Origin of the sequence: Listeria costaricensis, assembly GCF_900183385.1 — a bacterium.
Classification (GTDB): Bacteria; Bacillota; Bacilli; order Lactobacillales; family Listeriaceae; genus Listeria; species Listeria costaricensis.
Window position 1 is genome coordinate 57,672 of record NZ_FXUT01000010.1, and the last position, 57,671, is coordinate 115,342.

The following is a 57,671-nucleotide window of genomic DNA, read 5'->3' on the forward strand; positions in this document are numbered from 1 at the left end:
ATTCACGGTGAATACCGTATGCAGCGGATTCACGCGGAAAGTGCAGAAGAATGTGGTGTGCCAATGGAAAACAGCTTTATTTGTGGCAACGGGGATGTCTTAGCACTAACCGCAGATGCTGCACATATTGCTGGCAAAATCCCTGCTAACAGTGTTTATATTGACGGCAGCGGCATTGGTGACATCGGCAATATCGTATTGCGTGATCGCCGCATCCTTTCCGAAGAAGGTCTCGTGATTGTTGTCGTATCGATCGACCTGAAAAACTGCAAAGTCATGGCAGGTCCAGATATTATTTCTCGCGGATTTATTTATATGCGTGAATCTGGAAATCTGATCAGTGAAGCGCAGTCCCTTCTTCATAAGCATCTAAACAAAGTGATGGCTCGCAAAACCTCGCAATGGTCTGAAATTAAAAATGAAATTACAGACACCTTGCAGCCGTTTTTATATGAAAAAACAAAACGCCGGCCAATGATTTTACCGATTATTATGGAAGTCTAGTCAAAAGACCCGTTAGCAATTGCCAGCGGGTCTTTTTCCTCATGAAATTCTTAGTTGCTTTCCGTTTTTTAGCGTGGTAAAGTAGGTAGGTACATGAGAATCCAAATAGGAAAGATGGGTAAGTGATCTATGGAAACAACACGCTCTACCAAACATAGGAAAAGAAAAAAACACCCTTTAAAGACCTTTTTCAAAGTTTTCGGTGTGATTTTACTTGGAATCGGCTTTGCATTCGGCGGCCTGGTCATTAAATATTATTTAAATTTAGAATCTACCATGGACAAAATTAATACCCCTTTAAAAAATGATACGTCCGTGAAAGCAGATGAAGAAAAGCTAAATGATAAAAAACCCTTCTCTATTCTGCTGATTGGGACGGATGCTCGTGAGGATGAAGAAAACGGTCGTTCTGACACACTCATACTCGTTACAGTCAATAAGCAAAAAGATACCGTGGAAATGCTGAGTATTCCGCGTGATACAGAAGTGACCTACTCAGATGGCGATATTGGAAAAATCAATGCCAGCTACTCTTATGATGGCGCTCAGGGCTCTGTTGATGCTGTCGAAAACTTAATGGATGGCATTCCTATCGATTATTTTGTTTCCATTAATATGAACGGCTTTAAAGATTTGGTCGATGCTGTTGGCGGGATCACCGTCACCAATGATGTCGATCTAACTGAAGTCAATCCAAAATTCAAAAAAGGCGAAATCGAATTAAACGGTACTGAAGCCTTGCAATATGTCCGTATCCGGCATGAAGATCCGCGGGGCGACTTTGGTCGTCAGGATCGCCAAAAAGACGTTATCGTGGGAATCTGCGATAAAGTAGCCAAATCCACTGCCGGCATTACTAATTTTTCTAAGATCATGGATGCCGTTGGTGACAATGTTCAGACGAATCTTTCACTCGACGATATCACAGTCATCGCCAAAAATTATGCCAGCGTTCTTGACGGTACTATTAATGACCTAGAGCTGGAAGGTGACGATCAAATGATCTACAGCGCGGCTTATGGGTTCGATCTATACTACTTTGTCCCTCATCAAGACTCCATTGATAAAAATGTCCAGATCATGGAGGAACAACTAGGTATTTCCAGTAATTCCAGTACCAACAGTGATTCTGGCACAGACGATAGCACCACCTCAACCGAATAAACAAAGAAAACCAGTGAGCGCGCTACAGAATCGCGTTCACTGGTTTTTCTTTTTAAAGCGCACTATTTTCCGTAATCGCTGCTTTGATTTTTCCTTCCAACATGTGGTATTTCTCCGTATGATAGTCAAACAACTCTTGATACGCCTGAATATCCTTTCGCTCGTGCAAATGTTCCAGAATATCCAGATGCTGCAGTAAATGCTCTAAATCATAGATCAGATCAAACATCGGATCCGCTGCCGCTGAACCTGGCAAAAAGCTTTCATCATTTAGAATATTTTCCCGCTTTGTCTGAAGTGCCAAAAGCTCTCGCCAAATGGCCTGTAGTTCCTTAGAAATCGCTTCATCCATATACAGTTGATAGGCACCGTCAATCCGCTCTAACAAGTGATGTGCATCATGATAAAATAGATGCTCCACTTCTTCTTTGCGTGGTTTTGGAAAGATAAAGTAAACGAGAAAACCAATCGCAAGGCCGATAAATGTATCCAATAATCGATCCTTCATAAAAACAAATGGCTCCCCATCCCCTTTTCCAACTAACACCATGACCGTAATGACGACAATCACCATCGTGAATTTCTTCGTAAATAGGTAGCTGATCAAAACGGCCAGTGCTGCACCAATCGGAATCATCACGTAATGATGCTCTGGAAAGGCTAAGTAGAGAAATGCCGCCAAAAGGCAACCGATAATAGTTCCCGCCACCCGTTCAACCCCCGAATGATAGCTAGATCCTTTGGTCATTTGTGCCGTTACATAGATGGCATTAAACACATAGACCGGGTAAACGATATAGGTCCCCATTACCGGGAATAGGAGGACAGCCAACGTCAAACTGATCATCACTTTTAAGACGCGGGGATCAAGTGCAAGATGTTTTTTCCACTTACTTTGCGACATGCTCTGCACCCCCTTGTTTTGACATATCCTTTATCGAATGCTGGATTTGCGCCAAAAGGACAGCAAAACGTTCCGCATGAAAGGACAGGACTGGATCGATCTCCGTTTGCCCTTCTTTTGGCGGATGAATTCGGATCAGCTCCAGACTTTCCAAAGCAGTGTCTGACAGCTTGGCCCGACCAATCTCCTCCATTGTCTGAATGTGAAAGTAACAGGCAAGTAGCTTCTTTTCCATCTCCTGATAACTTTTTGCGCGGTTCTCATTTGCGTGCTTCGTTCCTTGATACTCTTTTAAAAATTGCTGTGTCTGTGCAAACAGACGATACAATTGGGCTGGCTTTACCTCCTGCTGTTTTTCAAGAAAGGTCTGCACTTCTTGATAATAGATGCCCGCCGTCTGCTTAATCATGGTTTCAATCGTTTTTTCAAGCGGCAAATGGATAAAGCGCACGACTAGACGCACGATAAGAAAGAAAAATAGAATATCAACAATCATCAGCGCAACAACCGTGAGCATGGAAACCGGCAGATCATCCGTGCCTAAAAAGTAAATAGCTGTCCCCATCGCCATCGTAATCACCATATACTTTTGCGGCATGATAAAATTAATCGCCAGTAACACGATCATCATGACCACATAATAGGTATAGACATTGGCAGGCAGATAGATTGATGCTACCCCTACCACAACACAGGCCAAAATAAATGCAAAGCCAATTTTCGGTAGTACTTTTTTTGTAATACCAAACGTCGGCTGAAGAGCTAATATCCCGACAAGCACGGCAATCGGAAGGAATGGTTTGAGTGCTGGAAATAGCACAACATGAAACACGACACACAAGGCTGCATAAACAAAGACTTGTAAAATTTGAATCACCGCACGAAGCCCGATTCTTCCCAGTAAATATTTTTTCATAATGCCTCCTTTTTGACATTTTGAGAAAGAGAATGCCCATATAGCAGCATTCTCTTTTGCGAACAACTATTGAATTTTTTCTTGAAGGCGCTCAATATCATCATCTGAGCCGATCACAATTAAAATATCCCCATCGTAAAGTGTATCATTTGCTTCTGGCGTAATAATCATCTGTTTATCACGCTTAATTCCAACAATATTCACGCCATATGTATTACGAAAATCTAGTTCCAGCAAACTTTTGCCTAGGAACCGACGATCTGAAACCGAAATTTCGACCAAACTGTATTCATCCGAAAGCTCCAGATAGTCGAGCATGTTTTTAGAAACGATATAGTGAGCAATCCGTCTTCCCATATCACGTTCTGGATGCACGACACGGTCAGCGCCAATTTTTTCCAAAAGTTTGGCATGTTTGTCATTGGTGGCTTTGGCCGTCACATACTTCACACCCATCTCTTTTAAGATCAGCGTGGTCAAAATACTCGACTGAATGTCCTCACCGATGGCCACGATAACATGCTCAAAATTCCGCACGCCAAGCTGCCGAAGCGCATTTTCATCCGTCGAATTCGCAATAACGGCATGCGTCGCGATCGACATATATTCATTGACCCGTTCCTCACTTGAGTCAATTGCCAGCACTTCCATGCCCTGCTCGACAAGCGAACGGCAAATACTGCCGCCAAAACGGCCGAGTCCTATAACAGCAAATCCTTCTTTCATGCTCTTAACACCTTCCTACTTTTTCTTTACCAAATCATGTTTGAACGCATAAATCGCTGCCTGCGTGCGGTCCTGCACATCCAGCTTCGATAGAATATTACTGACATGCGTTTTGACTGTTTTCAGTGTGATAAAGAGCTCATCGGCAATTTCCTGATTTGATTTTCCTTCTGCAATCAAGAGAAGTATTTCATTTTCCCGATTGGTTAAATCATCATGCAGATTTTTTTCCGGCTTTGCTGTCAGCCGCTGCATCATTTTACCGGTGACTTCCGGCTCTAAAACCGTATCTCCGCCAAAAGTTGCACGAATCGCGTCGGCAATTTCGCCAGCTGTCGAGGTCTTCAACATATAGCTACTTGCTCCTGCTTCAAGTGCCGGATATACCTTCTCATCATCGATAAAACTCGTGACAATGATAATTTTTGCTTCCGGCCAATTGGCCATGATCTCCTTGGTCGATTCAATACCGTCCATCTCGTCCATCACCAAGTCCATCAGGATAATATCAGGTCGAAGTTCTAAGGCCATTTCAGCACCTTGCCTGCCATTTTCCGCCTCTCCGACTACTTCCATATCATCTTGAACGGAAAGGTAAGCAGACACCCCGATACGCACCATTTCATGATCGTCAACTAAGAGTACTTTAATCATTTACTGCCACTTCCTTCTCTTCTCCTACCAGCGGGATTTTGATTTCAACACTCGTCCCTTTTTTGGGAAAACTGATTATTTTGATCGTGCCGCCAAATTCAGCCACACGTTCACGCATATTCTGCAAACCGTAAGAACCTTGACCAACATTATTCATATCAAAGCCAATCCCGTCATCCACAACTTTAAGAACGGCCACCTGATCAATATTGACGAAGCGGACCTCGAGCAGCTGAGCCTTTGAATGCCGCAGCGTATTGGATAACAATTCCTGGACGATACGGAACAAGTGATCTTCAATCCCTTTTTTTAAATAAATATCTTCAATCTGCCATTCCACTTTGATCGGCAGCTTGGTTGTCAGTTCCTTCAGCAGCTGTTCGATCCCTTTTTTCAGCGATTTACCTTCCAGCTGTGTGGGGCGTAAATGAAGTAGAAGCGCCCGCATCTCAGACTGCGACTCATTCACGATTGATTCGACCATCTTGAGCTGCTTTTCGAGTACCGGTGAACCGATCTTCGCCGCCTGTTCATTCAGTGCGGAAAGAAGCATCATGGCGGCAAAAAGCTGCTGGCTGACCGAATCATGCAGCTCCCGAGCAATCCGGTGCCGCTCTTCTGAGAGGATCGCTTCTTTTGTTTCACCGCTCGTTTCGGCTTTTTCACTCGCAATTTTCTGAGTGAGCAGCGTTTGTGATTTCATTTTATCACGTAACTGATCGATTTGCTTGTAAACTTGTTGCACTTCCGTGAAATTTTCCTCTTCCTCAGATTTGATTTTCTTATCCAAATCTCCCTGTTCAAGCAACCGAATCGCAAAATCAATCGATTCAAATTTCTGCTTGATCAGATAACCGGAAGCCGCTCCGATAATAATTCCAGCTGAAATAGCCGTTAGCGGGACAAATAAAATCACCGGCAAATAAAAAATTTTCTGTTCAAAAAAGAGCTCATAAAATGTTCCGTTATTGATGAAATAGTAAATGGCTGTTCCGATGATCGACGCCCCAAGAAGCAGCGCAGAACAGAGCAGCATCTGCACCTTCGTATAGGTCATAAGCGAATCACCTCTAAATCACCGAATACAACGGAGGTCATGATCTTCACTTTTCGTGCAGACGTCTCGTAATTATCCGAATAAACTTTTACCGTATTATTTTGAACAGACGTACTGATCTTGTCGTATTGAAGGTTTCCAAAGATTGCCGAATGCTCGAGACAAATCCCTAAATCAAATGGCACAAGCAGTCGAATTTTCCCCGAAACACTGCGGATCATAATCACACTCTCACCCGTCGGCAAAACCGTATTCCCTAAGTCAATAATCGTATCGCCAATTCCAGTTTGAACATTGATGTCATCCCATTCGTAGACAACATCCAGCACGCGCTGATTGCCAAACCATTGATTGCGAATAAAATGATTGGCCTTATCCGTTTTCGTTCCAGGTTCTTTTGTCTCAACCATTAGCAGCTGAGGTGCCCGCTTTCGATTGACATAGTGAATGATGGCAAAAATCCCTGCAACCACTAGTCCAAGTTTAAATGTCGTTGTCAGAAGGACGGACAGGAGCAGAAAGACCACTGCCACAAACAAGCGGTTTTTCGCACTTTTTTTCGGTACTCCGGCTTTTCTAGAACTAAAAAGCAGAAAGATCCCGACAGCAAAAAGAACAAGCAGCTGCCATTTAAAGAGCATTTCCAGTCCAACCCCCACGATAACGGCGACGACGAAAATAAAAATCATCGAACTTTCGATTTTTTTCAAGCTGACACACCTCCTTTTATGATGATAACGACACAAATTGTGCCTACTTGGTTTTATTATAAAGAAACTGATACGTGTGAGCCATCCGCCTAAGCATGAAAGCAGTCTAAGTCTTTAGTCTGATTCGCCGTCCTCAGTGAGTTTTGTAATACGGCCTTCCATCTGCGTAATTTTTCGCGCTTTCATCAGATTTCCAAGCGCCCGCTTAAACTGCGCTTTACTAATGCCGAATTTGGCACGAATCGCTTCAGGATCAGACTTATCGCCAAAGCCCATTTCTCCGCCCACACTACGTAGATAGGTCAAAATCATTTCCGCATCATCATCGAGCGCTTCATGAACACGACCACGAAGTGAAAGATTGAGGGATCCGTCTGGTTTCACCGCAATCACGCGCCCTTTGACATATTCACCCAACCGTGGTTCACTTTGCCGTTCCGTTTCATGAATAAAGCCAATGTAATACTGATCCGTTAAAATAAATGAACCAATTTTAAGCAGCTTATAAACCGTTCCTGAAATATTTTGATTGAAAAGGTCTTTATCGGCGCGGCGGGCAATCGAACGGAATTCATGTTCTGTCGCCAACTTGCCCCAAATCCGGTCTTTTTCATCCACAACCAGTGAAATCATCAGTCGATCGCCTTTTTTCGGCCAGAGATGTTTCAGTGCCGGCATATCATCCATGGAAACAACCACATCTTTTTCGATGCCGATGTCCATAAAAACACCCAAATCTTTCCGCACTTCTGTCACCGTTGCAAAGCTGTAACGTCCAACCTGTACTTTTGGAATGGTCGTAGTCGCCGTCACCGTATGATCATAATCTACATACAGAAAAACTTTGGCCTGTTCACCAATTTCCCAGTCCAATCGATTGCTGTTTCCTTTTTTCAAGAGGACTGTTGTTCCGTTCTTTTCTAATAGAAACCCTTCGCCTGTCACTTCTTGGACAGTCATTTCCTGGGTCGTTCCGAGATAATTCGTCAATTTGTTCACCCTTTATATCCTGAATTCAAAGTCTTTGTTTATTATAGCCTATCCCATGAGGTTATGCCATTTGTTTTATCAAAAATGCGCAATAAAAAAAGCAACCCAAACAGGATTGCTCAAATTTCTACCTTCAACTGTTTTATTTTTTTCTGATCGAGCGGTTGGCTAAAATCACCGCTTATACGGGCCCCACCACCAACATGATACCACTCATTTTCTAATTTCTGATGAAGAGAAGCAATGTTATCAGGCGTTACGCCACTGCCAACCAAAATTTTAAAGGATGCTGGATCGGCAGCCGAATCGGCAATCCATCGTTTTAGCCGCGGAATCGAATCCACCGCACTCGCCGTCCCACCAGAAGTGAGAATCTGCGTGATGTCATGTCCATATTCTCGCAAAACAAGGTAGCTTGCTTCAATATCTCGTGCATCCTCAAGCGCACGGTGGAACGTTAAATCCAGATCCCCTTTCGCTCGAATCACTGCCTCTAAAAGCGTTCGATCGATCTCGCCCTCTTCAGTCAACGCACCAAACACAATGCCCTGCACGCCCAGCTCTTTGGCGAGTTCAATATCCAGCAAAATCGCACGCCGATCCGCCTCATTATAGACAAACGAAAAGCTGTGCGGGCGAATCATCATCATGGCTGGAATTTTAGCCTGCTTTAAGATGTCCTTCATAACGCCGTAACTGGGGGTGAGTCCGCCTTCACTTATTGCCTGAACCACTTCCATCCTGTCTGCACCAAAGGCTTCCGCGCATCGTGCATCTTCTCCGCTTTGTACGATTACTTCCAACATGGTCGTTCAACTCCTTCGTGGTTTTTTCTAGCTGCACCACTCATTTGCTGTTCAAATGCCTGTTTTTTACTAGCGTATTTTTGTTATAAAAACAGGTGTTTCGCCCGCCTTTACCTCTAAGTTCGTTTGCCAATCAAATTCAAATTGTCCTTCTGCGCTATTCGTTACCACCATTGGAATGACGGTGCTGCTAGCGTGTTGTGCAATATAAGCCAAGTCAGCTTCAATAATCGTCTGTCCGCGCTTCACTTTATCACCAAGTGCCACTTTTACTTGGAACCCTTCACCTTTTAATGCCACTGTTTCCAAACCAATATGCACTAAAATCTCTTCTCCTAGCTCCGTACGAATACCAAATGCATGCTTTGTTTCTGCAATTTGAATAATTTCTCCATCTGCAGGGGCCACTACACGTCCATCTACTGGTTGAACCGCAATTCCTTCCCCCATCATTTTTTGATTAAAAACCGGATCTGGTACTTCTTCTAGCGAAATCAGCTGGCCTGTTGCATGTGCATAAACCGTTTCATTTTTTTCATGTTTAAAAAGCTTTTTGAACATGGTTTATTCCTCCTCAGTAGCTTTTATCACGTTTATTATAGAATAAATTAATCGAAAAATGAAACGAAAAAAATGGTTCCAACAGACGCGCTGCTAGCAAATCGGTCTATACCACCATTTCCGCCGAAAAAATTTTCATATTTTGAACTATCCGCAAAGCTTTGTTAAAATAAAGAACGAGCATTTCATCACAGCTATGAAATGATGGTTATGTATGAATAGGGAGTGAAAAAAGATGAATCAATTTAATAAATGGCTAGCATCGATTGATTGGGATGCGTTTTGGGGAGGTGCGATCTCACTTGGCATTAGAATCGTGATCCTAGTCCTCTTATATATCGTGCTAAAGTTCATTGGTTCCAAATTAATCCGTGGCTTTTTCAAACGCTATCGTGAAAATCAAGCCGTATCCCCTTCTCGCAGTGACACGCTTGAAAGCTTGATCATGAACCTCTATGGTTACGTGCTGTTTTTCATTTTCGCTATCTTGCTTTTGCAAAATTTCATGGATGTTACAGCGCTCATTGCCAGTGCCGGAGTGGCGAGTCTTGCCATTGCTTTTGGGGCACAAGGTTTAGTCAGTGATGTCGTAACTGGGTTTTTCATTTTGCTAGAACGGCAACTCGACGTTGGTGATTCGATTACGATTGGTTTGATCAACGGGAATGTTGAAGCACTGGGCTTGCGGACAACTCAAGTACGCGACTTTGATGGCACGCTGCATTTCATTCCGAATCGGCAAATCATGATCGTAAGCAATCATTCTCGCGGAAACATGCGTGTGATGGTGGATGTCGAAATCAGCCCGACTGCTGATACTGAAAAAGCGATGCAAGTGATTGGCGACGTTTGCCAAAAAATGGCCGCTGAAAATAAAAATATCGTGGAGCCGCCTGTCGTGCTGGGGGTTCAAAATGCCGCACTTTCTGGCGTGACCATTCGAATTGTCGGAAAAGCGGTCAACGGGGAGCAATTTGGTGTCGAGCGGGATCTTCTGAAAGCCTGCCGGGAAGCACTGGCCGAAAATGATATTCCTTTCCCGCTTCCCTATGTCGCACCCATCCTTCCTGAAAACGCATGAATCCAGCAGACTGGCAACATGAGCATCAGAAAGTGCTTCCGCTGCTGTTTGCGGCAGAAGAGCTCGACCATTGGGCATCCTTTTTTCGGCAGGTTCCTCTTGACATCTTTTTTGCAGCTTTATTTGAAAATTTACAGATCGACACGCGCTATATTTCTGAGGAGGCGGATCAACTCCTGCAAACTTCTGCTATAGTCACGCATCTCGAATCAGCCTGGCAGCAGATTTCTCCTGCGTGTATTTTAGCGAACAGCTCCTTCTTCCCAGTGAAAGAGTTAGAACGGGAATCAGAATGGCTGGCGCGTGCATATCAGCTCCTAGAGCACTATGGGCGAACGCGTGATAAAGAAGTGGCTTTTCAGGATTACACGGCCGTTTGTTTGCTTTCGGCGGATGGACGACTGCTCGAGGTCTGGTTCTATTTGGAATTTGAAGACTGGATGACCGCTGAGAGTGGCGGCCCCGGCATGAAAATTTATTTCCATTATCCGGAAGGTTCACTTTTTGCCTATCGCTATTATTTCTAAAAAAAGAACGGACAGAGACACCCATTCGTCTCTGTCCGTTTTCTCCTTAAAAAACCGGCCAGAGTAAAAAAGTTTTCTGGTCGGTTTTTTATATGGCTGAAAGATTTCTAGCCCAGACTCTTTTCATACCTGCGACAAATAAGCCGTCAAAACTTCAATTGCGAAAGGTATCGCTTCTTCTTTCGGATTTAGCTTGGTATGGTGCAATCCGTAGGGGGAATCGACGCCCAGCCAAAACATAAAGCCTGGAATCTCCTCTAAAAAGTAGCCGAAATCTTCCCCTGTCATTGCAGCCTTTGCCTCAACAAAGCTATTTGGGAACCGCTCTTCTAAAAATTGAATAAAGCGATCGGTTTCTGCCTTGTCATTATAAACCTGACAGTAATCTGAACCCGGTATAAACTTGATTTCACACTGAAAGGCCTCTTCAAATCCCTTGGCAAGCTGATGAAGCCGCGACCAGACGATTTTCATTGTTTCTTTGGAAGCCGTTCGAATGGTGCCATCCAGATAAGCCTTTTCAGCAATCACATTCTGGACATCCCCACCTGCTATTTTTCCAACAGTAATCACCGCACTGTTCATAGGATCAATATTGCGACTGATGATCGTTTGCATCTGCATGACAAAACTGGACGCACACACGACCATGTCATTAGCTAAATGCGGATAGGCTGCATGCCCCGCCTTGCCAGTAAACTCGATAAATAATTCAGACGTATTGGCAAATAGCAGCCCCTCTTTTGTCGCGATTGTACCTACTGGATATTCCGGCGCAATATGAAGCGCATAGAAAGCATCCGGCCGCCACTTTTGAAATTCAGCACTCTCAAGGATCGGCTTGGCGCCCCCTGGCCCTTCTTCTGCCGGTTGAAAAACGAACAACAAATTGTCTTTAGGCTGATGCTCAGAAAAATGTTTCAAGACGCCAAGAGCGATACTCATATGGAAATCATGCCCGCAAGCATGCATGCGCCCTGGATGTGTCGATTGAAACGGCAGGCCTGTCTCTTCAGTCATCGGTAGTGCGTCAATATCGGTCCGATAACCGACTGTTTTTTCAGCGTCATAGCCTTCCACCAAGACAAGGATCCCCGTCCGCCAAGTCTGGATTGAAAAATAAGCGGCTTGATAGGCTTCAATTTTTTCAAGCAAATATTTCTGCGTTTTAAATTCCTGATAGCCAACTTCTGGAATTTGATGAAGTTCTCGTCTAATTTCAATAAATGGATTCATTCTGGTATCTCCTTTAGAAAAAGAGGCGCGCCCAATTTGGCACACCCCAGTATTTATATGAATTTATAGTTGGCGAAGTCCCTGCATGATTTCCGTTTTAGAAGCCGTTTTCGCATCCAATTCTTTGAGGACTCGCGCCGGAATCCCAGCAACAACCGTACCCGGAGCCACATCTTTGGTCACAATGGCACCAGCAGCCACAACTGCCCCCGCACCAACGCGTACACCTTCAAGTACGACCACATTGGCACCGATCACCACATCATCTTCAATCACAACAGGCTGAGCAGACGGCGGTTCAACAACGCCCGCCAAAACAGAGCCCGCACCGATATGACAATTTTTCCCGACAGTCGCTCGACCGCCCAGAACCACATTCATGTCGATCATCGTACCATCACCGATTACAGAACCAATATTGATACTGGCACCCATCATGATGACCGCATTGTTCCCGATGGTCACTTGATCACGAATGATTGCACCCGGCTCGATCCGCGCATTGATATTTTTCAAGTCCAGCATTGGAATTGCAGAGTTGCGGCGATCATTTTCAATGACATAGTCCGTGATTTTGGCTTGATTTTCTGTCAGGATAGGCTCGATGACGCTCCATTCGCCAAAAATCGTGCCAGCCTCGCCGCTGATAAATGTCTGAACCGTTTCCGGAAAGGCAATATCAGCAAGTGCTCCTTTTATGTAAACTTTCACAGGTGTCTTTTTCTTGCTGTTTTGAATGAATGAAATAATCTGATGTGCATCCATTTGTTCCATGTTTTTAGTCCCCTTTCAAGAGAAGTATTCTGTCTATAAGTTTGCCATAGCTAGCGGTCAGTTTCAAGAAAATGCTCTGTCAGTTCAAAGAAGGCTTTCACCTGCGGAAGTGCAAGCGACTGTTCATAGGAAAGCAGTGTCGTCTCGCGGCCAAGTGTCGTGCCATCTTTCTCTGTTAGCGGAATCTGATGAATTTCTTTTTCCGTATGCAAAAGTGTCACAGCGGGCAAAATCGCAAAACCAATTCCATTGATGGCCATTTGTCTGGAAGTTTCAATTTGATCCATCAGCATTGCCTGTTTCGGAATCTTGCCAAAGTTACGCTGCCAATAGTCCTGAATCACCTGGTAGTAATTGGAATCACTTTTAAATTGGATAAAAGGCCGATCTGTTTCAAAAACCTCTTCGATTCGGGTGATTTCCCGATCAACCAAAACAAGCGGATCCGTAAATAGCGGCTTTTTCACACTCTTCCAAGGTGTGGCACCGCGGACGATTCCCAAATGAACAGCTCCCTTTGAAAGCAGCTGATGCACTTCACTTGTCCAGCCGGTCTGCAAGGCAATTTGAACGTTCGGATACTTCTTGGTATAGGCCTTCAAAACGCGTGGCAGCCACATCTGTGCTACCACACTGGCACAGGCGATCCGCAGTGTACCGCGGACGATCCCTGTCATCGCCTCCAGTTTTTCCTGAATCAAGTGTTCACGTTCAATGACACTGGCGGCATGTCGCACAATCGCCTCTCCTTCCGGTGTCAGCAGAAGACCTTTTTGCGTGCGTATGAAAATTTTGGTTTGCCAACGACTTTCGATCGTCTGCAAGCGCTGTGAAAGTGCCGGCTGACTTAAAAACAGTTTTTCAGCACTTTTTCGCATGTTGAGTTCATCTGCTAAACAGACAAGCAGTTCATATTCCGTCACTATCATTTCTATTCCTCCACGGGTGCATGTATAAATTGATTGACTTGTTTTAGTACTACTCGTCTTGTAATGATGCCTTGAAAGTAATGGTCTTCATCTACCACACATAAAAAAGGATGGTCAACAAGCAGACGGACAACCCGCTCCACATCTATTTCCCCTTTGATTACCGGAAAATCGGTTTGCATGGCATCTTCTACTTTTAAGGTTTCCAGCCGTTCATATTCAATCCGTTCGAGCCCTAGAATGGAATCTGTAATCATGGCTGCACTGATCAAACCATGCAGCTTGAATTCAAAATCAAGGACAGGAATAACAGAGTATCCGCATTTTGTGAGAACTAGTAGAGCATGTTCAAGATTGTTTCCCATTTGCACGTGTGCAACCTTTTCAGCTGAGATCATGCCTTCTTCCAATTTATCTTTCAAAAAAATACCTAATCTATTTGAGATCATGAAGTTTTCCTCTTCTCATTTTGTCAATTTATCCAATTATAAATTCCTCTAACTAGCGCCATTTAAACATCACATTCCTATTTTACCATAATCATTGCGGAAATTCCCTTATCTTTTCCCAAAAATGACACAAAAAAACCGGGGTTTCATGCCCCAGTTTTATGCTTATTTAATTTTCTTGTAATGCTTCAAAAATTTCAATAGCTGTCATATCAATATCATCGAATTGATATTTACTGTTCACGCCATAAATTTCAACTTCAAACGAACCTGACGCTTGAAAATACTTTACCTCACAAACAGGCGTGCCGTCCTTCTCAAAACGTCGAGATTGCGGTTCAGCAGCTTCATCCTCCTGCATAGCATGTAAACGTTGAATAATTCCCATTAACTGAGACACTGTACATTCTCCTCTCAAAAATACACCTGGCGTACAAAAACATCAATCTGCTTCTCTATTTCCCGTAAAACGGTACTCGCCAACCAATAATTGTTAATCATTATACTATCAAATTTTAGCGCAAACCGCACGTGTTTCGCAAGAGGAAATCAAAATTATTTTCATTTTCGACAAAAAAACAGTTACTGCACAGTAACTGTTCGGTCATCTATCATTCATTTTACGGTTGTTTTTCATTTCTTGATGCGTCGCAATGGCTCGCTGTATGGTCTTTTGACGATTGAATCCTTTCACACAAAGTGTCTCCTCACCAAGATTCACATATACTTCTCCCCATGAGCCACAGGGATTAAAGCCATAAACGTGGATTTTCAATGTCCCCTCCGAAGTTGGAAAGAACATCATTTCAAATTTTCCTGTCTTATTCATACCAGGAACCCCTCTCAATCACTTTCTTATTGAAAATGATTATCATTATTGATACCTATTGTACGAGAAAAACGGTCCCCTTGCAAGTCTTTTTTCATATTTTCAGATTTTTTATTTGAAACGGCTTCAAATGTACATTTTATGATATGATAAAAGATATCTTGAAAGAAAAAAGGTGAATATTTATGTTAAAACCAATCCGTAGCGACTTAAATAAAATTGCTGTCAGTGGCATTCGCGCATTCAACAACCGGGTCAGCACGATTGACGGAGTGATTCGACTGACGCTTGGAGAACCTGACTTTCCAACACCCGAACATGTAAAAGAAAGTGCCATACAGGCCATTCGCGAAAATTTTACCAATTACACACCTAATGCAGGCATGCCAGAATTAAGAAAAGCAGCAAGTGTCTTTTTTGATAAAAAATATCAACTGGGTTTTTCCGAACAGGAGATCATCGTAACAGTTGGTGCAACCGAGGCGATTGCGATTGCCCTTGAGACCATACTGGAAAACGGTGATGAAGTCATTTTACCTGATCCTGTTTACCCAGGTTACGAGCCACTAATCACACTTCGCGGCGGGGTACCCGTTCTGATCGATACAACGGACACAGCCTTTAAAATCACACCGGAAAAGTTACGAGCAGCGATTACACCGCGGACAAAGGCGATTGTCATGCCATACCCGTCCAATCCGACCGGCGTCACCCTGTCAGAGGCAGAATTAGCCGCTTTAAGCGATGTTTTACGTGATACAGGTATTTACGTAGTGGCTGACGAAATTTACAGTGAGCTGACCTACAACTCTCCACACGTCTCTATTCGTCCCATGCTGCCTGAACAAACGATCGTCATTAACGGCTTGTCTAAATCTCACGCCATGATTGGCTGGCGGATTGGCTTTTTGATGGCCCCAGAGTCGCTTATAAGTGAGATGCTTAAAATCCACCAGTATACGGTCACATGTGCCAGCTCCATCAGTCAAAAAGCGGCGCTAGAAGCTGTCACAAATGGCTTTGATGATACCTTGCCGATGCGAACCGAGTATAAAACGCGGGCAGGCTTTGTGCTTGATCGTCTGGAAAAAATGGGCTTTCAAGTCATTCCGCCTGATGGTGCCTTTTACTTCTTTGTCAAGCTGCCGGACAGTATTGCCGATAATTCATTTGATTGGGCAGTACGACTAGCGGAAGAGCAGCAAGTGGCTGTTGTACCTGGCAGTGCTTTTTCAACAAAGGGCGATCGCTATTTCCGCCTGTCTTATGCGGCATCGTTTGATCAATTGGCACTTGCGATGGACCGGATGGCCGCCTTTATGAAATAAAAAAACAGCTTCAAGCAGCATGGAACGACTTTCCCAATCGTTTTACTGCCTGAAGCTGTTTTATTTTTATTGATAGTAACGAATCAGCGCTTGTGTCCCCTTTTCGCTTAAACCGTTTTGAGCGAGGATTTGGTACATTTTCTCCGCCAACTCAAGGCCCGGCAATTCTAGTGACATTTTTTGCGCTTCATCAAGGGCTATACGCATATCTTTAATAAAGTGTTTGATAAAAAAGCCCGGTTCAAAATCATTCTTTAGGACACGCGGAATCAAATTTGAAAGCGACCAGCTGCCAGCCGCTCCGCCTGATATCGATTCTAAAACCCGTTCTGGATCAAGCCCTGCCTTTTCTGCATAGACGATGGCTTCTGTCACACCAATCATATTTGATGCAATCGCAATCTGATTCACCATCTTTGTATGCTGACCAGCCCCAGCCGCCCCCTGCCAAATGATTTGCTTCCCGAGCACGCTCAATACTGGTTCTACACGTGAAAAAGCCGCCTGATCTCCACCAACCATGATGGAAAGTGTCCCCTGCTTAGCGCCAATATCTCCGCCCGAAACAGGCGCATCCAGTACATCAATGTGATAGCGGTGCCCCTCTTCCGCCAGCCTTGCAGCCAAATGCGGCGAACTAGTCGTCATATCAATCGCCACACTCCCCGCCGGAAGATGTGCTAAAATCCCCTCATCGCCCAAATAAAGCGCCTCAACATCGCTAGGATATCCGACCATCGTAATGATCAGATCGACCTGTTCAGCAAGTTCTGCTGGATTCGCATGCCAAATAGCCCCATCTCGGAGCAGTGCCTCCGCTTTCGACTTTGTACGTGTATAAATATGTAATTCATGATCTTGCTGCATCAAATTGCGGATCATGCTAGTTCCCATGACACCAGTACCAATAAAACCAATTTTGACCATCTTTATTCACCCCTTAAATAGATACAATCGCGAGTATAAGAAACGGCAGGAGCATGATCATAACAATAATCACATGCACCCATTTATACATTACTACAATCGCAATAAATTCGCGAATCAAAGCGTTTGGCATGTAATACAGCGCGGTTTTTGCACCGATTCCCTGACTTTTCAGCCCGGCTTTTTTCGCATAGAGACTCGCTCGAAACAGATGGAAATTATTTGTAGAAAAAATGCTGTTATATTTTCCCATGATTCCATCCATCATTTTTTTCGAAAACTGCATGTTTTCAAGTGTATTAGTGGATTTATCCTCCATCAAGATACATTCTTCCGGAATCCCCTTTTCCAGCAAATAGAGCCGCATGGCATTCGCTTCCGAAGTGTCCTCATCTGGACCTTGACCACCTGAAACAATGATGGTGGCCTGTTTCCCCGTTTTCGCCACCTGCTTGGTATAAAAATGAATGGCGCGGTCTAAACGTCCAGCTAAAAGCGGCGGCACACGATCGCCCATCAACCCACTCCCCAGCACGATAATAAAATCCTGATTCTTACACGGGAAGTTCAATTGACAAACGATTGTTGAAATAAGAAAGCTGATAAAGAAAAAAGTAAAGTAGCCAACGACCATTAAAATAAGCATCAGTAAAATCGTTAAATAAAGATTTTGAATGATGGCACCTTGAGCAACTATCCAAACAATCAACGTTAAAATGGCGAGTCCCGCAAATAATGGCAATAAATTAGTCAAACGCCGTCCTTCTTTTTTGATCATGACGCGACCATTTGCCACAAGTCCAACTGCAATCCCTAAAATAAAGAAAGGAAACATAAGTAACAGTAAAATAAAAAAGCCAGTCGCGATAACGCGCATCAAATCATTCTGATCTGACAAATTCAAAACAAAGCCTAGAATTGCGAGCAAGCCAAAAAACAAACCGATCGTCAAAAATAGACCATTGCTAATTTTTCGACGATCATATATTGATAATGCAAAGAAAATCGCAATAAAAATAAGTGCTAAATAAGTAAAAAACATCTAGCCCCTTCTCCCTTCTTTCCCTTCCATTTACCCTTTCCTATAAAAAATGAGCTGGAGTAAGAACCCCAGCTCATGATGATTAAATGATTACTCAGCTGTATATTTCTCAACCAAAGCAACAACTTCTTCAGCAGTCGCTTGTTCAAGAGCTTCTTCAGCCAATTTGACCATTTCCGTTTTATCTAGTCGTTTGATCAGTGAACGGGATTTCAAAATGCTTGAAGCACTCATTGAAAACTCATCCAAGCCTAAACCTAGAAGAAGCGGAATAGCGGTTTGATCGCCGGCCATTTCGCCACACATGCCTGTCCATTTGCCTTCTTTGTGAGAAGCGTCGATTACGTTTTTCACAAGACGCAGGATAGATGGATTGTATGGTTGGTAAAGATAAGAAACACGTTCGTTCATACGGTCTGCTGCCATTGTATATTGGATCAGATCGTTTGTGCCGATTGAGAAGAAATCAACTTCTTTGGCAAACTGATCAGCTAACACAGCTGCAGCCGGAATCTCAATCATGATTCCAAGTTCGATGCTGTCAGACACCTTCGTGCCCGCTGCAACTAATTTTTCTTTCTCATCAAGTAAAATCGCTTTTGCTTGACGGAATTCAGCAACTATTGCAATCATCGGGAACATGATTTTAAGTTTACCGTATACACTCGCACGAAGTAACGCACGAAGCTGTGTACGGAACAATTCTTCATTTGCAAAACAAAGACGGATTGCCCGGAAGCCTAGGAATGGATTCATTTCTTCTGGAAGTTCTAAATACGGAAGCGTTTTGTCGCCGCCGATATCCAGTGTACGAACAACTACGGAATGGCCACTCATGCCTTCTAGAACCGCTTTATATGCTTCAAATTGTTCTTCTTCAGTTGGGAAGTTATCGCGACCCATATACAAGAATTCTGTCCGATAAAGACCGACTGCTTCCCCACCGTTTGCAACAACACCTTCTAAATCATTCGGTGTTCCGATGTTTGCCGCAAGTTCCACTTGGACGCCATCTTTTGAAACGGTTTTTTCATTTTTAAGTTTTTCCCACTCAGCTTTTTGATCAGCAAAAGCAGTTTTCACTTTTTCGTAGTGGGCAATTTGTTCGCTGGAAGGATCAATAATTACATTGCCTTCAAGTCCGTCAATAATGACCATTTGCCCTTTTTCAGCAGCTTTTGTTACTTCTTTTGTTCCAACAACCGCTGGAATTTCAAGAGAACGAGCCATGATGGCAGAGTGAGAAGTCCGTCCGCCAATATCTGTCACAAAACCTTTTACAAAGTTCCGGTTGAGTTGTGCTGTATCGGATGGCGTTAAATCTGCTGCAACCACTACTACTTCTTCATCAATCAGCGCAGGATTTGGAATCGTTACGCCAAGCAAATGGGAAAGAACACGTTTTCGCACATCACGGATATCCGCTGCACGTTCACGCATGTATTCATTATCCATCGACTCAAACATGCCAATAAACATGTCAGTTGTTTCTTGAAGAGCAGATTCTGCGTTCACTTGACTGTTTGTGATGCTTTCTTCAATAGGTCCAAGAAGCTCTGGATCGTTTAATACGAGTAAATGAGCATCAAAAATTTGCGCTTTATCTTCTCCAAGACTTTCAGCTGCTTTATCGCGGATCGTTGCTAGTTCAGATTTAGAAATTTCAACTGCACTTTGAAAACGTTTAACTTCGCTTTCTGCATCGGACACCACCGATTTTCCAAAAGAAAGGTCTGGTTCTACGAGCAGATAAGCTTTCGCAATGGCAATCCCATCAGATGCTGCGATACCTTTCAACTCTTTTACCATTATTCAGCCAATCCTTCTTTCTTAAGTACCTCAGTCAAGCCTTCGATTGCTTCTTTTTCGTCACTGCCTTCAGCATAAATCGTAATATCAGCACCTTTACCGATACCTAGAGACATAACGCCCATGATCGATTTAAGGTTGACTTTTTTACCAGTATATTCGATTTGAACATCCGAGCTGTATTTGCTTGCAGCCTGCACGAGTAAAGTCGCTGGGCGTGCGTGAATTCCTGTTTCATCAATTACTACAAAACTTGCTTGTTCCATAATTACATTCTCCTTCGTAAAGAAATTTATTGTGACTTTTTTCACCATAAAATACTATCAGCAAAAAAAGACTATCCCTCAATTAAAAAGAGTACCATGTTTTTTCCACTGACACAACTATTTCATGAAATTTTTTGTGCAAAAAATCACTCGATTACTTATTTTAACGAACTTTTCTTAAAAACGCAACGGGCACTACTTATGACAATGATTTTTGCTCTATTTCTATCATTTTTTTTGATATAAAATAAGAATAAATGCATGAAATTGTTAACATTTCGTGAACCATAAGGACTTTTAGTTGATTTTCTAGTCATAATAGTGCAAACTAATGGGAAGGTTCTTACATATAGCAATAAAATTTCCCGCTAGACGGAAACGTTGCAATTTGAAGGAGTGATGAGCTGTGGCCAAAGCGCATGTAGGCGATATTATCGAGTTCAAGGACGGGCTTACTGGTATCGTTGAAAAATTAAATGAAAACTCTGTTATTGTAGATCTAACTTATATGGAAAATTTTAATGAACTAGGTATTGAAGAAAAAACCGTTGTCAATCATAAAAATTACAAAATCATTCATTCAAGTAATAATCAAGACTAATGAACGATCCAATCAACACGAGAAATGACCTTTATTGACGCTATCTGTAAAGGTCTTTTTCATGCCTTAAAATCCTGCTATTTATTTGGAGTGAACAAAATGTCTCGGAAAAAAGTTGTCATTATTGGTGCTGGCCCCGGCGGATTAGCTGCTGGCATGCGCCTCATTTCGCTAGGTTATCACGTGAGCATTTATGAAAAAGCCGCACAGATTGGCGGCCGCACAGCCGCTTCCAAACTAGGTGCTTACTGCTTTGATATTGGCCCCTCCTCATTGACCATGCCGCATATCCTCACCTCGCTTTTTATGGATGCGGAACGTAATATGTACGACTATCTGACGCTTATCCCTCTCGATCCTCTCTACCAATTGCATTTCAAAGATACACGCTTCCGCCTTTACCAAAACAAACAGAAAATGCAGCAGGAATGGCAAAAAGTTTTTCCTTGCTACGAGAAGTATTACCAGCGTTTTATGGCCGAAAATGCTAAAAAAATGCTGTACATAACCCCTTTATTTGAACTTCCCGTCAATAGCCTTTCTTATTTTCTCCGTCCTCGTTTTTGGCGGGCGCTTCCAAGTCTTACACTAGGACGCGGTCTCATAGATGATGTGGCACGTTTTTTTACAGAGCCATTTTTGCGCTATGCTTTTACGCTTCAAACGCGCTATCTCGGTATGTCCCCATGGCAGGCCCCTTCTTATAACACCCTCTTTTCATTTGCTGAAAACTATTATGGCACCTATTATGCAGCAGGAGGAAATCATGCCATCACAACAGCAATGGCCGACGTGTTCCGCGAAAAAGGTGGGACCATTCATTTAGGCCGTTCGGTCGTTTCCTTCAAAAAGCAAAAGAAACACTTGCAGTCTTGCCGATTGCAAAACGGGGAAGAAGTTGCTGCAGACTATTTTATTTTTAACGGTCCCCCGCCTCAAGAAGATCTTCCTGCTAAAACGTCCTATACGAACAGCGCTGTGGTTTGGTATTTGGGCTTAGATATTCAACTCCCATTAAGTTCAGAAATCATTTTATTTCCCGACGACCTTAGGGAAACCATGTCCGCCCTCCACGATAAACTGATACTCCCAGCGGATCCACTCATCTATATTTCCAATCCTTCATCGCTTGATCCAACGCTTGCGCCACCTGGTCATTCTGTCCTTCGCATCACGGTCCCTGTGCCTCATTTAAAAGCTTCGATTGATTGGCACGCGGCATTTCCTGCATTCGAAAAACAAGTGATGCATCTTGTCCGAAAAAAACTAGCCCTTCAAGATTTATCCTCACACATCCGCGTCAAACATGTACGAACGCCCCTCGACTGGCAAGCCTCCTATCATCTGCCATACGGTGCACTTTTCGGCACCAAGCAAACTTACTGGCAGCGCGGTTTCCATCATACGAGCACAAGATTCCATCGCCGTTTCAAAAATGGCTTTCTGGTGGGCTCTCAGGCTCATCCCGGCAGCTCGCTTCCTTATATTCTACTGGGAGCCGAGGCCGTCGCGAAAGAGATCCACCAGTTGGCCAAGAAAAAACCGACCCGCGATTAATTGGGGTCGGCCTCTTTTTCTTTATCTAAACTAACATAATAACAAATCGTAAAAATCAGATTGGCGATCAAGCCGATCATGATTGATGTCCATAAATCGGAATAAAAGGCGAGAAAAACAAAAAAGGCAATGATGATCCAATAAACGATGACGATTTCCGACTTCAAGTCTGGATAGCGAAGATGCCCCCACTGATCTGTCAAACTCAGAATAAAGTAAATCATCAAGTGAAGAATTAGACCGAGTGTCCACCAATTGGCTACATCTGACAACTGTAAAATCGTCAAGCCATCCGTCATAAAGAGGTGTTTTGCCTGCATGGAAACTGGTTCGATCAGAATTTCAAAAATCATCACCATCGTCGCAGATATGATGGCATAGATTCCGCCGCGGAGCCAGTCAATGCTCATTTTCAACGTAATCTCACGTGCGATGATGTGCGTCCCAGCAATCAGACCGACCCAAATGAAGCCGAATGTCACTGGAATCCCGCTGATCGTAAAGCCAATCGTCGGGCCAGCAAGCTCTTCATTGAAACTGATTTGCATCCATTCAATACAGGTTGTTACCGCAAAAATCAAAATGGTGATGGCCCAGCCAAGCCCTTTGCCATATTGCATGATGAAAAAGCAGGCGCCAAATATACCGGAAAAAATTAAAAAGAGCGATTGCGCACCGGAAAGCGTGGGCGGCAATACATGAAGAGTTGTTAATAACACACTGATTAAAAACCAAAATATATAAATCCATAGTAATAGTTTGTAATTTTTTTCGAGCACACTAACACTCCTTTATCTAACTGCTGCTTGTCTTATTATAACAGCTTCCTAACGAAAAAACTTCAATTTTTGCCAGATATTCGCGGTTCTTATGCAATTATGGTTGCCAAAGCGTCTTTTTTTGGTTAAAGTATGAGATAGAAGTTTGATTGAAGAGGTGTATAATTCGTGTATAGCAGCAGAATTGATTGGAAACTCATCTTTGGTATTATTTTTGCCGCTGTTTTGATGATTGTTTCATTTAATTATAAAAGTAGTTTTTGGTATATGTATGGAGCTGCAATGTTATTTTTGGTTAGTTTTGGTATTTTTAACGTTGATTTGCAAAAAAAGAATTCCTTTATTAAAGGCGTAATCCCCGCTGTTTTCAGCGCAGTGATCTTATATGTTATTTTTTACATAGGTGCTTTCATTTTGAAAATCATGCCCTTTGGTCTGGATCACTCTGTCCAATCGGCATTTCATCGTTTTGCCACTGATGACTGGTATATTTGGATTTTGATGATCGTAGCAATTGTCCCGGGAGAAGAGATTTTCTGGCGTGGTTTCGTCTTGCAGCGTTTGCTAAATGCTTTTCAAACCTGGTTCGCCATCCTGCTTGCCACCGTCATTTTAACAGTAATTGTTGCCTTCAGCGGAAGTTTCGCCCTAACCATCGGCATGTTCGCTGCCACATTGTTTTGGAATTTCCTGTATGTTTGGCGCCCCAGCTTACTTATGACGTATCTCTCGCATCTCTTATTCGTTTTTCTTTTACTGGCCGCACTTCCAATATATTGAGTGAAAGGCTGCAACGCGCAATGTTGCGGCTTTTTATTTTGCCTAAAATTTTTGAGCAAAGTTCTTGAAAGTCAAAAAAGGTCAGGATATAATAAGTTCATAAGGTCAAAGTTAGTCAAAGTCAGATAAGACCTTAATCCGGCTAAAATGCCGCTACTACTTCCCTAAAAGGAGGAATTTTTTATGCAATGTCAAAATTGTCATCAGAATGAAGCGAAGATTCAACTATATATGAATATGAATGGTCAAAAAATAGAAATGCCGCTTTGCGAAAGTTGCTATGCGGAACTGAAACAACAAGGTACTGGCAGCATGATGAGCGGTTTCAGTAATCCGTCCCCTTTCGATGAACTATTTCGTCAAATGGCAGGACAGATGAGACAGCCAAATTCAGCGGCTGGTGAACGCAACAAGCAATCGGCTGTTCGTACGGAGGCACCTGCTCAAGGTGGTGGACTGTTGGACGAATTTGGCACTAATTTAACAGATCTCGCCAAAAATGATCAATTAGATCCGGTTATTGGTCGCGATGCAGAAATCAAACGAACCATCGAAATTCTAAATCGCCGCAACAAAAACAATCCAGTCTTAATCGGCGAACCGGGTGTTGGGAAAACGGCTGTTGTGGAAGGACTGGCAAGTGCCATCGTGGCGGGAAAAGTACCGACTAAACTGCTGAATAAAGAAGTGATTCTACTGGACGTAGCTTCCCTTGTTTCCGGTACCGGCATTCGCGGTCAATTTGAAGAACGTATGAAGCAACTGATTGCCGAACTAACCGAACGCAAAGATACCATCCTGTTCATTGATGAGGTGCATACGATTGTGGGTGCTGGCTCTGCGGAAGGTTCCATGGATGCTGGCAATATTTTAAAACCAGCACTAGCACGCGGCAGTCTGCAAATGATTGGTGCAACAACGCTAAACGAATACCGGAAAATCGAAAAAGACGCCGCACTCGAACGTCGCTTCCAACCTGTCATGGTGGATGAGCCATCAAAAGAGGCCACTTTGCTGATTTTAGACGGGCTAAAAGAGCGATATGAAGATTTCCATGAAGTCGTCTACTCAAAGGAAGCACTCGATGCTGCAGTGGAACTGAGCGCTCGCTACATTCAGGATCGCCATTTGCCCGACAAGGCGATCGATTTGATGGATGAAGTGGGTTCCAAATACAATCTTACCATTGAAGCGCTGGACGAAATCACTGTAGCCGATCGTTTGGCACGTCTGGAAACAGAAAAGGCACAAGCGCTTAAAAATGAAGACTACGAAAAAGCTGCCACAGTTCGCGATGAAATTACGCGTATCGAAGAGAAGAAAAACAATCGCGCAATGACGGAACGCCCTGTGATTCAGGCCTCTGATATTCAACTACTAATCGAAGAAAAAACAGGCATTCCAGTCGGCCGGCTCGCCCAAGATGAGCAATCGAAAATGAAGGATCTGGAAAGTCATTTGAACGAGCATGTAATTGGTCAACAGGAGGCCGTTCAAAAAGTGGCGAAAGCGATCCGTCGCAGCCGTGTTGGGCTGAAGCAGAAGAATCGACCAATCGGGTCCTTCCTGTTCGTTGGTCCAACGGGGGTTGGGAAAACAGAACTGGGCCGCACGCTGGCCAATGAATTATTTGGTTCTGAGGATGCCATGATCCGGCTCGACATGAGTGAGTTCATGGAAAAACACAGTGTCTCTAAGCTGATTGGGTCCCCTCCCGGCTATGTTGGACATGAGGAAGCTGGCCAATTGACAGAAAAAGTTCGCCGCAATCCTTACAGTATTCTTCTACTTGATGAAATGGAAAAAGCCCATCCAGACGTTCAGCATATGTTCTTGCAAATTTTAGAAGATGGTCGTCTGACAGATTCACAAGGTCGAACAGTCAGCTTTAAAGATACCGTCATCATCATGACGAGTAACGCCGGAACAGGCACGAAAGAGGCATCTGTCGGCTTCAACACAAAAGAAGAAAAGCTTACAAATAGCAGTGAATTGCTCAGTCGATTGGGCTATTACTTCAAACCAGAATTTCTCAACCGGCTCGACAATGTGATTGAATTTAAAGCGCTGGAAAAAGATTCCCTTCTGCAAATTGTGGATCTGATGCTCGCCGACTTAAATAAAATGCTGCACGCACAAGACTTAGAACTAGATGTGAGTGCAGAAGCCAAAGAACAACTGATTGAACTTGGTTATGATGCTCAATTTGGAGCGCGTCCATTAAGAAGAACCATCCAGGAACAATTGGAAGATCAAATTGCCGACGTGCTCATTGATCAACCTGAAGTGACTGCTCTCAAAGCAACTCTTGATGAAGCGCATAAAATCGTAGTGGAAGCGACTGCGTAAATTCAAGTTTCCATCCCTACAAATATAAAACCAGAAGTGAAGCCCTGACCCATTTTTCTGAAATGGCTTGGCTAAACTTCTGGTTTTTTTCTATCTAAAAATGGAAATGTTGTAGCTCATGACTGAGAAGCCACTCTTTTTTATCGACCTCCGCCCCGTTATAACCAACTAACTGTCCGTTTTTCCCAACCACGCGATGACAGGGTAGAATGATGGGCAAGGGGTTTTTACGATTGGCCTGACCAACCGCTCTTACAGCCTGGACATCGCCAAGTTTTCGCGCAACATCTTGATAACTCCACACAGCGCCATAAGGAATGTCCGCCAGCACCTGCCAGACTCGCTTTTGAAAAGCGGTTCCCTCCATAATTTGCCATGGCAGATCGAATTGCAGACGAGTCCCTTGGAAATATTCGTCCAGTTGCGTGAAAACTAGTTGCTGCGTGAAAAAATCCGCCTCCGTTTCCAAATTTTCTAGTTGGTCTAGCGGTTCATAAGAAATGTTGGTTAACGCGCCATCTTGAATGGTCAGATAAAGCGGTCCTAATGGTGATTCAAAAACAGCAGTCATCTGTGTTCCTCCTCGAATGTCATTCATCATTGTTACATAACGACCGATTTTTTCATGAAATTGTTAGCAGATTGAAAGCATATTGTTAAAGCAATCGGGGAAAATAGCAATATGCCATTTTGTCTAAAAAAAGAAGCGTGTGGTGATAATTAGTGACAAATCAAATCGTAGAAATGGCCGCTAAAAAGCCTAAAGAACGTGATTATTATTTTGATAATGCCAAATTCATCTTGATTTTCCTCGTCGTTTTCGGTCACCTTTTGCAAACCTTTATTGCCGAGTATGAAAATGTTCGTATTCTCTACCTCTATATCTATACCTTTCACATGCCAGCTTTTATCTTAATGTCTGGGTATTTTGCCAAGGGCTTCCGCAAAAAGGGCTACTTGTCGAAAACCATCAAAAAATTGATTTTACCGTATCTCATTTTTCAGTTGATTTATTCTATATTCTACTATTTTCTACTCGGAGAAGATAGTCTGTCGTTAAAAATCTTAGACCCCGAATGGTCGATGTGGTTTCTGCTCAGTCTGTGTTTTTGGAATCTCATGCTGTATCTTTTTGCTCGTTTTTCTGCTAAAAAAGGGCTGGTTATCGCCTTCTCTCTCGGGCTTCTTGCTGGCTATTTTGATATGATTGGCGGCTATCTAAGTCTTTCGCGCACCTTTGTTTTCTTTCCGTTTTTCTTAGTGGGCTTTTTCATGACCAAAGAGCATTTCAAACTTTTGCAAACTCGTTCAGCAAAATTAGTCGGCATGCTGGTCACTTTGCTTATTCTGGGATTTATTATACTCAATCCCGAAATGAACGAAGATTGGTTTTTAGGCTCCAAACCTTATGATAAACTTGTTGATGTCAAATCGCTAGGAATGCTGATTCGTCTAGCTGTTTATGGGATTAGCTTCCTCTCCGTTTTTGCTTTCTTTACTTTTGTGCCTAAACGACGATTATTTTTTACAAAATGGGGTAAAAATACTCTGTACGTATACTTGCTGCATGGCTTTTTCATCAAGACCTTCCGCGAGGATTCTGCATTTGGCGCTAATTATTCACTGCAAACCTTTGTTATTTTGCTGGGAGTATCCTTCTGTCTGACAATACTTCTTTCAAGTAGTCTTGTTACGACTTTTGTTCAACCAGTCATTGAACTAAGGATTTCGCGTCTGAGAACACTTTTTAGCCGTCTCAAAGAAAAATTGCTGCCTAATCAAAGTTATTAAAGCATGCTGCATAAAGGAGGCATTAACATGGGGAGTAGAAAACCTGAGATGATCATTGGTTTGATCGGCTCAATTATTGCAATTGGTGTAGGGGTTTGGATTATTAATTATGGAGATTCGCTTTCAGCCTACATCCAAACATTCACTTATTTACCTGGAAATCTTGGTGGTGAGGTGGCGCAGCTCGGTTGGATTACCTTAATTATCGGAATCGTAGCCTTGCTTTTTGTCGTTTTCATCAAAAAAGCGCCACGTGCATTTGGTATCTTATTAACGCTTATTGGTATTCTAATGTTTTTCTTACTCGGCACATTATGGATCGTTTCAGGATTACTGCTGACACTGACTGGGTTGATGGGTATTTTCAGACAGCCTTTACCTGAAAAAAGATTTCGCCCATAAAAAATAACGGAAAATCGGCCGCCTCTTTGAAAGCTGAGGTTGGATGGCCGATTTTCCGTTTTTATTTTGTCGATAAATTTTAACCCGTAATGATTTTCTCTTTTGGAAGACGAATCGCATTCTTAGGTTCATTTTTATTGCGCAGGCTGAGCATGGAATACATGATCCCCACTCGTCCGATAAACATCAATAAAATGATCACGACTTTGCCAAAGGTGCTAAGATGCGGCGTCAGCCCGAGCGACAAGCCACAGGTTCCGAATGCCGAGAATACTTCAAAAATAATTTCATTGATACCCGCATCTTCTGAACCAGCCAGAACGAGAATAGCTGTAAAGCATAGCATGGCAGCAAAAATAATAACGGCCAGCGACTTGCGAACATCTTCCTGATAGACTTCCCGTCCAAATACATAGATATGTTTGCGACCGCGAATCACCGAAACTAAGAATAATATCGTGACTGCAAATGTCGTGGTCCGAATCCCACCGCCGACCGAGCTTGGCGACGCCCCAATAAACATCAGGAAGGAAACGAACAACTGGGTTGGAATGGTCAGGGCTGCACTATCCACTGTCTGCAATCCCGCACTTCTTGAGGTGGCTGAGAGAAACATCGAATTAAAGAAGCCCTCATACCAGCTTTTCCCCTGAAACAAATGATGATACTCCATCCCCCAGATCAGCAAACCACCGACCACCAGCAAAAGCAAGTAGGTGACGGTTGTAATTTTGACAAATAGTGAAAAACGAAATGGCACCAATGTGTTCTTTTCAAATAGAAAGCGGCGCGTCTCAATAAGTACTGGAAAGCCAATTCCCCCTGCTACAATCAGCAAGATGGAAATAAATTGAACAAAATAGTCATTCACAAAAGGTGTCAGACTGGATCCCGTAATATCAACGCCTGCATTGGTCACGAGTGAAACCGAATTGTATAATCCCTGAAACATGGCATCACTCACAGAATCATAGAACGGAATAAAATAGAGTCCCAGTATAACAGCGCCAATGACCTCAATCCCAATAATCAGAATGAGGATTTCACGTAGCATGCGAACCATCCCGCTCATTGTATATTGATTGGTGTCTGTCATAATGAGTTGCCGCTGTTTCAAACCAATCTTTCGCCGCAAAATTAAATAAAAGAAAGTACTCAGCATCATGACACCAAGTCCACCCAGCTGAAAAATCCCCATAAGCACCCAAATACCAGCCGTACTATACGTGTCCCCTACATCTACTGTGGCCAGACCTGTCACGCTCACCGAACTTGCCGCTGTAAAAAGCGTATCGATAAAGGAGACGCTGACGCCCGGTTTTTTCGTAAACGGCAGACTTAGAACAATTGTCGAAATTGTCACCGCTACAAAGTAATAGGTAATGATTAGTTGCACCGGGGTCATACGACTGAGTGTGATGCGAATCTTATCCCTGATTTTTTGATTTTCCAGATAAAGCCTTCTGTTTCTTCTCTTTTTTTCTTGCAATGATATAACCACCTAAACCAATTATTATCATAACCGACCAGAATGTCAGCTTCCAAGCCGGCGAATCTGGAAAGTCTTCTGGCAGTATTCCTACTGATGGATGCGCCAGTGTATAAACAGCTAGCTTCACACCCACCCAGCCGACGATCAAAAATGCAGCTGTTTCAAGCGTTGGATAGCGTTCCAATAATTTAACCACCTGTGTTGCGGCAAACCGAATTACAATCAGTCCCGCTAAACCGCCGAGGAACATCACGATAAATTGTCCGCCATTCATACCGCCAATTTCAAAATTACCTAGATCTGGCAGTGTCATTGCAAGAGCAGCGGCTGCAAGCATGGAATCAAGCGCAAAGGCAATATCCGTCAGCTCGACTTTGGCAACGGTTCCCCAAAAAGAAACCGGTTTGCCATCATCCGCCTCTGCCACTTCATGATTGTCTGTTTTCCCGCGCTTCAAGTCCCAAATATGCTTAAAGGACAGATACAGCAGATATAACGCACCGATGGCTTGAATTTCCCAAACCTTAACTAAGAATGAGATCAAAAAGAGTGCGATAAAGCGAAAAATAAATGCCCCGATTAGTCCATAAAATAAAGCCTTGCGCTGCTTATCGTGCGGAAGGCGTTTCACAATAACTGCCATCACGACGGCATTATCCGCTGAAAGTACTCCTTCTAGAATGACTAAAACTACGAAGACCCAGGCGTACTCTGCCCATATTGAAATATCCAAAAATTTCTCCACCTTTCTACTTCTAATACTTTACCATACAATGCCGCTTGTCGCATCTGTTTTAAAGTGAAAAAGAGACAGTTTCTGCTAAGAACTGCCTCTTGTTTATCAGGATGAGTGATTGGCCTGATTTTTTTTGTTTTGACGAACGGAAACCAGCCAGCCCCAGAAAATGATCAGGAGCATGACACCCCAGAAAATCAGTTTCCACGCAGTTGATTCTGGAAAGCTGTGCGGGATAACGCCCAAGCTTGGATGTGCCAACGTATAAATCACCAGCTTCACGCCCACCCAGCCGACAATCAGGAAAGCCGCTGTTTCAAGGGATGGGTATTTTTTGAGTAGCTTCACAAATTGAGTTGCCGCAAAGCGGATGATAATCAGCCCAATCAAACCACCGAGGAACATGACAATAAACTGGCCTGTATCGATGCCGCCAATTTGTCCCCAGCCTGTTTTCGGAAGGGTGATTGCCAGCGCCACAGCTGCCAGCATAGAATCAATCGCAAAAGCAATATCGGCCACCTCTACTTTTAGAACGGTCATCCAAAAGCCGGAACCCTTCTTTTCCTCCTCTTGTCCTTCCGCGTGGTCCTTTCCACGCAAATGCTTGACAATATGGCTGATAGCGATGTAAAGCAGATAAGCTGCCCCGAGCGCCTGCACTTGCCATACATTCGCCAGAAACGAAATCAGGAACAACGCGGTAAAGCGGAAAACAAATGCGCCCAGCAGGCCGTAAAAAAGCGCTCTTTTCTGTTGCTTCTCTGGCAAATGTTTGACCATGACGGCCATTACAACGGCATTATCGGCTGCAAGAATCCCTTCAAGCCCGATCAAAACGAGTAGTACCCACCCATATTCCAATATCATTGCTGTATCCAATAGACATTCCTCCTTGAATTTTTTGTGCTTCTTGAACGGCTTTCGGGCATCTTCGCTAAAAATAAAACGAGACCCCTGCCGTGGTAATCCCCACGAACAAAGGTCTCGCTGACATTTAAAATGTTGATAAAACCGATGGCGGATAGCCATGTAATGACGACTTTATCCTGTTTAAAAAACAGTGCTACTCCCCTTTGACATAGTCAAAAGCAACTTTTCAATTTTTTTAAATATAGCATGATTTCCGCTCACACGTCAACCATTTTTTCTTCCTATCTTTTAAAGTAGGGAGGTTAATTCGATGTCTGGATTTTTATCACGGAACCAATTAATCGCAAATTCATTCTCAAACAAGAATAAAGGTTGATCAAATCGGTCTTTTACCAGCATGCTTCGCGCGGTGGACAGTTTCTCATCCACGTCTTCCGGACGGATCCAGCGGGCAATTTTCTTGCCGATCGGTTCCATAATAATCTCAGAATTATATTCATTCCGCATCCGATGTTCAAATACCTCAAACTGCAGCTGACCAACTGCGCCGATAATGTAATCTTCCATTCGCCAGGTTTTGAAGAGCTGAATCGCGCCTTCTTGAACAAGCTGCTCGACACCTTTATGGAAATGCTTTTGTTTCATGACATTTTTGGCTGAAACACGCATAAATAGTTCCGGTGTAAACTGTGGAAGCTTTTCAAAGGTTAATTTCTTGCTGCCGCTTGAGATTGTATCACCAATTTGATAGTTCCCCGTGTCATATAGGCCAATAATGTCGCCTGCCACAGCACGTGTCACCATTTCGCGATCATCCGCCATAAATTGCGTAGAATTACTTAATTTCATTTGCTTGCCTGTTCGTGTCAGCGTCACATTGATCCCGCGTTCAAATTCACCCGAGCAAATTCGCACAAAAGCAATCCTGTCCCGATGCGCCGGGTTCATATTCGCTTGGATTTTAAAAATAAAGCCTGTGAAATCCTTCTGATCGGCAGCAATCTCCCCTTCATTCGACTCATGCGAAGACGGCTGTGGAGCAAATTCAACAAAGGTTTTAAGGAATGTTTCCACGCCAAAATTCGTCAGCGCACTGCCAAAGAAAACGGGTGTCAGCTCACCAGAAGCAATCCGTTCCCGACTGAATTCATTGCCCGCCTCATCAAGCAGCATAATTTCTTCTAACGCCTGTGTAAAGTAGCTCGATTCCTGTAGTGGATGAGCCGTCTTCAAATCGCCATCCTCACCCAGCGGCAAGAATGCTTCACCTTCTCCGGCACGATGCAGTTCAACCACCCGATGATAGCGATCATACAGCCCTTTCAACTCTTTACCCATGCCGATTGGCCAGTTCATCGGATAAGATTCGATCCCCAGCACTTCTTCCAATTCAGCCAAAAGTTCCAGCGGCATTTTCCCTTCACGGTCAAGCTTATTCATAAATGTAAAGATTGGAATCCCACGCATCCGGCAGACTTTAAACAGCTTGATTGTCTGCGGTTCGATCCCTTTTGCCGAATCGACAACCATGACAGCCGCATCAACTGCCATCAATGTCCGGTACGTATCTTCACTGAAATCCGAGTGTCCCGGTGTATCTAAAATATTAATTCGAAAACCGTCATAATCAAATTGCATCACCGAACTGGTTACAGAAATACCCCGTTGCTTTTCGATTTCCATCCAGTCACTTGTCGCAAATTTACCTGTTTTTTTACCTTTTACAGTACCAGCCGAACGGATCGCCCCGCCAAATAAGAGCAGCTGTTCAGTAATGGTTGTTTTCCCGGCATCCGGGTGAGAAATAATCGCAAAGGTCTTGCGTGATGCGACTTCTTTGGTTAATTCCTGACTCATCTTTTTTCCTCCTAGACTTGTTCACATTTCATAAGTATACCATAAAGCAGGTGCAGGTTGAAATCCCGTTTTCTTTTTCCGCACAAAAAAACATTTCTGCTAAAGAGTACGCAGAAATGCTTTTAAATGATTCAGCTTAACGCTTGTCGAATGTTCTCTTCTATCTCTTCCGGCTTCGTTCGTGAGGAAAACCGTTCTATAATCTCACCATCTGGCCCAATCAGGAACTTGGCAAAATTCCATTCGATTTTCTTTCCGCCCGTTTCCTTGACTAAATACTGATAAAGCGGATCTGCCTCTTTGCCTTTGACTTTGATTTTTTGAAACATCGGAAATGTAACCCCGTAATTCAGCTGGCAAAATTCCATGATTTCTTCGTTACTGCCCGGATCCTGCCGCAAAAACTGGTTACAGGGAAAGCCCAAAATTTCAAAACCTTCCTGCTGATATTTTTTATACAGCTGCTCGAGTCCTTCAAGTTGTGGTGTCAAGCCACATTTACTGGCTGTATTCACTAGGAGCAATGTTTTTCCTGCATAATCTTGAAGCGATTTTTCCTGACCATTCATTGCCGTCATCGTAAAATCATGCACATTCATCAAAATTCCTCCTTATTGGACCATTTCAGAAAGCAAATAGGCCCAAACTAATTTTTCTGTATGATAAAGTGAGTCAGCATGGGTGCGTTCATACGCGTGGCTGGCATCAATCCCCGGTCCAATTAATCCGTGGATCAGATCATGCCCGGCACGGATCGCTGCACTCGCATCAGACGCATAAAATGGATAGATGTCCACCTGATAGTCGAGTGCTTCTTTTTTGGCCAGCTCGATTAGATGCTTTCTCAGGCCGTAGTGATAGGGGCCGCTGCCGTCTTTAGCACAGATTGAAACGGTGTACTCATCTGACTGCTGACCGTCCCCAAGCGCGCCCATATCAACTGCCAAATATTCGACTGTTTCCGGTGGGATGTTGGAATTTCCGCCATAACCAATTTCTTCATTATTGGAAATTAGGAAGTGCGTTGTATAAGGCAGTACAATTTTTTCATCATGAATCTTTTCAATTGCCTGCAGCAAAATGGCTACGCTGGCTTTATCATCTAAATGACGCGACTTGATAAAAGCATCATCAATGATTTCTGTTCGCGGGTCAAATGAGACAAAGTCCCCCACCTCAATGCCCAGCTGGCGCACTTCTTCTGCTGAACGAACTTTGGCATCAATGCGCACTTCCATGTTGGCTGTATTCCGCTCAGCTGTTCCTGCATCTTGATAAACATGAACACTGGTTTGGTGGATTAAAATCGTGCCGGAAAATTTTTGGCCGTCTGCCGTTTCAATCAGACAGTACTCGCCTTCAATCGCGTTAAATCTGAAACCGCCGATTAATGAAAGCCGCAATCGACCGTCCACTTTGATTTCCTTGACCATTGCGCCGAGTGTGTCTACATGGGCTGTCAGCATACGATGTTTCTGCTTATTTTCTCCTTCCAGCGTAACAAACAGGCCACCTTTGTGATTTTTTCGTGTGGAAATTCCTTTTTTCTCCAGCTGATTTTGAATTGTTTGAATGATTTGTTCTGTATGGCCGCTTGGACTTGGAATTTCAGTTAGTTCTTTGATTCTTTGCATGGTTATACGAGTGTCTGGTTCAAATTGCACGCGGATTCCTCCTTCTTATTCTTCTTTATTATAACGAAATAAGGACTGTTTTGTGAATAAAAGCGCTCCACTACATTCCCAAAGTCCCCCGCATATGCTATAATTCGGTTGGAATAAAGGAGGGGCTTTTTTGGAACAAACAAAAAGACAAGCTGTCACAGTCGCCGTTTTTGTGGCTACTTTTATGGCAGCAATCGAAGGAACGATCGTCAGTACCGCCATGCCCACGATTGTCAGTCAATTAAACGGGATCGAACTCATGAACTGGATTTTTTCAATTTATCTGCTTACTTCATCAGTCACCGTCCCAATCTATGGCAAGCTTTCTGATCTTTATGGACGAAAAATCATTTTTATCGTGGCAACCATTATTTTTATTGTCGGCTCATCGCTCTCAGGCTTTGCGGACAATATGTGGCAGCTGATTCTTTTTCGAGCCATTCAAGGAATCGGTGCCGGCGGGATTTTACCTTCTACGATGACAATTATTGCCGATATCTATCCTTTTGAAAAACGAGCACGTGTACTGGGATTAATGGGTTCCGCTTGGGGAATTGCCGGTGTTTTCGGACCGCTTTTAGGTGGCTTCCTTGTCGATCAGCTGAGCTGGCATTGGATCTTCTTTATCAATGTGCCTGTTGGGATTATTGCCATCATTTTAATTGGGATTTACTTGAAAGAGGATCTCGATCATGTGCGCCAACCAATCGACTATCTGGGGACAGCCGTTTTCACAGTCGCTTTGCTGGTGCTACTATTCGCCTTGCAGCGGGCCGGTGAAACGCTCAATTGGACCGAACCGCTTGTCCTTATTCTGCTCGGTGTGGCTGTTATTCTTTTTATTTCTTTTTACTTCGTGGAAAAACGGGCGCTCGATCCGATCATGCCTTTCATCCTTTTTAAAAATCCAACTGTTTTGATTGGCAACTTGATCGGCTTTTTATTCAGTGCTTTTTTGATCGGGATCAATGTGTATATTCCAATGTGGGCACAAGGCATGCTTGGGCACGGAGCCACGATTGCCGGACTGATGATTGCGCCGCTTTCGGTCACTTGGATTATCGGCTCGTTTGCTTCTGGACGAATGCTTGAAAAAATCGGCAACTTGCGTACAGTGGGAATCGGCAGTCTCGTGATTACACTGAGCGGTTTCTTTTTGGCACTCTTCCCAGCAGCCACAGCAGATATCTATTTTTACCTTGTGAGCGCGCTAATGGGGCTCGGCTGTGGGATTATTTTTACCACAACGATGGTCACCGTTCAAGATGCTGTCCCTAAAAGTCAAACGGGGATTGCCACAGCTTCTAATACACTTTTCCGGACGGTAGGGCAAACGATTGGTGTCGCTGTTTTCGGAACGATTTTCAATTCTGTTCTGGCATCCGCTTTTCGTGCACAGCAAACTACCGGCATCAATCAGGCGAATCTCAATTTGCTTATCAGCCCTGAAACAGCAGGCAGTCTTGATGCGAGCTTGATTGAACCTTTGCGAGACATTCTTTATCAAGGGCTGCACACCGTATTTTGGGTCATGTTCGCCCTTTGTATCCTCAGCTATTTGATTCATTTCTTCTTGCCAAAGCATCAAAAAGTGCAGGCAAAATAAGTGCCTACAAAAAAAGACAGCGACAATCTTTTGAGGGATCCCCCAAAAAGATTGTCGCTGTTTTTTCTTCTGCTAGTCGATCGTCACTTGAACAATCCAGTCTTCCGGCGGTTCAATGTCGCCAAATTGGATGCCGCATAGCTCATCATATAGCTTGCGTGTGATCGGGCCGACTTCCGTTTCCGAATAGAAAACATGGAAATCCTCTTTCGTTTGGATGCCACCAATTGGCGTAATCACTGCGGCTGTTCCGCAAGCGCCGGCCTCTTTAAAGTCATCCAGTTGATCAATATATACGTCGCCTTCTTCTACCTCAAGACCAAGACGGTGCTCAGCAAGATAAAGAAGCGAATATTTGGTAATACTTGGCAAAATCGAAGGAGAATATGGTGTGACGAAACGATCGTCTTTTGTAATGCCAAAGAAGTTCGCCGCTCCAACCTCTTCAATTTTTTTATGGGTAGCTGGATCTAAGTAAATACAATCGGCAAACTGACGCTCTTGAGCATTTTTCCCAGGCATCAAACTAGCGGCATAGTTCCCACCGACCTTGGCTGCCCCCGTGCCATTTGGTGCCGCACGATCATAATCTGAAACCACAAAGTTAGCAGGTGCAAGACCGCCTTTAAAGTAAGCCCCAACCGGCGAACAGAAAATCGTGAAAATATATTCCGGTGCTTTATGGACGCCCAAATTGTCGCCCACACCAATCACAAGCGGTCGTAAGTAAAGCGTCGCTCCAGTCCCATAAGGCGGGACAAATTTTTCATTGGCGCGCACGACTTCTTTACAAGCCTCAATAAATTTTTCAGTCGGTACTTCCGGCATCAAAAGGCGCGAACAACTGCGCTGCATCCGCTGTGCATTTTGATCAGGACGGAAAAGGTTGATGGAGCCATCTTTTGTCCGATATGCCTTGAGACCTTCAAAACATTGTTGGCCGTAATGAAGTGCTGTAGATCCTTCACTGATATGCAAGACATTATCTTCTGTCAGGGTTCCTTTGTCCCATGCCCCATCTTTCCAATAAGAGATGTAGCGCTTGTCTGTTTTGATATAATCAAAACCCAGTTTCTCCCATTCAATCGCTTTACTCACATAAATCCCTACTTTCTTTAATCTCAGTTTTGCAAGATGTTCTTGTTCTTTCAAGTATAGCACAATCTTTTGAACCGTAAAGCAAGAATTTTAATCCAGTGGCAAAAAAAGTGAATTAACAATATTTTCACTCTTTTATAAAAATATAAGCAAAATATACTTCCTTTTTTGATGATTCATGTTAAAATAAAATCATTATTCCACAACTGGCAAAAATTTTTAGGAGAGGAGCGAGTCATATGGCAGAAGGAAAACTACTGGAAGAAAAAGTAATGAGTAAACAATTAAACGAGGAAGTAGACGTACTTATTTATCTCCCAAAGGATTATTCTCCGCTTTATAAGTATCCCCTGGTAATTGTGCAGGACGGCAAGGATTACATTCGTTTTGGCAAGGTGATTCGTTATGCAGATGAGTTGCAACAAAGCGGCTTGATGGAAAAGGCAATTTTTGCGCTCCTTCCCTATCAAACGGTCACTGACAGACGCAGAAAATATCATCCAGAAGGCGAGCAAAATGAGGCCTACATCCGCTTTTTAGCCCACGAATTTGTTCCCTATTTAGAAAATCGCTTTTCGTCCTTTCAAATGGCAGGCACGCGGTTTTTGATGGGCGATTCTCTGGGGGCCAGCCTCTCGCTGAAAGCCGCTCTGAAATATCCTTTTACGTTTGGCAATGTGATCCTTCACTCTCCACTCATCACCGAGGAACTGCTTGAGAGGACGGAAAATGCGGATGCTAGCAAGTTGAAACTTTTCCATGTCATCGGTAGTGGCGAGACGGAAGTGGAAATGACGGACGGCAAGCGGGCAAACTTTTTAGCACCCAATTTGGCCTTCCACAAGCTGACCGTTCAAAAAGGCTTTGAGCAGCAATTTTACCAATTTGACGGTGACCATCGCTGGAAATACTGGCAGCCCTTTGTCAAAGAGGCTTTGCTCTATATGATGCCCGCAAACAGCTTTGATTTAGAAAGCATGAGCGTTTAAAAGAAGGGAGATTTTATTTTGACAGTCAAAAAAGTCACAACCGATCAGGAAAAACAAGATGCCCTCCGTATCCGACAAGAAGTTTTTGTTCAGGAGCAGCACGTTGCCCCGGAGCTTGAATGGGACGAATTCGATGATTTACCATCCACACTGATGTTCGTCGATTATGCGGAGGACGGAACAGCTCTGGCAGCGGGTCGTTTTCGCGTCACAGAAGGTTATGGAAAAGTCGAACGGATCTGTACACAGAAAGCAGCCCGAAAACAAGGGGCTGCAAAACGTGTGATGGAAGCGATCGAATACGAGGCACGCATGAGAGGACTACCCCAATTAAAGCTTGGTGCCCAGATTACAGCCATTCCTTTTTACGAAAAATTAGGCTACCACGTGATTTCCGATTCTTTTCTCGATGCAAACATTCCGCATAAAATGATGGCGAAAACACTCGCTTATGAATCCTGACCACCTGCACATGCGGGTGGTTTTTTTATGATTTTGACATCACTTTCTTCTATTATATGATAGATCTTGCCTGCTGATGACATCCACCGTTCCATCTGCCCGTCCAACGATTACCCGATCCGCCATGTCTATAAAAAGCCCTGTTTCGACAACACCTGGAAGCTCAACCAGTGCCGCATGGAGTCTTTTCGGCTCCTGAATCCGCCCGATCGACAAATCATAAATAAAGTGCTGATTGTCGGTGACAAATGGCTCTCCATCTCCTCGCAGCCGCAAATCAGCCGGCTCACCTGTCAACTTTTCGAGCATAGTCGCCGTCTGCAAATGACCAAAAGGCACCACTTCAACGGGTAAGGGAAACTGACCGATTTCAGCAACGAGCTTACTTTCATCGATAATCCAACTGGTTTGCCGACTAAATGAGGCCACGAGTTTTTCGCGAAGCAGTGCCCCACCCCCGCCTTTGATTCCATTCAGACCGTCGTCCACCTCATCCGCACCATCAATGGTCAGATCGATTTGCTTCACTTCATCCAATGATTTCATTGGAATCCCCATTTCCATGGCTAATTTTTCCGTGTCTTTTGATGTAGCTACCCCTGTCAGCCCCATTCCTTGCTGAACCAGCTCTCCTAATCGGCAAGTGGCATAGTAGGCGGTACTACCCGTCCCAAGTCCTACTATCATGCCATTTTCAACGTATTCGCATGCTTTTTCAGCTGCGATTTTTTTCATATTTATCATTCTTTAACCTTCCTTTAGGAAAACTTTACTTTCCCTTACCTTGCATACTTTGTAAGTTTTCCTTGTTTTTAATCTATGACGAAAAACGTGATAAAACCTTGATTTAATGCGAATTCATGAACATCTTCCTCATTATTGTATCCCTTTTGAGTGCTTTTTTCTAATTGTAAGCGCTACAACCTTACAAAAATGTAATTAGACAATTAACGTTACATGCGTTACATTAAGTAAGTAATAAGGAAATATTTGTAACACAACAGTAACAAAAGGTGGGAATGCTATGGAAAAAGTCAAACTTTTTTTTCATAAACCTGTAACCATTTTTATCTTAAAAACAGTCTTTTATCTAGCGGTTTTGGTAGGTCTTCTATGGTTTTACGGTTTTAATAATCCAAACGGAACAAACTTTATTTATAACGAATTTTAATAGAAAGGATGAGTATGATGAGTCTTCAAACAATGATGACCACGATTTCTGAAAGAATTGATGAATGGGGCTTACGGACAAGTAAAGCAGTTTGTTATGAATATCAAGATCAAACGCTCACTTACGGAGAGCTGAAAAACAAATCAGATGCATTAGCATACTTTTTACAGGATGAATATCGTCATATTGACAAAGAACGTCCAGTCCTTGTTTATGGACATATGGATCCACTGATGCTCATCTGTTTTATCAGTGCCAATAAGACGGGGCGTGCTTACATTCCAGTTGATACGTCCATGCCCGCTGAACGCATTCAACAAATTATCGAAGCGGCAAATCCTATCCTGTTTCTTGCAACAACAGATTTACCGCAAGATTTAACCATCCCCTCTTCAGTAGAAATGTTTCCTGAGCGGGCCCTACAAAATCTAATCCACATTTATCATATGCAAACGCCTGATCCAAAGCTTTTCGTTCAAAATGATGATAATCACTATATTATTTATACTTCTGGAAGTACGGGCATGCCAAAAGGGGTTCAAATCTCCCAAAATAACTTGATCAGCTTTACCAATTGGCTATTGCAGGATTTTTCTTTCCAGGAAGGCATGCGGATTTTAAACCAAGCGCCCTACTCTTTTGATCTATCTGTTATGGATCTTTATCCGGCCCTGCTTTCAGGTGGAACGCTTGTACCACTGGATAAAACCATTTCAGCTAATCTAAAAAAACTTTATCAGACGATTCCAAAGCTTCATTTGAATGTCTGGGTCTCAACGCCCTCCTTTATTGATGTCTGCCTGTTAGATGCTGATTTCAATCACGAAAATAATCCTGATTTAATAAATTTCCTTTTCTGTGGTGAAATTTTAACGAAGGAAACGGCTCGTGAACTTTTGCGGCGGTTCCCTACTGCCAACATCTACAATACGTATGGCCCAACTGAGGCGACGGTCGCTGTCACACAAATTAAAATCACAGAGGAGCTGATCGAACGCTATCCAAGCCTTCCGATCGGCCAAGTAAAACCAGATACGGAACTGATCATTGTTGATGAGACGGGAGAAGCTGTCCCTGATGGTGAAAAAGGGGAAATCGTCCTGATTGGCCCTAGCATTTCTAAAGGATACTTGCATGAGCCTGACAAGACCGCACAGGTGTTCAAGCCGCATCCTCCTTTTCTAGCCTATCATACCGGCGACTGCGGTGCCAAAATCGATGGGCATCTATTCTTCTACGGTCGACTAGATTTCCAAATCAAATTGCACGGCTATCGAATTGAGCTGGAAGATATTGAAAACCATTTGAAAGAAGTTTCCTATGTCCGCCAAGCAATCGTCGTACCGAAAACCCGTGATGGCAAAGTAGACTGCTTAGTCGCTTTTGTTACCCCACATGAGCATTCATTCCAAAAAGAATATCAGTTAAGTTCAGCAATCAAAAAAGAATTACAAGACAAGATGCCTACCTATATGATTCCAAGAAAATGGATCTACACGGAACAGCTCCCATTGACTGCTAACGGAAAAATCGACCGTAAAAAACTAGCTGCTGAGGTTAACGAATGAGTGTTCCATATGGTTCGATTGAATATTTCGGCGTACTGTTTCTTTTCCTAGCGCCGATCATCATTGCTGGCTTAATGGGGAAACGGCTCCCCGTCTATAATGCTTTTGTCACACTGCTTTTCATTTATCTGATGTTTTCAAGTAATGTCTACCAAGGCGTGGCATTTATTATCTTCATCTTTTGGCAGCTGATTGTTGTCCGGCTTTACTTCAACTATCGGCGCGTCCAAAATAAAAACCACGGCGGCATTTTTGCTCTAGCAGTCCTTTTCTCCATCTTGCCGCTCGTCCTTGTAAAAGTAGAACCGTTCCTTGCCCATCATGTTTCTCTATTCGGCTTTTTAGGGATTTCCTATTTGACCTTTAAGTCGACAACAATGGTTATGGAAATTCGCGACGGACTCATCAAGGAGTATCAGTCTTTTGAATTTGTCAACTTCTTGCTATTTTTCCCGACACTTTCATCCGGACCGATTGATCGGTTCCGCCGCTTTAAGAAGGACATGGATAAAACGCTCGACAAAGAGGCCTATTTAAAGCTTCTCAATGGCGGGATCTTCCTTGTCTTTCTCGGGTTCTTATATAAATTTATCATTGCCTATCTGGTGCATAAATATTGGCTGATGCCGCTCGAGCATGACTTGATGCATCACGTTGATTTTGCCCAAAGCTTGATCGGTTACATGTACGCGTATAGTATGTATCTCTTCTTCGACTTTGCCGGTTACAGTGCCTTCGCTGTCGGGGTCAGCTATATGATGGGCATCCAAACACCGATGAACTTTAACAAGCCGTTCTTGGCGCGCAATATTAAAGATTTCTGGAACAGATGGCACATGACACTTTCTTTCTGGTTCCGTGATTTCATCTTTATGCGCCTCGTTTTCTGGCTGACAAAGAAGAAATGGTTTAAAAGTAAATTTACAATTGCCTACATCGCCTATTTTATCAACTTTATGGTAATGGGCGCCTGGCACGGGCTTCACTGGTACTATCTATTATATGGTTTCTATCAAGCGCTGATGATTGTCGGCTTCGACATTTTTGAGCGTATCAATAAAAAATACAAGTTTTATCCAAAAAACAAAGTGACCTACGTGATCGGCATGTTTATTACATTCAATTTCGTCTGTCTCGGCTTCCTGATTTTCTCAGGTATTTTGGATAAAATTACATTCTAAATTAGACAAAGGTGGTAAAAAATTATGGCATTTCGTGATGACGTATTAGAAATTTTAGAGGAAATTGCAGAAACAGAAGAAGTAAAAGAAAACACCAATATCCGCTTATTTGATGAAGGTTTGCTCGACTCTATGGCTACGGTTCAGCTGCTTGTTGAAGTTGAAAGTCGCTTAGATATTACCGTGCCAGTTTCAGAATTTGATCGCGAGGAATGGGCAACTCCAGAGATGATCATCCATCAGCTTGAGGAATTGAAGTAATGAAAAAGAAACTCTGGATGACATTTGGTCCGATACTTGTGAGCGGGATTTTGTTCCTGTTCCTGCTATTCGGGCCAAGTGCTTTATTTGATCACGTATCGAGTCAAACCGTGAAAAAAAGTGCGACTTCGATGAGCGAAAATGTCATCCAGGGAGAGCTGATTCAGAAAAAGGCCATAGACAGTGGCAACTATCTGCCAATCTTTGGTTCTTCTGAGCTCTCTCGTGTTGACATGTTTCATCCAAGCGTATATGCCCAAAAATACGGGAAAGATTACACCCCGTTTCTCATTGGACGGCCTGGTACGCAGTCACTCTCCCACTACCTGGATATCAATGCACTGGGCAGCAGCTTAAAAGGAAAAAAAGTCGTATTTATTTTATCTCCGCAATGGTTCCAGCCAAAAGGTGAAGATCAAAATCTATTCGGCGCAAATTTTTCACCGCTGCAAGCCTACACATTCGCGCTTTCAGACAGCAAGCCAACAGCCGAACGGCGCTATGCAGCTAAACGCCTGTTGGAATTCAATACGGTTAAGAGCGATTCCATCCTGAAAAACCAGCTTGAAAACATTGCAGCAAATGGACCTAAAAAACCGCACAATGAAAAATTGACACGTGCAGCGGCTGAAGTCCAATATAAAGTGTTAGTCCGCCGCGATGAACTGGAGTCCAAAATCGTCTCTGATTCTAAGCAAGGAAAAGTCGACAAAGGGGCTAGTGCCTTGCCGAGTGGACTTAGCTACGAACAATTGGATCAACTAGCGAAAGAAACTGGTCAGGAATCTACCGGAAATAATCCTTTTCAAATTAAGCAAGGCTACTATGATAAAAAAGTCAAGCCGATTGAAGATAAATTAAAAGACAGCCGAAAAGATTTAAGTTATGTCGAATCTCCCGAATATGGCGACCTGCAACTTGTCATGGATGCCTTTAAACGAGCTGGTGCAGATGTCCTCTTTATCAATCCGCCTATTAACGGGAAATGGGTTGATTACATTGGGATGAACCACGAAATGCTGGCTGAATATTATCAGAAAGTCGGCGATCAAATTCGCTCCAATGGTTTCCAATATGTCTCCATGGAACAATATCAAAATGATCCTTATTTCTTGGAGGACCCGATCCATCTTAGCTGGCGCGGCTGGGTGCAAGTCGATAAAGCAATCGATCAATTTATGAAACAGCCCTCCCCAAGCAGCTATCCCAAAACACCGCGTAGCTACTATTTGAAGCAGCAGCGGGAACAAAAACCTAAAGAGAACTAGTGTGTGTGCAAAATTCTTTTCTATATAAACTAAAAAGCGTTGAAGCTCTCTTCAAATGGAGCCTTCAACGCTTTTTTAGCTATCAAAAAGAACAGGCATGGTACGAAAGCAGCTGTCCATTTTGACAGTTATTTCTTTGCCATGCCTGTTCTTAAGTTGTTTAGCCGTTATTAGAACCCGATAATGTGGTAGCCGCTATCAACATGGATGACTTCCCCTGTGATCCCTCTAGAAAGCGGGCTAAACAGGAAGAGCGCCGTATCGCCAACCTCTTCTGGCTGAGTGGCACGTTTAAGCGGTGCTTTTTCTTCTACAATGCCAAGTGATTTTGTAAAACTACTTACACCTCGGGCAGAAAGTGTGCGAATTGGTCCAGCAGAAATAGCATTCACCCGAACACCCAATTTACCTAAATCAACAGCTAGATATTTCACGCTTGCATCTAGGGCTGCTTTTGCCACACCCATGATATTATAATTTTCTACCACACGCTCTCCACCTAAATAAGTGAGCGTCAGCAGGCTGGCATCCTCTGTCAGCATGTCCAGATGCTTCAATGTCCGTGCAACCGCTGTAAAGGAATAAGCACTGATTTCATGCGCCTGCAGGAAGCTTTCACGATCCACTTCCATGTAATCGCCACTTAAATAATCCTTATTAGCAAAAGCAATACAGTGCGCTAAGCCGCTCAGCTTGCCATTTTCACCTTTAATGGTTTTAAATGCTTGATTGATTGCCGCTTCGTCTCTTACATCACACTGAACAATCTGTGGCGTTTGGTTGACCTCAGAAAGACCCGTTGTCAATTCTTCAATACTTTTTTTCGCACGGTCAGCTGCATATGTAAAGACCAGCTTTGCACCAGCTTCATCAAGTGATTTGGCAATAGCCCAAGCAATGCTTCGTTTATTGGCCACACCCATTACAACATATGTTTTTCCCTCTAATGTTAGATTCATGTTTTTTCCTCCTATTTTTCATGCCTCTTATCGGCTCGCTTAAAATACTCCAAAGTTTATTTTACATGACTTCGGATGAATTTGAAATCTTTTTTGTTTGTTTTAAAATGTTCTGCATGTCGAGCGGTAGCGGCGCTTCAAAAACCATATATTCCTCTGTCAGCGGATGCAAAAGATGCAGATGGTAGGAATGCAGCGCTTGCCGTGTGCATAGCTCAGTCGGTCCCTTATACATCTCATCACCGATCAGCGGATGGCCGATATGGCTAAAATGAACGCGAATCTGATGTGTCCGTCCTGTCTCAAGTGAAATCCGCAGATGATCGAAACCCTGATAGGACTGAATCCGCTCGTAGTTTGTCTTTGCATATTTCCCTTCCGGCGTCACAATTCGCTCCATAATGCTGACTGACCGCCTGCCGATGGGGGCCACAATGGAACCAGAAGCCTCTGTCAGCTGTCCTGAAACAAATGCCTGATAGCGGCGCTTTAGATCACCGCGTTGCAAGAATTCGCTTAATCTGGCATGGGCAAAGCGGGTTTTAGCCAAAAGCATGACGCCGGACGTCTCCCGGTCAAGCCGCGTCACAATATGGACGGCCGAATCGATGCCTCTCGTTTGATAATACCCTTTGACATAGTTGGCCACAGAGCCCGTTGGATGATACTGCGCTGGAATCGACGCCATGCCTGCCGGTTTATTTAAAACAAGCAGAAAATCGTCCTCGAATAAAATCTCAAGCGGGCCAAACTCAGGCAGTAAGCCCTCACTTTGTTTTTCTTTTGGAAAAGTAACCTTGACCTCGTCGCCGGCTTTTACTTTATAGAGAACATTTTCTTCCTGTCCATTTACTTCGATGCGCCCGCCCGGTTGATGCTTCACAGATGCGAGCAGCTGCTTGGAAATGTGTTTGCGTTTCAGGAAGGTTCGCAGCAGAATCCCTTCCTCCACTTGTTCTACTTGCCAATTCAGATACACGTAGCTCCTCCTAGTCTTCAATAAAGGAATCGTGCACGCGTTGCCAGAATGGAAATTGTCTAAAGCGGGCAAATTGTGCTTTTTCTTTGGCCACTTCATAACGAATCTCGCTAACATCGCGGTGCAGGATACTCAGATGGTCGATCGATATTTGAAAATCCTTGTCATTCACAGGCTGCAGCCGAACTTCATGATGATCGGGAAATATCAGCGGGCTCCCAATCGTCCGGTAGACGCGATTATTGATGGAAGCCATCTCGGTCAGCTGCATCGCTGAGATGGATGGGTGCATCAGTGCCCCGCCGAGCGACTTATTGTAGGCTGTTGTACCGCTTGGTGTCGACATGCACAACCCGTCGCCCCGGAACCGTTCAAAATGGCTGTCATTGATCAGAACATCAACGACAAATGGTCCGCCACTACTTTTGATAGTCGACTCATTGAGCGCCACATATTTGGCTTCTTTTTTGCCTAATCCATAGCGGACGGTGGTTTTTAGCAGCGGATAGCTCACAACACTGTAGTCCCCTTCAGCAATCAGTTTCACCAGTTTGTCCGCCTCGTGGGGGCGCCAATCGGCATAGAAACCCAAATGCCCCGTATGAATCCCCAGAAAAACGGTTTCCGACAAACGATGTTCATACTCATGAAAGGCGGCCAAAAGCGTCCCGTCTCCACCTATAGAAAGAACCAGCTCCGGCTCGCGCTCATCATATTCCATGTCATAATCGCGAAATTCCGCAATCATTGAAAGCCGCAGCAGGTTGCTTTTTTCATCCCCTTTTGAAAAAATTACATATTTCACTCGTCGCACTCCTTCTATCCGCGAATTTCATTTTTTTGGCAGTAGATGCCGCGGCTCATTCTTGTCTTTTTGAATTTCTTTATTCTTTGAAAAGTAAGCTTGGGCTTCGCGCACTTCCTGTCGAATCTGTCGCATTTCTTCATCCAGTTGGAAGGCTGCCTCTGCCGCACGTTTTAACCGGCGATTAATGGCTTCTGGAAACTCACCTCTATATTTATAGTTCATCGAGTGCTCGATCGTCGCCCAAAAGTTCATTGCCAGTGTCCGAATCTGGATTTCAACCAAAATCCGCACTTCTCCTGCAATCGTTTCAACGGGATATTCAATCACGACATGATAACTGCGATAGCCGCTTGGTTTTTTATTCGCAATATAATCTCGTTCCTCAACAATCCGGAAATCATTTCGCTGGCGGAGCAAATCGACCACGATCTCGATATCATCCACAAATTGACACATCATCCGCAAGCCTGCAATATCCTGCATCTCTTCTGCCAACTGATCAAGTGGAATATTTTTTTGCATCGCTTTATCTAAAATGCTGGCAACAGGTTTCACCCGACCGGTTACAAATTCGATGGGCGAATGGTTATTTTCAAGCTGAAACTGTGTGCGCATTCCTTTTAGTTTTACCTTTAATTCATCGACCGCTTGTTTATACGGCGCTAAAAAATCTTCCCAATGGTTCAAGAAACTCACCTCTTGTGAATAATTAGACGATTCATGTTGCATCCATCCACTATTTTACCATACTTTACATATGGCTTTCCCGTCTGGCGTGATTTTTTGCTTGTTTTTTTCTGCTTATGTTACTATAAGAAAAACAGCTTGTTTGAAAAAACGTAAAGGAGTGCTGAAAATGGCGCAAGAACTGGAAATTGAATTTCGCAATTTGATCACAAAAGAAGAATATCAGACTCTAACGAAAGCATTCAAGGTCAAGGAAACGGATTTCTTTGAGCAAACGAATTACTATTTAGACACCGATACATTTGCCTTAAAAGAAAAGCAAAGTGCGCTTCGCATCCGCAAAAAAAAGGATTATTATGAGCTAACACTCAAAACACCTGCAAATAAAGGCCTTCTTGAAACAACACAAATCCTCGGTGCCGACCAAGCCGACTCAATTTTAAAAGGTTCCTATATTCCAGTTGGCCAGGTACGCGATGAACTTTTGAAGCACGGGGTTCGTCATGAAGAGCTCGTTGTCTTTGGTTCGCTTAGAACGATTCGGGCAGAAAAAGCGTATAAAAAAGGGCTCCTAGTTTTCGATCAAAATTTTTACGGCGACATAGTAGATTATGATCTTGAGTATGAAGTAACAGATGATGTTCGTGGACAAAAGATCTTTTCAGAGCTACTTGCTGATTATGCGATTGTGGAATCACCTGCACCTAACAAAATCGAACGGTTTTATAATAAAATTTATAAAAGCCAACATTAAATGTAATATTTTCAAGTATAGATATCAAAGGGTTACAGAAAGTCTCTTTATTTGAGTGACTATTATTTGTTAAATTTGTTTTTCACTGCTACAATAAAGTTAGAGTTATTTTCTTTAAGAGATTATCGGTTCCATACAGCCGAAAGAATCTACAGCAGATATAGAGACAGAAAGTTTCCTAATTGAGGAACGTCAGAATTTGAAAATCAGGTGATAGCAATGATTAACCAAAATCTATACTATAAATCTGTTGCCAGCTGTAAGCCTATTGAAATCTACCTTTTTTTTGATCCAACTTGTGAAGACTGTTGGACGATGGAGACCAATATCAAGCGGCTGCAGATGGAATACGGAAATTATTTTAAATTGAGATATGTTTTGCATAACAATCTTCAAACCTTTGTTTGTAAAAAGAAGCGGCATGAGGAAGGCTTTGGCGAGTTGAAGGAGCAGCAAGAACAGGCACGCCTTTCTTATATTTCCTGTTTGGCAGTAAAAGCAGCCGAGCTTCAAGGCAAAAAATTGGGGATTGATTTTTTACGAAAAATTCAAGAAGCCTATTTTTTGGAAGGAAAAGATATCTCAAATGACGACGTGCTTCGTGAAAAGGCGCGGAGTATCGGCTTGGATTTGGCCGAGTTTGAAAAAGATTTTTCATCCAATATTGCCAAACGAGCTTATATTGGCGACCAGAAAGTTGCCCATGAAATGGAAATTTACGAAAATCCGACCGTCGTTTTCTTCAATCGAAACATTGAAGATGCTGGTCTAAAATTAACGGGGCTTCATCGCTATGAAGTTTATGTACACATTCTGTCCGAGCTTCTCAACCACTTCCCGGAACCCGAAGAACGTCTTTCCATGGAAGAATATATCGCAAAAGTACGCGTGACTTCGACCGAAGCAATGGCGCAGTATTACGGGATGGATGTTTGTCAAATCGAACGTCAGATGAAGAAATGGCGACTTCAACAGAAAGTCACATCCGTTGAAATGGCAGATGGTCAAATTTTATGGCAATATCTTGGCAATTATGAACCAAACGAATAGGGTGCGTAACTCGCATCCTATTTTTTTATGCCATGAATGGACACTTTTGCGTTACACATAGTGCGTAAATTCCCCACAAAAAAAAGAAGCAACTCCCCCAAGCTGCTACTTTTTACATGGCCCGCAAACGTTCAATCCGCGCGGCAATCGGCGGATGTGAGTCGAACAGACCCGGCTTTTCTTTTTTTGATTTTAGCGGGGAGGCAAAATAGATGGATTCACTCGCCGCACTGACTTCTTCCATTTTCTCAGGCGTCTGGCTAATTTTTTCAAGCGCCTTAATCAGACCTTCCGGATTGCGTGTTAATTCAACCGCACTGGCATCAGCCAAAAATTCCCGATTTCTTGATAAGGCAAATTGAAGAGCCGTCGCAATAACCGGTGCTAAAATCACAAAAACCAAGGCGACCACATAGATCACAAGCTGCACCCAGCCATTACTATTGTTGTTATCACTACTTTTCCGGTCATTCCCTCTCCCCGTTAAGCTTCCCCAAAAAAGCATTCGCATCGCCAAATCACTTAAAATCGCAATCACAGCCACCAGGGCGATGGCGATCGTTGACAAGCGAATGTCAAAATTGCGGATATGCGAAACTTCATGCGCAATGACACCTTCCAGCTCATATCGATCTAAACGTTCGAGAAGCCCGGTCGTAACAGCCACCGCACCATTTTTAGGTGATGTGCCGGTAGCAAAAGCATTCGGACTTGCATCATTTACCATGTAGACACGCGGCATTGGAATACCCGCTACCATAGCCATACTTTCCACCGTCTCAAACAGAACCGGCGCCTCTTCTTTACTAGTAATCTCATGCGCATGATTCATCCGCATTACAACAGCCGAACTTTGCATCAGCATCAATCCGATATAGATGATTCCAATCAAAGTCGCCCAAAGCAGGCCGGTTACATAGTTGTTCCAGACAAGAATCCCAATCGCAGCACCAACTAGCAGTACAAAAAGAAAGAAGCCGATAACGATAAAAACTGTTTTTCGTTTATTCGAAGCGATTTGTTCAAATAACATGCCGCTCTAGCCCCTTTTCTTTTAAAATTGTACTTTTGGTACCTCACGTTCCGGTTCTGGAATACTCAACATTTCTCGTTTGGTGAAGCCATGCATTTTCGCAATGATATTCGTTGGAACGGATTCAATCTTCGTGTTATAAGTCATAACCGTCGTATTATAAAGCTGACGTGAATATGCAACTTTATTTTCTGTAGAAGAAAGTTCGTGCTGCAATTCAATGAAGGATTGGTTGGCTTTTAAATCTGGATAGGCCTCTCCTAGTGCAAAGATCGACCGCAGTGCACCTGTCAGCATATTATCTGCTTCGATTTGCTCCTGCCGATTGTCACTTGGCGCCTCCATCATTTTATTGCGCGCTTCGATCACTTGTGTCAGGGTTTCTTTTTCGTGCTTGGCATACCCTTTCACCGTTTCCATCAAATTAGGAATCAAGTCAAAACGTCTTTTTAACTGTACATCAATTTGTGCCCATGTTTCTTCCACACGATTGCGATATTTGACTAGGCTGTTATAAAGTCCAAAATAAACCAGCACAAGTACAACTACCACAACGATGGCAATAATCCAGCCAATCATTTTTTTGCCTCCTTTTCTCTATTTGGTACTATTATAGCCTATTTAGTCAATTTGAACCAGCTTCAGTAAAAAAATTCACTTTTTCTTCCGCATAAAATAAAACGGGGCAACTGGACGATCTACCACCATTTTGACCGTCATCATCGCATTGGGTGCCCGGTCAATGGCCTCGCCGTCTTCATTCCATATTTGTTCGACCGTTTGCTTAAATCCTGTATCGCCCGGTCCGTAAAATTCAATTTCATCCCCCACACCAAAATTATTGCGCTGTTGCAGAGTGGCAATTTTTGTTTCTGGGTCATAGGACAGCACCTGCGCCGCAAAAGCATATTGTGGAATCTTGCGCGTCTTGCCGAATAACTGCTCATCTTCGGTCGGCTCTTTATAAAAGAAGCCCGTCGAAAGTTCACGCTGAGCCACCTTCCACAGCTCTTCCTCCCAAGCTGGATCAAATGTAAAATTCTCCGGATCGGCACAGTACGTATCCACCACTTTCCGGTAAATACTGGCCACCGTCGAAACGTAGTGAATCGATTTCATCCGTCCTTCAATTTTCAAACTGTCGACACCCGCTTCCACCATATCGGGAATATAACGGATCATCGACAAATCGACTGCACTCATAGAAAACGGCTCTTCATCTTCGTCCACAAGATTTTGCTTTTCGCCATGTGCCACTTCAAACAAGTCATATTTCCAGCGGCAGCTCTGCGCACAGCCGCCCCGGTTGGCATCCCGATTCGCCATATGATTCGATAACGTGCAGCGCCCCGAATAGGAAATACACATAGCCCCATGAATAAAGGCTTCCATTTCAACATCCGTGTGCGCACCCATCTCCTGAATTTCCTTCATGCTGACTTCCCGTGCCAAAACAACACGCTCAAGCCCGCGTTTTTTCCAAAATTCAAGTGTTTTATAGTTGGTCGCAGAAGCTTGTGTGGAAAGATGAACCGGCAGTCCGGGTGCATGTTCAAAACAAATCTGAATGAGGGCCGGATCAGAAACGATTACGGCATCAATCCCGATTTCCCTCAGCTTGAGGAAAAAAGCACCTGCTCCTTCTGTATCCCCCACATGGGCAACCATATTGGCTGCCACGTAGACCTTGGCTTGATGACTATGGGCAAAAGCGACACCTTCTTCCATTTCTTCATAGCTGAAATTTCCAGCGCGCGAACGAAGCCCGTAAGCCTGTCCACCAATATATACAGCATCCGCTCCATAGCGAATGGCAATTTTCAACTTTTCTAAATTACCGGCTGGTGCAAGCACTTCCGGTTTTTTTGTGATTGTTCGCATGATTTACCCCCATTATTTCACTTCATTCGGATCTTTCAAATAAAAACCAGCGCTCAGCTGACGTGTTTTCGGCTGACAAGCTGTCAGTCGGTTCACAAACGTCTCGGCGATAAATTCACCCTGCTGAATGGCTTCTTTCGCTTCAACAAAAACTCGAGCAATTTGAACGAATTCGTTTGGTTCATTCAGCACGCCATCAAGTTTCCACGTTCTGACGCCCGCTTCATAAAGTTCCAACAGATAGGGCATTAAAGAAATATCTTCTGAACTAAAAATATGCGTCCCATTTTCATCTTCATAGATGGGCAGCATACTGTCCGCATCACTCGGCTCCCGCAAATACAGACCGCGTTCCTTCGATGTCTCTTCCTCTAACTCGGCAATATGATAATAGTTGGTTAGGAGCTTGCGTTTCGACTGATGGATGCAGGTAGGTCCATAAGTAAGTACCTCAACTGGAACCGCTAGTTCTTTTTGGATGGCAAAAATTTCCGGGCGTGTCAGCTCACGTGCTAAAACAGCTCCAGTTGCGCCTTCTTGTACCCAGAAAGAAATCTGCTCAGCACTGGTGACAAAGGTTTGAGCGTCATAGATAAAGGGCAGTGAAAGCGCTAATTCCTCCAACATAAGGATGACGCCCGGATCGCCACAACTGATGGCATCCACCTGCATGTCTGCTAATGCTTGTAAGAATTCCGGCAAGTCCACCAAGTGCTCATTATGCATCAAGCCATTTACCGCCACAACGACCCGCTTGCCAGCATGATGTGTGATGTTTGTCACTTCACGTATCTCTTCAAGCGAAAAAGAACCGGCTAGTCGAAGTCCAAAACGGCTGTTCCCGATATAAAGTGTATCTACCCCCGCGCGAAGCAGTTGTTCAGCCTGTTCTATCGAGGCTGCTGTCGCAATGATTTCCATAAATTTCTCCTCATTTCTCCTAAAAGCTTACTTGACTAATGTATCATAACTTTAAGCCCCAAACAATGGGCTTTTCTCATTAATTGCTTTCAAAAAAAGGTGAAACAAAATTAAAAAAGAACCTAAAATTACGCAAAAATCCATTTCAAGAAATGGCTCAAATGCTTAACCTCAGGTTCTTTTATTTTAACTATTACAACTTCCATCACCCAATAACAACTTATTGATCTAACTCTTCACGCGGATCTTTCTCTTTAGGAGCTAAAAATCTATTCCCCAGAATATCAGTCATATATTTATTGAAAATCTTTATTTTTTTTGTAATCGTAATGGCCATAGTAACTGTAGCTGGTTCTTTTATCGGTTTTGTTTTTATTTTATTTTTTGCCCCTTCATCTTTTGACCAAAATCGATATTCCTGCAGTTCATCCTTGTTGGTTCCAAATTCTATTATATCTCCTCGATATAAACTAAAACAAAATGACATCTTGTCTGTAATACCCTCTTTTTCCAAGAGTTTTTTATATGCATCTACGTTTATTTTGTAAGATTCTTTTTCATAATGAAACATATTATATTTTATTCCGATAAGGTGAAAACGCTTTTCAGCTGATTCATAGAATACATCAGCACGATAAGGAGTGATTGATTGCAGCACCACTTTTTTCCCATTCTTAGGTGGTGTAGCCTCGTTCTTTTTACTAATTTCTATTCCCTGACCATAAATACCATCAATATATTTCAAATCAAATATCTCCGGTCCATTCCCTTTTTTACTATATTTCCGAATGGCTCCATGTTCTTTCTTATACTCCGCAAACGGATTTTTAGCAGTAGGATATGTTTTTATCACCGATTCTAAAATAGCAAAAGTCTGAGGATCATGTCTACACATCAAAAATTGCGTTTTATCTTTCTCATAACGGTTTTTAAATTTTTCCGTATAGAAATTATCATCATAAATATTTTTAAATTTCTTCACAACATAGTCTTTATTATCAACTTTTCTAGTTGAATATATTGTTGCATCACTAACTTTTCTATTTGGCTTTTTGCTCACCATATGTGAATATTTAATCTCAGCTTCTATGTCAACTAACTGGTTTCGGAAATTATTCATGGGCTCAGCCTTTGCAAGTGTTATAAACTCTTCCTTATCAAGAATTGGGAAAGTCTCTTCTGTAGTCCTGGCGAAGGGAAGTCCAGACTGCGTGACATCATAGAATGATGAGACCTTTTTCCAAAGTTTCATCCGATCTGTTGCAGCTACAATTAGCGCATCAATCGCATGGTGCGTATAGCTTTCGCTTCGGTCTTTATAAATATTCCACTTTCCTCTTTGCTGTGATGTAAACTTTCCACGAACAACTTTTACCTTCGTTTTCCGCTCATGTGCATCAAAATAATTCTGTAACGCATTTAAAACTACTCTAGAAGCATATCGAGTATCTACCAAGTTACGAGCAATAAAACCTTGCCGTACTTCCCACTTATTGATGTCTTCTTCCATTAACAGCAAATCTTTTTTGGTTCTAGTAATCGTTCCTTTGCCCTCTTTAAATAATTCAAAAACAAATTGTTTAAAATCTGCATATGTCCAACCTTTATTTTTATTTTTATAATAATAAAATGGCGACCTCTGGCCTTTTTTTTGATTTTCTATTGTATAGCATAACACTTTATTGTTTATACCATCGTCTAAAGAAATAGATTGCGGAATAATATGGTCAATCTGAAATTTCTCTGGATGCTGTATTAAATCTTTAACGTCTATTTTTTTGCCACTATAAATGCACTGTTCTTTCTGTTGAGCCAATAATCGCAGCTTCAATGCTAACTGTTTATGGTTATGAAAAGCATTATCATCAAAATTATACTCTTTTTTTGCACGTTGAATAGCTGCTTTTTTTTCTTTCTCATTATTTGCTTGCATTTTATCAATTTCTTTTTTCTCCTCTATGCTTGAAACAAACTCTCGTGGCATTTCCACAACAATTGAAGCCAAATCACCATATCTTTTTAATATTTTATTGACAATTCCAAGCGTCTGTCGTATTGACCGGGCTGCAATGGGATTATAAATTTCGTTCAATGCCTCTTCAACTGGAATATATTTGCAATTTTTCAAATGCCTCCTATTATTTGCTTGTATTCCACGTTCATGAATAATTTGCATTTGATTCTTTGGCGCTACATATAATTCAGGAATCATTTCATTCATAGCCTTCAAAGATAAAGAATGCCATTTAGAAAAATTGCCTTTTTTCTTCAAGTTTATGCAAACCCCAATAATAGAATCGCTCAACTGTGGAATCTTTTTACGTATCTGTGCGCAAATTGCAGATGGTTCAGTGTTTAAAGTTAAAATATAGGCTAGTTGATCATAGGTATCTCGTGAAAACTGACAATTAGAGATCCCCGCATCTTTTAATGCCTTTTGGATGTTTCGATAAACTTCAAAAGTATGGAATTCTGGTTTCTCATCTTTACCAATTTTATATCCTTTAATGTCATCTTCTTGACAATCAGCAACCTTACTAATAAGTTTAATCATTTTAGTTGGACCAAAGGTGGAACTGTTTAATATTTTCTCAATAATTTCTTCTTTTTGCGCTTTATTTAGCTTCTCACCTTTGATTTTAAGATTATTTAAATCGTCAAGCACATTAAATTCCTGAGCTGTATAAGAAGCTCTAGCCGCTCTCAACTCATTTGGATATACACTGCACTTGCCAATTAATACTTCAAATAAGTTGTCCAATGTTGTTCCATCTGTTTTAAAGCGCCCATAATTAGTACGTGATTTTTCACTACCGGGACCATCATAATATTTTCTTTTTCCTGTCAAAATATTTATGTATGCATCAATAAATTTCTTGTCTATTTTAGAATAATATTTTGATTGTTCCCTCAAGAGTTCTCTGGCTTCTTTTTCATAAGCAGAGGTCGGAAAAATATTTACTAAGTGTTGTACTTTTTCATCACTATTGACTGTAACTATGCCACGTACTTTCCCATATTTTTCAAAACGATCTAATTGAATTTCACACGGAAGTTTTTCCTTGAGCAAATCAGCATTTATTTTTAAATCACCTTTTATCTCCGTTTCATCAACATCATCCAAATAAGAAATGCCACGTCTTTTAGCAAGGTGAAACAAAGCAACGAAAAGCTCTTCGGAATTCAATTGCTCACGCAAGCCTTTTACTCTTAATTTATATGGATTATAATCATCACGAACATCTGGTTTATAAATTTCAGCATCCATCAACAATTGTGTCATTCTTTCACGTCTATGTTTCTTTCTTCGTGTTAATCGCCTTGCACCCCTAGCATCCCTACGTTCCATATTTTGCGAAGCCGTCGCACTATTAAATAGTCTCACTCCAGCATCAACGATTCTACCATCATCTCCATCAATAAGTCCCCAACCGACAGAAGCTACCCCAACATCTAACCCTAAAATTAAATTTGACATCTCTATTCTCCTCTACTGTTGTTATTAAATATATGTTAAATAAATTTTACTCATTATGTTTTGATATAACCTTCTGATTTACTAGCACCATTCAACTTGTATTTATTCATAAATTTTCTACCTTCACAAGCAAAAATAATTATTCACTTCAAAGTAAGGGATGAGTGGCATCTACGCATAATTATCGCTTTCATTATAACATATTTTCTTAAAATTTTTTTAATTTATTAATACATATTAGTTTAGATAAAGTTGATTTTTCCATTCATAATAGTAGAACCATTATTTCAAAATAAAAAAGCAGAAGTACGCTTCTCGATACTCCTGCCTTATAATTAGTTTCCTATATTCTTTTCTTCTTTGTTCACTCATCTTCTTCGTGACTGATATGAATGCGCAAAAGCCGCATAATCGGTCGATAATTTTGACTGATCAGGCCGAGCGTTT

60 protein-coding genes and 1 riboswitch (2 of these 61 cut by a window edge) are annotated in these 57,671 nt (G+C 42.8%); of the genes, 21 read left to right on the forward strand and 39 right to left on the reverse strand.

Annotation, left to right across the window (positions count from 1 at the left end; translation table 11 throughout):
• Together rnjA and CS921_RS09235 are read left to right on the forward strand one after the other, a co-directional pair.
• Positions 1–504, forward strand: the end of a protein-coding gene (gene rnjA, locus CS921_RS09230) for a ribonuclease J1 (RefSeq protein WP_099223170.1). The gene continues 1,164 nt to the left of window position 1, outside the view; the window shows 504 of its 1,668 coding nt (coding positions 1,165–1,668); the start codon falls outside the window, past its left edge; the stop codon is at positions 502–504.
• A 129-nt stretch (positions 505–633) separates the two neighbouring features.
• The gene (locus CS921_RS09235; protein ID WP_099223172.1) at positions 634–1,668 is read left to right on the forward strand and encodes an LCP family glycopolymer transferase; all 1,035 of its coding nucleotides are present in this window, start codon (positions 634–636) and stop codon (positions 1,666–1,668) included.
• 52 nt (positions 1,669–1,720) lie between these two features.
• Here the strand turns inward: CS921_RS09235 and CS921_RS09240 are convergent, their stop codons facing one another.
• From CS921_RS09240 to CS921_RS09280, 9 genes are all read right to left on the reverse strand, one after another.
• Entirely contained in the window at positions 1,721–2,572 is an 852-nt protein-coding gene (locus CS921_RS09240) for an FUSC family protein (protein ID WP_099223174.1), read from the reverse strand.
• A complete protein-coding gene (locus CS921_RS09245; protein ID WP_099223176.1) occupies positions 2,559–3,488 on the reverse strand; it encodes a hypothetical protein in 930 nt (309 codons plus the stop codon). The genes CS921_RS09240 and CS921_RS09245 overlap by 14 nt, the downstream gene beginning before the upstream one ends.
• Before the next feature lie 66 nt (positions 3,489–3,554).
• Positions 3,555–4,214: a potassium channel family protein gene (locus CS921_RS09250; RefSeq protein WP_099223178.1), complete on the reverse strand. Its 660-nt coding sequence runs from the start codon at positions 4,212–4,214 to the stop codon at positions 3,555–3,557.
• Positions 4,215–4,229: 15 nt separating this feature from the next.
• On the reverse strand, positions 4,230–4,868 hold the full coding sequence (locus CS921_RS09255) for a response regulator (protein ID WP_099223180.1): 639 nt from the start codon (positions 4,866–4,868) through the stop codon (positions 4,230–4,232).
• Positions 4,861–5,925, reverse strand: a complete 1,065-nt coding sequence (locus CS921_RS09260) for a sensor histidine kinase (protein WP_099223182.1) — start codon at positions 5,923–5,925, stop codon at positions 4,861–4,863. The genes CS921_RS09255 and CS921_RS09260 overlap by 8 nt, the downstream gene beginning before the upstream one ends.
• A complete protein-coding gene (liaF, locus tag CS921_RS09265) occupies positions 5,922–6,635 on the reverse strand; it encodes a cell wall-active antibiotics response protein LiaF (protein ID WP_099223185.1) in 714 nt (237 codons plus the stop codon). Before liaF ends, CS921_RS09260 begins: the two co-directional genes overlap by 4 nt.
• A 114-nt stretch (positions 6,636–6,749) precedes the next feature.
• The gene (locus tag CS921_RS09270) at positions 6,750–7,625 is read right to left on the reverse strand and encodes a CvfB family protein (protein ID WP_099223651.1); all 876 of its coding nucleotides are present in this window, start codon (positions 7,623–7,625) and stop codon (positions 6,750–6,752) included.
• A 119-nt stretch (positions 7,626–7,744) separates the two neighbouring features.
• Positions 7,745–8,431 (reverse strand): copper homeostasis protein CutC, encoded by a 687-nt coding sequence (locus CS921_RS09275; protein WP_099223187.1) that lies wholly within the window; start codon positions 8,429–8,431, stop codon positions 7,745–7,747.
• A 69-nt stretch (positions 8,432–8,500) separates the two neighbouring features.
• Entirely contained in the window at positions 8,501–8,992 is a 492-nt protein-coding gene (locus CS921_RS09280) for a PTS sugar transporter subunit IIA (RefSeq protein WP_099223189.1), read from the reverse strand.
• A 235-nt stretch (positions 8,993–9,227) separates the two neighbouring features.
• On the opposite strand from CS921_RS09280, the gene CS921_RS09285 reads away from it, so the two are divergent.
• Positions 9,228–10,073 (forward strand): mechanosensitive ion channel family protein, encoded by an 846-nt coding sequence (locus CS921_RS09285; protein ID WP_099223191.1) that lies wholly within the window; start codon positions 9,228–9,230, stop codon positions 10,071–10,073.
• A gap of 32 nt (positions 10,074–10,105) precedes the next feature.
• Positions 10,106–10,600 (forward strand): hypothetical protein, encoded by a 495-nt coding sequence (locus CS921_RS09290; RefSeq protein WP_162921737.1) that lies wholly within the window; start codon positions 10,106–10,108, stop codon positions 10,598–10,600.
• 123 nt (positions 10,601–10,723) lie between these two features.
• On the opposite strand, the gene CS921_RS09295 is transcribed toward CS921_RS09290, so the two are convergent.
• The 6 genes from CS921_RS09295 to CS921_RS09320 all read right to left on the reverse strand — a co-directional run bounded on the left by CS921_RS09295 (position 10,724) and on the right by CS921_RS09320 (position 14,817).
• Entirely contained in the window at positions 10,724–11,836 is a 1,113-nt protein-coding gene (locus CS921_RS09295) for an N-acetyldiaminopimelate deacetylase (RefSeq protein ID WP_099223195.1), read from the reverse strand.
• A 63-nt stretch (positions 11,837–11,899) separates the two neighbouring features.
• A complete protein-coding gene (dapD, locus tag CS921_RS09300) occupies positions 11,900–12,610 on the reverse strand; it encodes a 2,3,4,5-tetrahydropyridine-2,6-dicarboxylate N-acetyltransferase (RefSeq protein ID WP_099223197.1) in 711 nt (236 codons plus the stop codon).
• A gap of 50 nt (positions 12,611–12,660) precedes the next feature.
• Positions 12,661–13,539 carry a LysR family transcriptional regulator gene (locus CS921_RS09305; protein WP_099223199.1) on the reverse strand — a complete coding sequence of 293 codons (879 nt, stop codon included), beginning with the start codon at positions 13,537–13,539 and terminating at the stop codon, positions 12,661–12,663.
• Positions 13,540–13,541: 2 nt separating this feature from the next.
• Positions 13,542–13,988 (reverse strand): cyclic-di-AMP-binding protein CbpB, encoded by a 447-nt coding sequence (gene cbpB / locus CS921_RS09310; RefSeq protein ID WP_099223201.1) that lies wholly within the window; start codon positions 13,986–13,988, stop codon positions 13,542–13,544.
• A gap of 169 nt (positions 13,989–14,157) precedes the next feature.
• Complete coding sequence (locus tag CS921_RS09315; protein WP_099223203.1) at positions 14,158–14,388, reverse strand: YkuJ family protein; 231 nt, start codon at positions 14,386–14,388, stop codon at positions 14,158–14,160.
• Positions 14,389–14,592: 204 nt separating this feature from the next.
• Positions 14,593–14,817, reverse strand: coding sequence for a hypothetical protein (locus CS921_RS09320; protein WP_099223205.1), 225 nt, complete (start codon positions 14,815–14,817; stop codon positions 14,593–14,595).
• A 185-nt stretch (positions 14,818–15,002) separates the two neighbouring features.
• Between CS921_RS09320 and CS921_RS09325 the strand changes: the two genes are divergently transcribed.
• Complete coding sequence (locus tag CS921_RS09325; protein WP_099223207.1) at positions 15,003–16,145, forward strand: aminotransferase class I/II-fold pyridoxal phosphate-dependent enzyme; 1,143 nt, start codon at positions 15,003–15,005, stop codon at positions 16,143–16,145.
• Between the two features lie 66 nt (positions 16,146–16,211).
• On the opposite strand, the gene CS921_RS09330 is transcribed toward CS921_RS09325, so the two are convergent.
• From CS921_RS09330 to CS921_RS09345, 4 genes are all read right to left on the reverse strand, one after another.
• Positions 16,212–17,072, reverse strand: a complete 861-nt coding sequence (locus CS921_RS09330) for an NAD(P)-dependent oxidoreductase (RefSeq protein WP_099223209.1) — start codon at positions 17,070–17,072, stop codon at positions 16,212–16,214.
• 13 nt (positions 17,073–17,085) lie between these two features.
• The gene (locus CS921_RS09335; RefSeq protein WP_099223211.1) at positions 17,086–18,114 is read right to left on the reverse strand and encodes a YdcF family protein; all 1,029 of its coding nucleotides are present in this window, start codon (positions 18,112–18,114) and stop codon (positions 17,086–17,088) included.
• Positions 18,115–18,204: 90 nt separating this feature from the next.
• Positions 18,205–19,923: a phosphoenolpyruvate--protein phosphotransferase gene (gene ptsP, locus CS921_RS09340; RefSeq protein ID WP_099223212.1), complete on the reverse strand. Its 1,719-nt coding sequence runs from the start codon at positions 19,921–19,923 to the stop codon at positions 18,205–18,207.
• Complete coding sequence (locus CS921_RS09345) at positions 19,923–20,189, reverse strand: phosphocarrier protein HPr (protein WP_099223214.1); 267 nt, start codon at positions 20,187–20,189, stop codon at positions 19,923–19,925. Before CS921_RS09345 ends, ptsP begins: the two co-directional genes overlap by 1 nt.
• 406 nt (positions 20,190–20,595) lie before the next feature.
• Here CS921_RS09345 and CS921_RS09350 point away from each other — a divergent pair, with 406 nt between their 5' ends.
• Together CS921_RS09350 and CS921_RS09355 are read left to right on the forward strand one after the other, a co-directional pair.
• Positions 20,596–20,790: a YkvS family protein gene (locus CS921_RS09350; RefSeq protein WP_099223216.1), complete on the forward strand. Its 195-nt coding sequence runs from the start codon at positions 20,596–20,598 to the stop codon at positions 20,788–20,790.
• Positions 20,791–20,889: 99 nt separating this feature from the next.
• Positions 20,890–22,347, forward strand: coding sequence for a phytoene desaturase family protein (locus tag CS921_RS09355; RefSeq protein WP_162921738.1), 1,458 nt, complete (start codon positions 20,890–20,892; stop codon positions 22,345–22,347).
• On the opposite strand, the gene CS921_RS09360 is transcribed toward CS921_RS09355, so the two are convergent.
• On the reverse strand, positions 22,344–23,126 hold the full coding sequence (locus CS921_RS09360; RefSeq protein ID WP_099223220.1) for a DUF422 domain-containing protein: 783 nt from the start codon (positions 23,124–23,126) through the stop codon (positions 22,344–22,346). The two genes, CS921_RS09355 and CS921_RS09360, sit on opposite strands and share 4 nt — an antisense overlap.
• Before the next feature lie 168 nt (positions 23,127–23,294).
• Between CS921_RS09360 and CS921_RS09365 the strand changes: the two genes are divergently transcribed.
• Positions 23,295–23,906, forward strand: coding sequence for a CPBP family intramembrane glutamic endopeptidase (locus CS921_RS09365; protein WP_099223222.1), 612 nt, complete (start codon positions 23,295–23,297; stop codon positions 23,904–23,906).
• A gap of 183 nt (positions 23,907–24,089) precedes the next feature.
• Entirely contained in the window at positions 24,090–26,255 is a 2,166-nt protein-coding gene (locus CS921_RS09370; RefSeq protein WP_099223224.1) for an ATP-dependent Clp protease ATP-binding subunit, read from the forward strand.
• Positions 26,256–26,349: 94 nt separating this feature from the next.
• Here the strand turns inward: CS921_RS09370 and CS921_RS09375 are convergent, their stop codons facing one another.
• Positions 26,350–26,826 carry a methylated-DNA--[protein]-cysteine S-methyltransferase gene (locus tag CS921_RS09375; protein WP_099223226.1) on the reverse strand — a complete coding sequence of 159 codons (477 nt, stop codon included), beginning with the start codon at positions 26,824–26,826 and terminating at the stop codon, positions 26,350–26,352.
• A gap of 173 nt (positions 26,827–26,999) precedes the next feature.
• Here CS921_RS09375 and CS921_RS09380 point away from each other — a divergent pair, with 173 nt between their 5' ends.
• Positions 27,000–28,046 carry an acyltransferase family protein gene (locus CS921_RS09380; RefSeq protein ID WP_099223653.1) on the forward strand — a complete coding sequence of 349 codons (1,047 nt, stop codon included), beginning with the start codon at positions 27,000–27,002 and terminating at the stop codon, positions 28,044–28,046.
• 27 nt (positions 28,047–28,073) lie between these two features.
• Complete coding sequence (locus CS921_RS09385) at positions 28,074–28,448, forward strand: DUF4064 domain-containing protein (RefSeq protein WP_099223228.1); 375 nt, start codon at positions 28,074–28,076, stop codon at positions 28,446–28,448.
• A gap of 79 nt (positions 28,449–28,527) precedes the next feature.
• Here CS921_RS09385 and CS921_RS09390 read toward each other — a convergent pair whose 3' ends face one another.
• From CS921_RS09390 to CS921_RS09415, 6 genes are all read right to left on the reverse strand, one after another.
• A complete protein-coding gene (locus CS921_RS09390; protein WP_099223655.1) occupies positions 28,528–29,853 on the reverse strand; it encodes a TrkH family potassium uptake protein in 1,326 nt (441 codons plus the stop codon).
• Between the two features lie 22 nt (positions 29,854–29,875).
• Positions 29,876–30,673 carry a TerC family protein gene (locus CS921_RS09395; protein ID WP_099223230.1) on the reverse strand — a complete coding sequence of 266 codons (798 nt, stop codon included), beginning with the start codon at positions 30,671–30,673 and terminating at the stop codon, positions 29,876–29,878.
• 108 nt (positions 30,674–30,781) lie between these two features.
• Positions 30,782–31,558 carry a TerC family protein gene (locus CS921_RS09400; protein WP_099223232.1) on the reverse strand — a complete coding sequence of 259 codons (777 nt, stop codon included), beginning with the start codon at positions 31,556–31,558 and terminating at the stop codon, positions 30,782–30,784.
• Positions 31,559–31,596: 38 nt separating this feature from the next.
• A riboswitch (yybP-ykoY riboswitch) is annotated at positions 31,597–31,763 on the reverse strand.
• Positions 31,764–31,837: 74 nt separating this feature from the next.
• Complete coding sequence (locus CS921_RS09405) at positions 31,838–33,406, reverse strand: peptide chain release factor 3 (protein ID WP_099223234.1); 1,569 nt, start codon at positions 33,404–33,406, stop codon at positions 31,838–31,840.
• Between the two features lie 131 nt (positions 33,407–33,537).
• Complete coding sequence (locus CS921_RS09410; RefSeq protein ID WP_099223236.1) at positions 33,538–34,005, reverse strand: glutathione peroxidase; 468 nt, start codon at positions 34,003–34,005, stop codon at positions 33,538–33,540.
• A 12-nt stretch (positions 34,006–34,017) separates the two neighbouring features.
• On the reverse strand, positions 34,018–35,070 hold the full coding sequence (locus CS921_RS09415; RefSeq protein ID WP_099223238.1) for a M42 family metallopeptidase: 1,053 nt from the start codon (positions 35,068–35,070) through the stop codon (positions 34,018–34,020).
• Positions 35,071–35,200: 130 nt separating this feature from the next.
• Between CS921_RS09415 and CS921_RS09420 the strand changes: the two genes are divergently transcribed.
• Complete coding sequence (locus tag CS921_RS09420; RefSeq protein WP_099223240.1) at positions 35,201–36,676, forward strand: LM6179_1298 family efflux MFS transporter; 1,476 nt, start codon at positions 35,201–35,203, stop codon at positions 36,674–36,676.
• Between the two features lie 72 nt (positions 36,677–36,748).
• On the opposite strand, the gene CS921_RS09425 is transcribed toward CS921_RS09420, so the two are convergent.
• Positions 36,749–37,774 carry a branched-chain amino acid aminotransferase gene (locus tag CS921_RS09425; protein WP_099223657.1) on the reverse strand — a complete coding sequence of 342 codons (1,026 nt, stop codon included), beginning with the start codon at positions 37,772–37,774 and terminating at the stop codon, positions 36,749–36,751.
• 239 nt (positions 37,775–38,013) lie between these two features.
• Here CS921_RS09425 and CS921_RS09430 point away from each other — a divergent pair, with 239 nt between their 5' ends.
• Both CS921_RS09430 and CS921_RS09435 read left to right on the forward strand, forming a co-directional pair.
• Positions 38,014–38,763 (forward strand): alpha/beta hydrolase, encoded by a 750-nt coding sequence (locus CS921_RS09430; protein ID WP_099223242.1) that lies wholly within the window; start codon positions 38,014–38,016, stop codon positions 38,761–38,763.
• A gap of 18 nt (positions 38,764–38,781) precedes the next feature.
• The gene (locus CS921_RS09435) at positions 38,782–39,225 is read left to right on the forward strand and encodes a GNAT family N-acetyltransferase (protein ID WP_099223244.1); all 444 of its coding nucleotides are present in this window, start codon (positions 38,782–38,784) and stop codon (positions 39,223–39,225) included.
• 39 nt (positions 39,226–39,264) lie between these two features.
• Here the strand turns inward: CS921_RS09435 and rpiA are convergent, their stop codons facing one another.
• Positions 39,265–39,969 carry a ribose-5-phosphate isomerase RpiA gene (gene rpiA, locus CS921_RS09440; RefSeq protein ID WP_099223246.1) on the reverse strand — a complete coding sequence of 235 codons (705 nt, stop codon included), beginning with the start codon at positions 39,967–39,969 and terminating at the stop codon, positions 39,265–39,267.
• A 280-nt stretch (positions 39,970–40,249) separates the two neighbouring features.
• Here rpiA and CS921_RS09445 point away from each other — a divergent pair, with 280 nt between their 5' ends.
• From CS921_RS09445 to dltD, 5 genes are read left to right on the forward strand one after another with little or no spacing between them, the layout of a single operon-like run.
• Positions 40,250–40,396 carry a teichoic acid D-Ala incorporation-associated protein DltX gene (locus tag CS921_RS09445; RefSeq protein WP_099223248.1) on the forward strand — a complete coding sequence of 49 codons (147 nt, stop codon included), beginning with the start codon at positions 40,250–40,252 and terminating at the stop codon, positions 40,394–40,396.
• 32 nt (positions 40,397–40,428) lie between these two features.
• Complete coding sequence (dltA, locus tag CS921_RS09450; RefSeq protein WP_099223659.1) at positions 40,429–41,964, forward strand: D-alanine--poly(phosphoribitol) ligase subunit DltA; 1,536 nt, start codon at positions 40,429–40,431, stop codon at positions 41,962–41,964.
• Positions 41,961–43,145, forward strand: a complete 1,185-nt coding sequence (dltB, locus tag CS921_RS09455; protein WP_099223250.1) for a D-alanyl-lipoteichoic acid biosynthesis protein DltB — start codon at positions 41,961–41,963, stop codon at positions 43,143–43,145. The genes dltA and dltB overlap by 4 nt, the downstream gene beginning before the upstream one ends.
• A 24-nt stretch (positions 43,146–43,169) precedes the next feature.
• Positions 43,170–43,406, forward strand: a complete 237-nt coding sequence (gene dltC / locus CS921_RS09460; protein WP_099223252.1) for a D-alanine--poly(phosphoribitol) ligase subunit DltC — start codon at positions 43,170–43,172, stop codon at positions 43,404–43,406.
• Positions 43,406–44,674, forward strand: a complete 1,269-nt coding sequence (gene dltD, locus CS921_RS09465) for a D-alanyl-lipoteichoic acid biosynthesis protein DltD (RefSeq protein ID WP_099223254.1) — start codon at positions 43,406–43,408, stop codon at positions 44,672–44,674. Before dltC ends, dltD begins: the two co-directional genes overlap by 1 nt.
• Before the next feature lie 170 nt (positions 44,675–44,844).
• On the opposite strand, the gene fabI is transcribed toward dltD, so the two are convergent.
• From fabI to yjbM, 4 genes are all read right to left on the reverse strand, one after another.
• A complete protein-coding gene (gene fabI, locus CS921_RS09470) occupies positions 44,845–45,633 on the reverse strand; it encodes an enoyl-ACP reductase FabI (RefSeq protein ID WP_099223256.1) in 789 nt (262 codons plus the stop codon).
• 61 nt (positions 45,634–45,694) lie between these two features.
• Positions 45,695–46,612 carry an RluA family pseudouridine synthase gene (locus tag CS921_RS09475; RefSeq protein ID WP_099223258.1) on the reverse strand — a complete coding sequence of 306 codons (918 nt, stop codon included), beginning with the start codon at positions 46,610–46,612 and terminating at the stop codon, positions 45,695–45,697.
• 10 nt (positions 46,613–46,622) lie between these two features.
• Positions 46,623–47,417, reverse strand: coding sequence for an NAD kinase (locus CS921_RS09480; protein ID WP_099223260.1), 795 nt, complete (start codon positions 47,415–47,417; stop codon positions 46,623–46,625).
• Between the two features lie 27 nt (positions 47,418–47,444).
• A complete protein-coding gene (gene yjbM / locus CS921_RS09485; RefSeq protein ID WP_099223262.1) occupies positions 47,445–48,107 on the reverse strand; it encodes a GTP diphosphokinase in 663 nt (220 codons plus the stop codon).
• Positions 48,108–48,276: 169 nt separating this feature from the next.
• Here yjbM and CS921_RS09490 point away from each other — a divergent pair, with 169 nt between their 5' ends.
• Positions 48,277–48,861 carry a CYTH domain-containing protein gene (locus CS921_RS09490; RefSeq protein WP_099223264.1) on the forward strand — a complete coding sequence of 195 codons (585 nt, stop codon included), beginning with the start codon at positions 48,277–48,279 and terminating at the stop codon, positions 48,859–48,861.
• 219 nt (positions 48,862–49,080) lie between these two features.
• Positions 49,081–49,911, forward strand: coding sequence for a protease adaptor protein YjbH (gene yjbH / locus CS921_RS09495; RefSeq protein WP_099223266.1), 831 nt, complete (start codon positions 49,081–49,083; stop codon positions 49,909–49,911).
• Between the two features lie 112 nt (positions 49,912–50,023).
• Here the strand turns inward: yjbH and htpX are convergent, their stop codons facing one another.
• The 6 genes from htpX to CS921_RS09525 all read right to left on the reverse strand — a co-directional run.
• Positions 50,024–50,944, reverse strand: coding sequence for a zinc metalloprotease HtpX (htpX, locus tag CS921_RS09500; RefSeq protein ID WP_099223268.1), 921 nt, complete (start codon positions 50,942–50,944; stop codon positions 50,024–50,026).
• 21 nt (positions 50,945–50,965) lie between these two features.
• Entirely contained in the window at positions 50,966–51,523 is a 558-nt protein-coding gene (locus CS921_RS09505) for a LemA family protein (RefSeq protein WP_099223270.1), read from the reverse strand.
• A 75-nt stretch (positions 51,524–51,598) separates the two neighbouring features.
• Positions 51,599–52,825 carry a peptidase U32 family protein gene (locus CS921_RS09510; RefSeq protein WP_099223272.1) on the reverse strand — a complete coding sequence of 409 codons (1,227 nt, stop codon included), beginning with the start codon at positions 52,823–52,825 and terminating at the stop codon, positions 51,599–51,601.
• Positions 52,826–52,837: 12 nt separating this feature from the next.
• Positions 52,838–53,746 (reverse strand): peptidase U32 family protein, encoded by a 909-nt coding sequence (locus CS921_RS09515; RefSeq protein ID WP_099223274.1) that lies wholly within the window; start codon positions 53,744–53,746, stop codon positions 52,838–52,840.
• 220 nt (positions 53,747–53,966) lie between these two features.
• Entirely contained in the window at positions 53,967–57,224 is a 3,258-nt protein-coding gene (cas9, locus tag CS921_RS09520; RefSeq protein WP_099223276.1) for a type II CRISPR RNA-guided endonuclease Cas9, read from the reverse strand.
• A 364-nt stretch (positions 57,225–57,588) separates the two neighbouring features.
• Positions 57,589–57,671, reverse strand: partial view of an MraY family glycosyltransferase gene (locus tag CS921_RS09525; protein WP_099223278.1) — the final stretch only. It continues 976 nt past the right edge of the window; 83 of the gene's 1,059 nt are visible here — the last part of the coding sequence; the start codon falls outside the window, past its right edge; the stop codon is at positions 57,589–57,591.

Coding starts and splice junctions, on each gene's coding strand:
- CS921_RS09305 (WP_099223199.1), bottom strand. CDS start 13,539: ATGATAGTGACGGAATATGAACTGCTTGTCTGTTTAGCAGATGAACTC.
- CS921_RS09510 (WP_099223272.1), bottom strand. CDS start 52,825: ATGCGAACAATCACAAAAAAACCGGAAGTGCTTGCACCAGCCGGTAAT.
- CS921_RS09245 (WP_099223176.1), bottom strand. CDS start 3,488: ATGAAAAAATATTTACTGGGAAGAATCGGGCTTCGTGCGGTGATTCAA.
- CS921_RS09385 (WP_099223228.1), top strand. CDS start 28,074: ATGGGGAGTAGAAAACCTGAGATGATCATTGGTTTGATCGGCTCAATT.
- CS921_RS09235 (WP_099223172.1), top strand. CDS start 634: ATGGAAACAACACGCTCTACCAAACATAGGAAAAGAAAAAAACACCCT.
- yjbH (WP_099223266.1), top strand. CDS start 49,081: ATGATTAACCAAAATCTATACTATAAATCTGTTGCCAGCTGTAAGCCT.
- fabI (WP_099223256.1), bottom strand. CDS start 45,633: ATGAATCTAACATTAGAGGGAAAAACATATGTTGTAATGGGTGTGGCC.
- cbpB (WP_099223201.1), bottom strand. CDS start 13,988: ATGATCTCAAATAGATTAGGTATTTTTTTGAAAGATAAATTGGAAGAA.
- CS921_RS09260 (WP_099223182.1), bottom strand. CDS start 5,925: ATGACCTATACGAAGGTGCAGATGCTGCTCTGTTCTGCGCTGCTTCTT.
- htpX (WP_099223268.1), bottom strand. CDS start 50,944: ATGTTATTTGAACAAATCGCTTCGAATAAACGAAAAACAGTTTTTATC.
- CS921_RS09405 (WP_099223234.1), bottom strand. CDS start 33,406: ATGAGTCAGGAATTAACCAAAGAAGTCGCATCACGCAAGACCTTTGCG.
- CS921_RS09390 (WP_099223655.1), bottom strand. CDS start 29,853: ATGACCCCGGTGCAACTAATCATTACCTATTACTTTGTAGCGGTGACA.
- CS921_RS09325 (WP_099223207.1), top strand. CDS start 15,003: ATGTTAAAACCAATCCGTAGCGACTTAAATAAAATTGCTGTCAGTGGC.
- CS921_RS09410 (WP_099223236.1), bottom strand. CDS start 34,005: ATGAATGTGCATGATTTTACGATGACGGCAATGAATGGTCAGGAAAAA.
- CS921_RS09295 (WP_099223195.1), bottom strand. CDS start 11,836: ATGAATCCATTTATTGAAATTAGACGAGAACTTCATCAAATTCCAGAA.
- CS921_RS09285 (WP_099223191.1), top strand. CDS start 9,228: ATGAATCAATTTAATAAATGGCTAGCATCGATTGATTGGGATGCGTTT.
- dltC (WP_099223252.1), top strand. CDS start 43,170: ATGGCATTTCGTGATGACGTATTAGAAATTTTAGAGGAAATTGCAGAA.
- CS921_RS09355 (WP_162921738.1), top strand. CDS start 20,890: ATGTCTCGGAAAAAAGTTGTCATTATTGGTGCTGGCCCCGGCGGATTA.
- CS921_RS09275 (WP_099223187.1), bottom strand. CDS start 8,431: ATGTTGGAAGTAATCGTACAAAGCGGAGAAGATGCACGATGCGCGGAA.
- CS921_RS09505 (WP_099223270.1), bottom strand. CDS start 51,523: ATGATTGGCTGGATTATTGCCATCGTTGTGGTAGTTGTACTTGTGCTG.
- CS921_RS09255 (WP_099223180.1), bottom strand. CDS start 4,868: ATGATTAAAGTACTCTTAGTTGACGATCATGAAATGGTGCGTATCGGG.
- CS921_RS09320 (WP_099223205.1), bottom strand. CDS start 14,817: ATGAATAAGACAGGAAAATTTGAAATGATGTTCTTTCCAACTTCGGAG.
- CS921_RS09345 (WP_099223214.1), bottom strand. CDS start 20,189: ATGGAACAAGCAAGTTTTGTAGTAATTGATGAAACAGGAATTCACGCA.
- CS921_RS09330 (WP_099223209.1), bottom strand. CDS start 17,072: ATGGTCAAAATTGGTTTTATTGGTACTGGTGTCATGGGAACTAGCATG.
- CS921_RS09490 (WP_099223264.1), top strand. CDS start 48,277: ATGGCGCAAGAACTGGAAATTGAATTTCGCAATTTGATCACAAAAGAA.
- CS921_RS09370 (WP_099223224.1), top strand. CDS start 24,090: ATGCAATGTCAAAATTGTCATCAGAATGAAGCGAAGATTCAACTATAT.
- CS921_RS09380 (WP_099223653.1), top strand. CDS start 27,000: ATGGCCGCTAAAAAGCCTAAAGAACGTGATTATTATTTTGATAATGCC.
- CS921_RS09250 (WP_099223178.1), bottom strand. CDS start 4,214: ATGAAAGAAGGATTTGCTGTTATAGGACTCGGCCGTTTTGGCGGCAGT.
- CS921_RS09375 (WP_099223226.1), bottom strand. CDS start 26,826: ATGACTGCTGTTTTTGAATCACCATTAGGACCGCTTTATCTGACCATT.
- dapD (WP_099223197.1), bottom strand. CDS start 12,610: ATGGAACAAATGGATGCACATCAGATTATTTCATTCATTCAAAACAGC.
- CS921_RS09240 (WP_099223174.1), bottom strand. CDS start 2,572: ATGTCGCAAAGTAAGTGGAAAAAACATCTTGCACTTGATCCCCGCGTC.
- ptsP (WP_099223212.1), bottom strand. CDS start 19,923: ATGGTAAAAGAGTTGAAAGGTATCGCAGCATCTGATGGGATTGCCATT.
- dltB (WP_099223250.1), top strand. CDS start 41,961: ATGAGTGTTCCATATGGTTCGATTGAATATTTCGGCGTACTGTTTCTT.
- CS921_RS09430 (WP_099223242.1), top strand. CDS start 38,014: ATGGCAGAAGGAAAACTACTGGAAGAAAAAGTAATGAGTAAACAATTA.
- dltD (WP_099223254.1), top strand. CDS start 43,406: ATGAAAAAGAAACTCTGGATGACATTTGGTCCGATACTTGTGAGCGGG.
- cas9 (WP_099223276.1), bottom strand. CDS start 57,224: ATGTCAAATTTAATTTTAGGGTTAGATGTTGGGGTAGCTTCTGTCGGT.
- CS921_RS09280 (WP_099223189.1), bottom strand. CDS start 8,992: ATGTTCAAAAAGCTTTTTAAACATGAAAAAAATGAAACGGTTTATGCA.
- CS921_RS09335 (WP_099223211.1), bottom strand. CDS start 18,114: ATGTTTTTTACTTATTTAGCACTTATTTTTATTGCGATTTTCTTTGCA.
- rpiA (WP_099223246.1), bottom strand. CDS start 39,969: ATGATAAATATGAAAAAAATCGCAGCTGAAAAAGCATGCGAATACGTT.
- CS921_RS09515 (WP_099223274.1), bottom strand. CDS start 53,746: ATGGAAATCATTGCGACAGCAGCCTCGATAGAACAGGCTGAACAACTG.
- dltA (WP_099223659.1), top strand. CDS start 40,429: ATGATGACCACGATTTCTGAAAGAATTGATGAATGGGGCTTACGGACA.
- CS921_RS09445 (WP_099223248.1), top strand. CDS start 40,250: ATGGAAAAAGTCAAACTTTTTTTTCATAAACCTGTAACCATTTTTATC.